Source organism: Aminobacter sp. BE322, from assembly GCF_050433525.1.
GTDB lineage: Bacteria > Pseudomonadota > Alphaproteobacteria > Rhizobiales > Rhizobiaceae > Aminobacter.
This window is the reverse complement of sequence record NZ_JBNPXB010000023.1, coordinates 1-56413: the sequence shown is the minus strand read 5'-3', so window position 1 is coordinate 56413 and position 56413 is coordinate 1. Positions and strand designations below refer to the sequence as shown.

The following is a 56413-nucleotide window of genomic DNA, read 5'->3' as shown; positions in this document are numbered from 1 at the left end:
CGCCTCAACGAGCCGCGCTATGCGTCGCTGCCGAACATCATGAAGGCGAAGAAGAAGCCGCTCGACAAGAAGTCGCCGGCCGATTTCGGCGTCGATACGAGCCCGCGGCTGAAGGTGCTGAAGACCGAGGAGCCGTCGGGCCGCAAGGCGGGCGTCAAGGTCAAGTCGGTCGCCGAGCTCGTCGAAAAGCTCAAGACCGAAGCCGGCGTGCTTTAAGAAGGAAAGGGAGAACACGACAATGGCCATTCTTCTTCTGGCAGACCACGACAATGCTACCCTTTCCGACCAGACTGCCAAGGCGCTGACGGCAGCGAGCAAGATCGGTTCCGACGTGCATGTGCTCGTCGCAGGCAGCAACGCCAAGGCTGCTGCTGATGCCGCTGCCAAGCTCTCGGGCGTCTCCAAGGTTCTGCTTGCCGATGACGCAAGCCTTGCCAACAACCTCGCCGAGCCCCTGGCAGCGCTCATCGTGTCGCTTGCCGGCAGCTATGACGCCATCGTCTCGGCCGCGACCTCGGTCGGCAAGAACGTATTGCCGCGCGTTGCCGCCCTGCTCGACGTCGCGCAGGTCTCGGAGATCGTCGATGTCGTCTCGGCCGACACGTTCAAGCGTCCGATCTATGCGGGCAATGCCATTCAGACGGTTCAGTCCACCGACGCAAAGAAGGTGGTCACCGTGCGCACGACCTCGTTTTCCCCCGCCTCCCAAGGCGCACCTGCTGCCGTCGAGCCGATCTCGACGGCAGCTCTTTCTTCCGATCTCTCGTCATATATTTCCGACGCCCTGTCCTCGTCCGACCGTCCGGAACTGACGTCAGCGAAGATCATCGTCTCCGGCGGGCGGGCGCTGGGTTCGGCGGAAAACTTCAAGGAAGTGATCCTTCCCCTCGCCGACAAGCTCGGTGCGGCAGTCGGCGCCAGCCGCGCGGCCGTCGATGCCGGATACGCCCCGAACGACTGGCAGGTGGGTCAGACGGGCAAGGTGGTCGCTCCGCAGCTCTACATCGCCTGTGGAATTTCCGGTGCGATCCAGCACCTTGCCGGCATGAAGGATTCGAAGGTCATCGTCGCCATAAACAAGGACGAGGACGCACCAATCTTCCATGTGGCCGATTATGGCCTCGTCGCTGACCTCTTCGAGATCCTTCCTGAAATGGAAAAAGCCATCTGAACGCGACTGGACCGGGTTATGTTTGCAAGAGGTCGCCAACCTCTCATGTCAGTTTAGGAAAAAAGGACATCAGTTGTGACGCCACGTAACACCGTACTCACTGTTTCATGCAAGTCCACACGGGGAATAGTTGCGGCGATTTCAAATTATCTCGCTGAAAAGGGCTGCAACATTGTCGACAGCTCTCAGTTCGACGACCTCGAATCCGACAAATTCTTTATGCGGATCAGCTTCATTTCGGAAGCGGGAACAGAGATAGCAGAAATCGTCGACCAATTCGCCCCAGTCGCGAAGAAATTCGATATGGAGCATCAGTTCTACGAGGGCGACAAGCGGACGAAGGTGCTGCTGATGGTGTCGCGCTTCGGCCACTGCCTCAACGACTTGCTCTACCGCTGGAAGATCGGGGCGCTGCCGATCGATATCGTCGGCGTCGTCTCCAACCACTTCGATTACCAGAAGGTCATCGTCAACCATGACATCCCCTTCCACCACATCAAGGTGACCAAGGAAAACAAGCCGCAGGCCGAGGCGCGGCTGATGGAAGTCGTCGAGCAGTCGGGCGCCGAGCTGATCGTTCTCGCCCGCTACATGCAAGTGCTGTCGGATGCCGTCTGCAAGAAGATGTCGGGCCGCATCATCAACATCCACCACTCGTTCCTGCCGTCGTTCAAGGGCGCCAACCCCTACAAGCAGGCCTTCGAGCGCGGCGTGAAGCTGATCGGTGCCACGGCGCACTATGTCACGGCGGATCTCGATGAGGGTCCGATCATCGAGCAGGACGTGGCGCGCATCACGCATGCGCAGTCGGCGGAAGACTATGTCTCGATCGGCCGCGATGTGGAAAGCCAGGTTCTGGCCCGTGCCGTGCATGCGCATATCCACCACCGCACCTTCATGAACGGCAACAAGACCATCGTCTTCCCGCCGTCCCCGGGCTCCTACGCTTCCGAACGCATGGGCTGATCGATGAGCGCAACCATTATCGATGGGAAGCAGGTTGCCGCTTCCGTGACTGAGGCCGTGAAGTCGGTCACCACCGCCCTGGAGAAGGACGCCAGCGTCAAGCCGGGCCTTGCCGTCGTCATCGTCGGAAATGATCCGGCAAGCCATGCCTATGTCTCCTCCAAGAGCCGCATGGCCAAGGAATGCGGCTTCAACTCCATCCAGCACACGCTGCCGGAGGAGACGACGCAGGAAGAGCTTGCCCGTCTGGTCGAGACGCTGAATGCCGACGAAAGCATCCACGGCATCCTCGTGCAGCTGCCGCTGCCGAAACACCTCGATGCCGATCCGATCATCCAGTCAATCCGGCCGGATAAGGACGTCGATGGCCTGCATGTCGTCAATGCCGGCAAGGTGGCGACGGGCGATCTCGATGGCGGCCTCGTTTCCTGTACGCCGGCCGGCGCTATGGTCTTCGTGCGCCGCACCCATGGCGACGATCTCTCCGGCCTCAACGCCGTGGTGATCGGCCGCTCCAATCTCTTCGGCAAGCCGATGTCCGCCCTGCTGCTCGCCGCCAATGCGACAGTGACGACGGCGCATTCGCGCACCAAGGATCTGCCGGCCGTGTGCCGCAACGCCGATATCCTCGTCGCCGCCGTCGGCCGCGCGGAAATGGTCAAGGCCGACTGGGTGAAGCCCGGCGCGACCGTCATCGATGTCGGTATTAACCGCGTTCCGGCGCCGGAGAAAGGTGAGGGCAAGTCCCGCCTCGTCGGCGACGTCGCCTTTGACGAGATTGCCAAGCTCGCTGGCGTAATAACGCCAGTTCCGGGCGGCGTTGGCCCGATGACGATCGCCATGCTCATGGCGAACACGGTCATCGCGGCGCAGCGAGCCTATGGGCTGGCAACGCTGAGACTTTAACCGCAGCAAGTCCAAAGGTCGACGATACCGCCGCTCGGACCAAGGGGCAGGCATACTGCCTTAGGTCGTTCCAACTAGCATAGAGGGAGTGAAGCACATGACAGGCGGCCACTTGCAAACGCGTCACGGCAGTTCAACGGCCTCACTGACCGAGATGCCGCTATGGACACCTTCGGAACAATCTCAACGCACCTCGCCGCTACATGAGTTTCAACTGTGGTGCGCCGAGAGGGGCCTTGTATCAGGCGCCGAATATGAGGATCTCTTTGCGTGGTCGGTGTCAAAGCCTGCCGAGTTCTGGGAAGCGATCTGGGATTTCTGCGGCGTCAAAGGCGACCGCGGCGACCGCGTCTTGCTCAATGGCGACGACATGCTCCGGGCACGGTTTTTCCCGGATGCTACCCTCAACTTCGCTGAAAACCTGCTCACACGGGCCGGTGACGAAGACGCCCTGGTTTTCCGAGGCGAAGACAAGGTTGAGTACCGTTGGTCGTGGGACCGGCTTCGCAGGGAGGTCTCACGCCTCCAGCAGGTCTTCGCGGCGATGGGAATCGAAAAGGGCGATCGTATCGCCGCGATGATGCCCAACATGCCCGAGGCCATCGCGTGCATGCTCGCTACCGCGTCGATCGGTGCGGTCTGGTCCTCCTGTTCGCCAGACTTTGGCGAACAGGGCGTTCTTGACCGCTTCGGTCAGATTGAGCCGAAGCTGTTCATTGCATGCGATGGCTACTGGTATAACGGCAAGCAGCAGGACGTTTCTGCCAAGGTCAGGGCCGTATCCAGCGCCCTAAATGTTCCTGTGCTCGTCATCTCTTATCTGGGTAACGCCGCAGAAGTGGCAGCGACCCTTTCAAACGCGTTGACCTGGGAAGATATCGCCGCGCAATTCAAAGTACGAGCGATCAAGTTCGAACAGGTCCCATTCTCCCATCCGCTCTACATTCTCTTTTCCTCGGGCACCACCGGCGTTCCGAAATGCATTGTGCATTCGGCCGGTGGAACTCTCCTTCAGCACCTTAAAGAACAGCGCCTTCATTGCGGCGTCAGACCCGGAGAACGCATATTTTATTTCACAACATGCGGATGGATGATGTGGAATTGGCTGGCAAGCGGGTTGGCGAGCCAGGCGACACTTTGCCTCTACGATGGCTCGCCCTTCGCTCCGAATGGCAACGTACTTTTCGACTATGCGCAGGATGAGCGGTTTTCCTTTTTTGGCACTTCGGCGAAGTACATCGAAACGTTGCGCAAGGGCAATTTCCTCCTGAAGGACTCGCATCACCTTCCGTTTTTAAGAACGATTGCGTCGACCGGCTCTCCGCTTGCACCGGAAGGCTATGCTTATGTCTATGAGGCGATTAAGCGCGATGTCCATCTGGCTTCGATTTCTGGCGGCACGGATATCGTTTCGTGCTTCGTTCTCGGCAATCCTGTAAAGCCCGTCTGGTCGGGTGAGTTACAAGGGCCTGGACTCGGACTTGCCGTGGATGTCTGGGATGATGACGGCAAGACCGTCCGCGGTGAAAAGGGAGAACTGGTATGCACCAAACCCTTCCCGGCAATGCCCCTGATGTTTTGGAATGATCCCGAAGGGGATAAGTACCGCGCGGCGTATTTCGAACGGTTCGAGAACGTGTGGTGTCACGGGGATTTTGCCGAGTGGACCAGTCACGATGGGATTATAATTCACGGGCGGTCAGATACGACACTCAACCCCGGCGGAGTCCGCATTGGTACGGCAGAGATTTACAACCAGGTCGAGCAGCTTGAGGAGGTTGTCGAAGCCCTCTGCATTGGCCAGGACTGGGATGGCGATGTGCGTGTTGTCCTCTTCGTCCGTCTCGCGACGAACAAGGCGCTGGACGAAGAACTCGAGAGAAAGATCCGCACGAAAATTCGAACCGGCGCGTCGCCTCGCCATGTGCCGGCGAAAATTGTAGGGGTTCCCGACATTCCGCGTACGAAGTCCGGAAAGATCGTTGAACTGGCTGTGCGCGAAATTGTGCACGGCCGCCCAGTCAAGAACAAAGAGGCTTTGTCCAATCCAGAATCACTTCATTTCTTCGAAGCGATTCCGAGCCTTCAATATTGACGAACTATAAGGACAGAACTCATGGGACGCAGGCGAGCTGACGTAAAATCGGCGTGGGGAAAAACCATTGGCTACTCTCGCGCAATCCGGACAGACGACACGATCTACATTTCTGGAACGACGGCGACGGAACCAACCTTGAAAACGGCGGAAGAACAGGCTGCGTCGATTTTCGCCACGATCGGAACCACGCTCCAGGAACTCGGTGGTGACACCCGGCACGTCGTCGAGACGAAAATCTATCTGAAGAATATTGACGATTGGAAAGCAGTTGGGCGCGTCCACGGGGATGTGTTTCGCGATGTGCGCCCTGCTACAACCATACTTCAGGTCGACGCATTTGTTTCTGGAGAGGCGCTCGTTGAGATTTCCGCGATCGCAAAGTTGCCGACGCGGGTTGAAGCGTTCAACAGCCGGCACGGTCGCGGCAGGTAGCTCCACAATTCGCTGTGCCATCATACCGTAGGGAGAAACCCGAAATGTCATTTCCGTCCGTCGTCATCGCCAGCGCCGCCCGCACTGCGGTCGGGTCCTTCAACGGAGCGTTCGCCAACACGCCTGCCCACGAACTCGGGGCGACGGTCATTTCGGCGGTTCTGGAGCGCGCGGGCGTGGCAGTGGGCGAGGTGAACGAGGTGATCCTCGGCCAGGTGCTGCCGGCCGGCGAAGGCCAGAATCCGGCCCGCCAGGCCGCCATGAAGGCCGGCCTGCCGCAGGAGGCGACCGCCTGGGGCATGAACCAGCTCTGCGGCTCGGGCCTTAGGGCCGTGGCGCTCGGCATGCAGCAGATCGCCGCGGGCGACGCAAACATCATCGTCGCCGGTGGCATGGAATCCATGTCCATGGCGCCGCATTGCGCGCATCTGCGCGGCGGCGTGAAGATGGGCGACTTCAAGATGATCGACACGATGATCAAGGACGGCCTGACCGACGCCTTCTACGGCTACCACATGGGCATCACCGCCGAGAACGTCGCCAAGCAGTGGCAGCTTTCCCGCGACGAGCAGGACACCTTCGCCGTCGCCTCGCAGAACAAGGCCGAGGCCGCCCAGAAGGAAGGCCGCTTCAAGGACGAGATCGTTCCCTTCATCGTCAAGGGCCGCAAGGGCGACGTCTCTGTCGATGCCGACGAATATATCCGCCATGGCGCGACGCTCGATTCGATGGGCAAGCTGCGACCGGCCTTCGACAAGGAAGGCACCGTCACGGCCGCCAACGCGTCCGGCCTCAATGACGGCGCCGCTGCGGCGCTCCTGATGAGCGAGGCGGAAGCCTCCCGCCGCGGCATCCAGCCGCTCGCCCGCATCGTCTCCTGGGCGACGGCCGGCGTCGACCCGAAGATCATGGGCACCGGCCCGATCCCGGCTTCCCGCAAGGCGCTGGAGCGCGCCCGCTGGAAGATCGGCGACCTCGACCTCGTCGAGGCCAACGAGGCCTTCGCCGCGCAGGCCTGCGCGGTCAACAAGGACCTCGGCTGGGATCCGTCCATCGTCAACGTCAACGGCGGCGCCATCGCCATCGGTCACCCGATCGGCGCGTCCGGCGCCCGCATCCTCAACACGCTCCTCTTCGAGATGAAGCGCCGCGGCGCCAAGAAGGGTCTCGCCACGCTCTGCATCGGCGGCGGCATGGGCGTGGCGATGTGCGTCGAGAGCGTGTAGAAATGTATCTATTTTTTTGGAGTAGGCGACCCGACATCATAGTGCGCTTGGCTAAGTTCACCGAAGGTGTCCTCATCAAGTAATCCTTGTGGAGGGCCAACGCGGTATGTTGGCATTCGATGTTTTTGGCATAGGAAAGGATGACGCACTGCTTGTCATCAGTTTCGATCCCTACCCGTTGGACACTGTCAGCCTCACAGCACTGGCGAGATCCAACGGTGCTTCATCGTGGCGATTGCCGACAATCGCTTGCACCAATCTCGAAAAATTCGGCGGCGACCCTAATCGTTCCGTCGACAAACTCATCGTACTATACCTCAATCGTTCCCACCATTGCACTTCTTGAAGCACTTATTTCGTATATGCTGATGAAGCGTGGAAAGATTGCGGTGGAACGTATCAAAAACGTTTCCAGATTCTCGAGGACCAAGGGATTTACTGGAACGACAAGTTCTAAGGGCTGGTGCGCCTGTCTGCCTTAGCTCTTCCAGAGGAACGAATTCTCCAAGTTTCAACTCGTACGATCGCCCTTGATTTGCCAATCGAAGCGCCCGAAGCCGATCGTCCCATGCAAGGCCGAGAAGATCGGCGCCCCCTGCTACGGCCCTTGGGGCAAAGGCAGGTTTTGCATATGAGCGAGCACAAGGGCGCTCGTCTCGCGCTCGATGCCCTGCCGCCCGCTCTAGGCCTGATCGCCGACCGCGGCTACGACAGTGCTTGGTTCCGCCAGCAACTCGAACCCAGGGGCATTGAGCCTTGCATCCGTCGAACTAAAACCTTGGTCATCGGGGTGTCCGTTAAGACCCTGGTCATTAGTTGTGGCTGGTACATGTAAGTTCCAGCCACAACCAACTACTATCTCTTCACTTTCTCACCGCGTGGATCGTACCAAGCGCCGAGTTGAACCTCGACTGGGTAGCGTTTTAGCGCGACCTCGACCTCCCATTTGCCACTGGCCAGCCATTCCTTGGTCACGCCTTCGTCGAGAGAGACATAACCAAGGCCCAGCGAAGCCTTGACGCGATGCCCGTAGGCCCCCGACATAATCGAGCCGACGATTGCGCCATCACGCATGAGCGGTTCGTGGTGGAACAACATCGGCGGTGTCTCGCCGCCCTCACTGGCGACTTTAACCTGCACAAGGCGCCTCTTCAGCGTGCCCTCCGCCTTCTGGCGAACCAGAACATCTTGACCGATAAACCCACCTGGTTTGTCCAGCGCTACCGTAAACGCCACGCCACCTTGCAACGGCGTGTCCTCCTCGCCGATATCGTGGCCCCAGTGACGATAACCCTTCTCCATTCGCATGGAATTCAGTGCGAAAAACCCAGCGTTCTTAAGCCCGAAATCTCGGCCGGCTTCCGTGAGAACGTCATACACATGGGCAGCCATCTCGCTAGGAATGTAGAGTTCGAAACCCAGTTCGCCGACGAACGTCAACCGGCTGGCACGGACGCGTGCGTAGCCAAGATCTACCTCGCGGCTCGTGCCAAACGGGAAGGCCTCGTTCGAGAAATCATCCGACGAGACACTCGCGAGAAGGTCGCGGGATTTGGGGCCCCAAAGCGCGAGCATCGCGAGTCCTGAGGTGACATCTGTAATGTATACCTGAGCGCCAACAGGCACACGTCGCTTGAACCAAGCAATATCGCGTCGCTGAGAAGCAGCCACGGTAACAACCATAAAGGACTGCTCTGCCAGTCGGGTTATAGTTACGTCGGCTTCGATACCACCGCTCTCATTTAGCCACTGGGTGTAAACAATCTTGCCGACCGGCACATCACATTCAGCCGCGCTGATCCAGTTCAGGGACTTTAGAGCGTCCGGGCCTTCGACCATATATTTGACAAAGCAGCTATGGTCGAAGAGCGAAACGTTCTCGGCCGTGTTAGCGCACTCAGCCGCGACATTGTCGAACCAGCTCGGCTTCGAATACGAATATTCGATGTTGGCGAGCTCTTCTACGGTGCCATAGAAGCCAGGGCGTTCCCATCCTGCGAGTTCGGTCATAAATGCACCCGATGCCAACAGGCGGTCGTGGAACGGCGAGCGGCGAACGCCTCTAGCGGTTTCGAACTGCTTCCCCGGCCAATGCATGTCGAACAGCGTGCCAATGGTCTCGACGGAGCGATCTGCAAGATACTTCTTGTTTCGCTGGAACGATTGCGTTCGGCGAACGTCGACATCCAGCAGTTCGACCGGGGGACGGCCTTCAGCGATCCATGATGCCATTGCCTTCCCGACACCACCTGATGAAAGGATCCCGATGGAGTTGAAGCCGGTCGCGGCGAAAAGGCCATCGATTTCCGATGTCTCACCAAGATGGTAGCGATTGTCGGGAGTGAAACTTTCGGGACCGTTGAAGAAGAGCTGGATGCCAGTCTCCTGCAGGACAGGAACGCGCTCCATAGCCATTTCAAGATAGGGGCTAATGTGTTCCAAATCCTCGGGAATCGTGTCGAAGCAGAAGCTTTCGGAAATGCCCTTTTGACCCCACGGCTTGGCGCCCGGCTCGAAGAAGCCAACAAGAAGCTTGCCGGCATCTTCCTTGTAGTAAGCCCACTCATCGGCCGTGAACATGACCGGAAGGTTTCGCGGCAGGTCGGGGATGGCCTCAGTTACCACATAGAAGTGTTCTGCAGCATGCAAAGGTATCGTCACGCCGATTTGGGCTGCGAGGTCACGGGACCACATTCCGCCTGCAATTACCACCTTTTTGGCGGAGATTGGTCCCTGCTCGGTCATTACGCCGACGGCCTTGCCGCTCTCGGTGAGGATTTGTGTCACCTTGATGTTTTCGAGGATCTTGGCGCCGCCTTGGCGCGCTCCCTTGACGTAGGCCATCGTTACGTCGGCAGGGTTGACCTGCCCATCGTTGGGGAACCAGAAGCCGCCCACAAGGCCTTCCGTGCTAATTGGCGACCAACGCTCTTTGATCTGATCGACGCTCAACGCCTCCACAGGCAGGCCGAAATTCCTTCCCATCGACGCACCGCGGGCCAACTCCTCGTAGCGAGCGTGCGTCTTTGCAAGACGCAAGGAGCCGTTCTGCTTGAAGCCCGTCGCCTGACCAGTTTCTTCCTCGAGCCGCCCGAAGAGCTCTCCAGTGTACTGTGCAAGCTCCGTCATGCGCTGTGTCGCCCGGAGTTGGGTCACGAGGCCCGCGGCGTGCCAAGTTGTTCCACTCGTGAGTTGACGTCGCTCACAAAGGACCACGTCAGTAATGCCTAGCTTGGTCAAATGATAAGCTATCGAGCAGCCCGCAATACCGCCACCGACGATGACGACGTCTGCCTTTGATGGGATATCCATTCTAATGTCCTCTTAGATTTTGAGCTCCCTCCCCCTATGCTCATGTTCTGCCCACTGTCGCACTTAAGGGGCTCGAGAGTCATGGAAGGTAGGTAATCGGTCACGTCGGGGCGCCGACGTTCAAGCCGGCCCGCCTCAAAAGAGTCATATCACAGCCAGACTGAAACTCTACAGAAAATATGCCGAGTTTATGAACTTTTGGGCATCTAAAAAGCGATGCGTTGAGGGTTACGCTTTTCCTAAGCTGGAAATGCGACTGAGTGACGAAACTTTGGAGACGACCCGTCTAAAGCTCCGGAGGAGTATTGACCCAAAGCCAGCACCTTCTTCGATGATTTTAGCGACGGGCGATCCGGGGGGTGCGCAATCTCCACAACGCCGGCAATCATGATGGCCACATTCGAGACCAGACGGCCGCCGTCACAGTCGACAAGGAGGCGAGCCCCCTCCTCTCTCTAACCATCCACCGCGGCCAGCCAAGGACCGCCTTCGGCGAGCAGGACGAGACCGCCCGTCGGCGCACATGAAAAAAGCCCGGCGCGGGGGGAGGTGCACCGGGCTTCTATTACGGCTGACAACACGGGAGGAGGTGCATTGTCAGCAGCCGAAAACCGCTGGGAGGAGGAGTGCGGCTCCGACACTTATAATCTATGTTGCATCGCACAAATCTTCAAGGCTTCGCCCGTAGTTAAACGCCGGAATCGCCTGCATCCCTTTCGAGGGCGGCCGCGAGCGCGGTGACAAGGCCAACGATTTTCCGCCGTGTGGTCGTCGACGAAATCCGCGCGAACGCGACATTCAGATCCCGTCCCTCGTTGGTCGCGATGAAGCTGACCAGCTCGGGCGCCGCCGACGGCGGATCGAAGGCAGCCTCCCCCGCCTCCGCGCGGAAGAAATAGGACGGCGGAAGACCGAGCGTGTTCGCGATGACCACCAAGCGGCTCGCGCTGACGCGGTTGCTCCCCTTTTCGTATTTCTGGACCTGCTGAAAGGTGACACCGAGTCTAGCGGCCAGCGTGTCCTGGCTCATGCCGAGCAGCCGGCGCCGTGCCTTGATCTTGGCGCCAACCTCGACGTCGATGGGATCAGGCGCTTTCGCCATGCGCGCCTCCCTCGATCGTCTCGACGATATCGTAGGTCTTGACGATCGCGCCCACCCCTTCGTTGAGCAGCGCGAGCATCGCCTCCTGCGTCACCGGAACCGTCTCGATCCGCTCGAGGCGCATCGATGGCACGACTTGATCCGGCTCCTGGGCAACCACCTCGCGCAACTCGATGATGGCGTCGCGAGCATTCTTGGCGCTGGCAAAGAACGCGTCGCCAATACCGTCATCGCGCCAGCGCGCTTCCAATGGTTCGACGTCGGGCGAATAGGTGAAGAATGTGAAGGAGGGTGCTTCTGACACTCGGTTTCCTCCAAGAGCAGATCGCGGTACGCCCCCGCGTCTGCTCTTTGACCCCTGGTGATCGGGGAGTTGAGAAACCTCGTACAGGAGGTCGCGCCGGCCTTTGGGCTTTCGCCTTGGACATACGCAGACGCCTCCCCGACCAGTGATCGGAGAGCGCGTTAACGGCCGCACTAGCGCCGCTGTACGAGGGGTTCTCACGCCCCAAAGCAGTGCGTGACTGCTTCACCGGTGAGTCTAGGCGATCACGCGGCGCGGTGCAAACACTCAGAGTAGAAATTCCGAATGAATTCAGTCGATAAGTGCTGAGGATGGTTCCCCCGATATCCGCTCAGCGATATGGCTGGATTTCATCGCGAGAGAAACTGACAGCGGGTTGTGCTGTACGGATCGAAAGTGAACGTCATGGACGAGAGCGCCGAGACAATGACGATTTCCAGCCGCAGCGATTTCGCCCTTTGGGCCATCGAACGGGCAAAGGCGATCGTCGCAATGCAAGGCGGCGACCTGCTCGCCGCCCGAGACGAGGGCGACGAGCGGATCGCCGAATCCGCCAACGCCATGGGCCAGGCCATCGTCGACGCCCTGCTGGAGGTCTTCGACGGTCTGACAGAGGACTAGCGCGAGGTCACCGTTCGGCGCCGTCCCGGTCGTTGCCGCGCTGGCGCTCCTGCTCGGCCTGCCGCAGGATCTGCTGGCGCTGCTCGCCCTGCGCATTCTTGGCAGCGCCGGCCTGTTCACGCGCCGCGCGTGTGGCGCGTCCGGTCGCGATAGCCTGTTGCTGGTCGGCGATCGCCGGATCGACCGTCGGGGCCGCCCGGTCCTGCGTGCGAGGTTCCTCCGCACGGGCAGTCGGCGGCGTCCCCGCCTCCCCAGCCGCGTCCGCGGCCGACCGCATCTGCTGCATCTGGATGTCACGACGCTGTTCGGCAAACAGTGCCGAGATCTCCTGCCGCATCTCCTCGACGGCCTGGCGCTCGGCGCTGCTATCCACCATCGTCTCCAGGCGATCCATGGATTTGTTCGCCTTAGAGACGCGCTCATCGAACTGCTCGAGTGAGAGAGCCATGTTTTTCTCCTTCCGTTGTTGAATGGTTACGATGACGCTCTTGGACAAGACGAACGGCCTCTCCGCCGATGTTTCGGTCGCATGCGCGACGGCATCAAAGCGCTTCTGAAGCCACGGTGATGGCGCGCCGTGCTTCGCGGAGCCGGCCGCCTCGACGACGACGGTGGCGCGCAGTCCATGCGCCAGCAGCCGCGCCCGGAAACTTTGGGCAACGGACCGCGACTCGGAACCAGGGCCGAACTCCTCGTTCTGTCCGGCCAGCTCGCGCTCGATCTTGCTGACGCTCGCGGTCGTGGGCGCCAGCACCTGGACGCTCTTGCCCTCGGCGGAGATCGACTTCGCCTCGACGCCGAGAGCCCCCTCGACAATGACGGCCACAGTCTCCCGCTCCATGGTCTGTTCGACTTCCACGCGGAGCAGGACGAAGCCACTGGCACGCGCAACAGCTTGCGGTGCTTGCGCGGTTGCCGCGGTTGCAAAGCGGTCGGCCGCCGCAATCACGGAAGGCTCCGCGCCGGCACGCTTCAGGGCGCTCGCGGCCGCCTGCCATGTCGGGGCGAGAGCCAAATTGCCGCTTGTGAGGGAGGCGCGATCGACGACACCCGCCCGCTTGCGCTCGACGCGGTTGTTCACGGTCGGCGTTTTGAGATAGCGGGGGTCGCTCCTGCCGCGCTCGTAGGCGCCCGCCTGTGCCTGGCTATAGGGACGCGTCGCCGCCACGTCCGCGCGTCGGGTGGCAACCATGGCGATGCCGTGCTCGCGCGCCTTGGCCGCAAACCGCTCGCGCCATTCGTAGAGCTCCGGCTTGGTCAGCCGCAGCGCCTTGCCGACGTCGTCGCGAGCCGAGATCATCGCATGGACATGCACATGGCCGGTATCGGGGTGATGAGCGGTGATCCAGCGATGCCCGGCGACCTGCTCGCTGAGAAAGTCGCGGACAGCGCGCTTCATCGCTTCCGGATCGGTTCCAGCGCGCGCCGAGAAGATGACATGGAAGGCGTTGCGCGGCTCGACAGTTCGGATGTGCGAGGACCAGGCCTGCCAGACTCCATCGGCCCGTGCTTTGACGCTCGCACCGCCTTTGACCGGATCGCCTTCGCTGGTGGTGATGGCCTTTTCGGTGCGCAGGAACTTTTCGAGGAAATAGCGGCCGGACTTTTCCGAGACGGCCGCGCCGAGAATGCGGACCTCAGCGGTAACGCCAGCCTCGGCCAGCCGGCGTGCGAAATCGCCTTCCGCATTTTCGACAGCGCGGCCTGGCCCCTCCGCCTTTTCGCGTGCCCTCAGCGCGCTGGCAATTCTCTTCGCCGGCAGGTCGGTCACCGCATAGACGGAAACCTTCCCGCCCAGATGCCTGGAATAGAGGAACGGCTTCGATCCGAAGGCCGTGTTCAGGGCATCGTGAAGCACGTCATCGTCGACCACGTCGGCAAGGTTTATGGAAAAGGTCGCGAGCGCGTTGACCGCATAGGCCTCGCGGAAGTTCGCGCTCCACGTTTCCAGTGCCGCAGCCCGGTCCTCGCGGCTGGCGATGGCAAGCCCATCCTGATCGTAGATTGGAATATCGGTCTTGCCCTTCTCGCCATTCTCCTTTTCGACTTCGCGTGTTCCCAGGTAGGTCATCAGGCCGGCGGCCGACGCCCGGCTGGACACGGTCGACGTCACCTTAATCACAACCGGCTGCGCACCTGCGGCGATCGCTGCACGGCTCGTTGCCTCCACGGCCGATCGCTCCCTGACGATGCGTGCCGGTAAGTCCAGACGAGCCGCGCTGGACGCGCCGCCGCCGCCCCCTCCCCCACCAGTTGAACGCAAGTTCTCGTCGTCGTCGTCGCGATCGCGCTGAGCGCCCAACGCCCCGACCAGCGCGATCACGCCTCGCTGCGATGATTGCGGCGGCTGCAGGATGGAAGCGATCGTCGGTCCGCTCGCCGGAACGGCGCTCCGCCGCGCCTTGCTCGCGATCCCTGTCGGCATGAAGCGCTGCTCTGGCGCCTGACTTTCTATTCTGAGAGCGGCCGAACGTCGCCGGCGCAGCTCCTCGTCCTCATCGATCAGCGACGACGCTCGACGAACAGAATACGCCTCGATCGCGCCGAGCAGCCCGGACCAATCATGCGCCATGATGGCCTCCCCTTCGCTCCTTGCGGCTGATCCGCAGCATTAGGTCGACGTCCGCCCGCAGCCGAAACACGCCGTCGAGAAGATACCGAAGGGCAGCATCGAGATGAGGTTCGTAGCCGACACGCCCCTCGTTCATCGCCCTTACCGCCTGGTTGAGGTTGACACCGATACGCCGCAGCTCCTCATTGGTGCCGCGCAGTGCCTCCGCCTCCACCGGTCCAACGGGTAGTGGAAGGCCCGCCTGCTCGCGAAACAGCAGCCGGATGACGTCGCTCGCCTTGCGGTTTTCGCCGCAAAGCGCGGCGAGCGCCTCGCGCTCCTCCGGCTGAAGACGAACCCTGACCACTTCGCTTCGCATGACTTCCTTCCCGCTTGCCAGGTTGCCGGAGGCGACCCGGAGCGCCAGAGGCGCGAACCACTGCCCTGCCGGAGGCGGGGCGACGTCGAGTTTGTACCACAAACTTGACTATCCTGCCATACAAAACTAAACTATATTTTACTCAGCATACCAACCCCTACTAGACAGGCACTCTCGACCCAGCCTCCGCGAGCAACACCCACCCGCTTCAGCGCTTCCGCGTGAACAATTGCCCGTTGTTGACGCTCTCGTTAACCGTGACAGCGCGGTTAACCGGCAATTACCCGTTACTCACTGATAGTTAGCAACGCCGTGATTGAGCATTATCAACGGCCATTGATGATTGCCCGTTCACCGTTGGTCGTTATCAGTGGGCAGTCATCAATCGTCACTCATCAATCGTCAACGAACAACGGGCAATGATTTCATTGCGGAAAGAGGACGAAGGAATTAACTATAGTTTCCTCTTAACGAAGGAGCTGTGATGATCGTCACCATCGCCAACCCGAAAGGTGGAACCGGAAAAACCACACTCGTCCGCGCCCTGTCCGGCACGGCCGCCCATGCTGGAAACGATGTGCATCTCGTTGACGCCGATAGCCGAGCCAACACAATGCGATGGGTTTCGATGTCGAAACTGATGGGCGTTTGGCCGGATCGGCTTGAAGCGGAAAGTTGCCTCGATCCGAACGCGATCTACAAGATCGCGCTGCAGCGCCAGGGAGAGGGCAAGATCGTCTTCGTCGATATCGAGGGAACTACGAACGAAAATCTGTTCGCCGGCCTCTACTGCGCCGACATCGTGCTCATCCCGCTGCAGACCACACAGGACGACGTGGTCGCCGGCATGCAGCTTGCGCTGAACCATATTCCAGTGGTCGAGGAGGACCAGAAACGAAAGCTTCCGGCGATGATCGTGATCAACCAGCACGATCTCGTGACCGGCCGGGCAAAGGCACATGAGCCGCTCCGGGAAATCCTGCGCGAGAGCGGTGTGGCGCTCGCCTCTCGGCCAATCGCGCGGCGTGCCTCATACCAGGCGATCGGCTCGGCCGGCACGCTACAGACCGTCGCCAGATCCGATCCGAAGGCGATCGCGGAAATGGAGACGCTGCTTGCCGAGCTGCTCTCCCTCTATAGGTCGATGGCCAGCGAGGCGAAGCAATGAGCAGCGGATCGGAAAGCAAGAACCTCGTCCTCGGGCTGATCTCGACCGGACGCGATCGCCCATCCGTGCGCGAAAAGCCCATGGTTTCCCCTCCCCAGGCGAAGGCTGAAGACGACGACGATGAATTGTCAACACCGCCAGTCAGCAGGACGCAGTTCCGCGATCTGGTCGCGAAGGGTGAAAGCCGCGATCCCATCGCCGGCAAACGCTACCGCGACACCGAGAAAGTCACGACCGGAATCCATATCCGCGCCGACGTCCACAAGACGCTGAAGATCCTCGCCGCCATCGAGCGCCGCAAGTTCAATTCCTACATCGAGGAGGCGATCGACGACTATCTCGTGAAAATCGCAGATCGGATCCCCGATATTACCTGACACGGAAGGAGGATGGGAGATCATGCGCTTCGCTTCTCGCCTCCGCCATTCGCCCTCAGCGCGGCCATCAGCATCGGCCCAAGCCCGAATTCGCCGAGCTCCGCTTTCCGGGTGAGGTCGCGCAGATAGCCGCCGGCCGATTTGATGTGCTCGGCCCGTTCCAGGATGCAGGCAATAGCAACCGCGGCGTTTTCGGGCCCCATCACCTCGCACGCCTCCTGATAGGCCGACGGGCTAACCCCCAGCATCGACCGGATCACGACGGCGGCCGCCATCAGGTCGCGCCAACTCTCGATCCGGCCGCCCGATGTGTAGTGGGCGATCTGCGGGCACGCCCTCAGCACCAACGGTAACGGGAATGCCTTCAGCGGTTCGGCAATCCGTTTCGGTTTTTCGCTCAGCATCTCGCCCTGCTCTTTTTCGGAGCGAGGTTCAAGTTCATGGAAGGATTCGGGTTTTGAATTCTGTATGTGACGACCGTCATGGTCATCATTGACGTCCGTTTTTTCTGGTTTTACCTGAATTTCCAAGCGGTTGATGATTTCCTCGCGCAAAAGCTCCATTTCATCGAGCACCGTATCGACGACTTCGCGGCTTGGTGAGCGTGGGAGGCGGTCCAGGAGGCCGATGAACATGGCTTCGATCGTCGCCCAATCGCCATCCGCGCCCTCTTCCATGGCGGCCGAGATGAGCTTGCGGACGTCGCGCCGGCAAAGCGACAACGCCTCCTTGGCGCGCTTGAAGCGAAGACGCTCGGCGGCGACCTGCTGCGCCAGGTTCGCAAGCTCGGTCGCCCGAGCGAGCAGAGGTGCAAGGCTGAAGCCAAATGCGGCCTCGATCTCCCCTCCCCGGCTGCGATGCGCATATCCGGCGGCCCATGGCCGACTGGACGCGGAGCGACTTCTACGGTCATGGCGGCGACCTTGCCGATGAGAACGCCTTCCGGACAAAGGTTCTGGAAAACGCCGAACACCAGCGCGAGAAGATCGCCCTCGGCCGACGCGAGGAGCGATCCACGGCGAGTACACCATGGGGTCCGTCACAGGGGGCGACCGTGTATGCTGACGGCATTGTCTTCCACTCGACGGCTGGCCATGGCGGCTTCCTTCTTTCGCCCGACCGCAACCGCAAGGTTCATCCGTCGATCCGCGTCGCCGGCGGGGCCTATGAGGAGGATGAGGCCTGGGCGATCGTCGCCTTCAGCTTTCCGCATTTGTTCACCGCTTTCGAGCGCCGGGCTGCGGAAAAGACGATGAAGGACAGCTTCCCGGATGCGTGGGAGGCGATCACCGGCAATGTGCTTGGTGCGGGTGAATCCTGGACGAAGGACGAACGTGCATTCTTCGCGCAGCACCGCGACGACTGGATCGTCATCTGGGCGATCATCTGCGACCACCAACCCGGCTTCACCGAAGTAATCGCCACCCCCGGCGGTAAACGCGGGCCGGGTAGCGAGGAACGCCGGTTCCTCGTTCCTTCGGTTGAATATCGTGTCGGCCGCTTCGGCTTCATCATCGATCCGGAGCGACACGCCGTCTATGGCGGGCCTTCGAGCTTTGTCGGCTGGCAGGGGAGACCAGCGTAATGGTCGCGCGAGGTCGCCGAGCGCGGCTCTTTCGCATGGAGGAAGCTCGCCGGCAAATCCAGCGTCAGCTGGACATGATCGACCGGCAGATCACGCGGCGCATGGCAGCGCTGATCCCGCAACTGCATCCGCGCCAGACCACGTATCGGCGCGGGAAGTCACCAGACCCTGGCGCATTCCTCGAACGGTATCGTGCCAATCTGGCTGCGATCACGGCGGAACGTCAGCCGGAAATCGACGCCTTGACCCGTAAACTGGCACGCCAGGAAAGCACTATCACGGCATTGCGGGCGCAGCTCGACCCGGAAGAACTGTGTGCGTGACGCGGATGTCGTTCTCGCCGCGGTACGACATTCATTCGTGGCGATGATGCTGGTTACAACCATGGTGACCAGATCGCTCCCGGCAAATCGTGGATGACCTTCGGCAGCGCGGCTGGCCATGAAACACCATGGCGGTGCGGGTCGACCGGGCGCTTACCGGTCTGCATGCCGGTGTCACAGACCATCCCTCGCCGCTCTTCCCGGCGGGTTTGTTGCGGTCTGAACCAGCGGCTGGCCCCTTCAAGGCCGCTATCGCGCCGCGGAGCGGCCGGAACCCCGCCGATCTCGGCAAGGCCGGCCCGCGTCCCGCGCAGGGACCAGTGAAGAACTGGCCCCGGCTTGTCCGCAAGCCGGCCTCGCTCGCCTGGCAGGGTCCGGACCCTGAAGCGTCCAGCTTCCGCTGGTTCCTTTCGACCGCACCCGCAGGAAAGACCGGCCGAGGGCCGGATCACCTGAAGGGCATCGCTAGAAAGGTAAGCTCAATGTCCAGTTCAACCCGCTCCCCCAAGTCCAAGGCCCGCATCGTCCCGCTCCGCAAGGGCACGACCCTCGAAATGGTCCGGCTTTGCTGCCCTGACGGCAACCAGGCCGCGCTCATCTCCGAAAGTTTCGGCCTTCCGGTCCTCGACAGCGACGGCATCCGCGACTTCCACCAGCGCAGCCTGATCGAAGGCGCCGATACCCTCTCCGAGGGGCTTTCCGACAAGGCGATGCAGATTCACCTGCAGCGGATCGTCGGCTCCTATGTCGGCTCCGCCTACGGGGCAGGTCAGTTCTACTCCAAGGCCGTCACCGAGGCGAAAGACGCCACGGCCAAGCTCGCCAACGACATCCGCGACGAGGATCTGGACGGACCGGTCGGTTTCGACAGCAACGCCCAGCGCAAGCGCGAATTCGCGGCCGACATGGGGCTTCAGTCCCACGCCCTGCGCATGGCCGCCGAGGGTGCCGTCGCCGCTTACGAGCATATCGTCGGCGAGACCTGGAAGCCCTACGAGCGTCAGGTCGAAAATCCCGGCCAGACCGTCAGCCGGCAGGCGGCCGACCTCCAGATGGCGGCGCTCGGCTAGCCAATCCCGGGCGGAGCTTCGGCTCCGCCCTCATCTTCCCATCGAGGCTGGTGTCCTTGCGGACACCGGCCTTTTCGCATGTGCGTCGCCAAGGAAACCCGACAAATGAAAACGATCCTGCAGGCCGCGCCAGTCGCGGCCGTCACGAATGTTGGTCCTGCTTCGGTCCTCGGCCCGCGAAACGGCTGCGCCGTCCTTCACTGACGTTGCGGCCCGCAACCGACATCTATCCTTTTTCCGATTGCTCTCGAGCGGGTTCGCGAACCTGCGGTCCTGCGCCTGCGGACCTCGTGACGGCCGCGACTGGCGCGGCCTTGAATGGAGGTTTTGGAAAATGAGCAGGAAAGAGAGCAAGCCCCGCGTCGATATCTACGCGAAGATCACCGACCGCATCGTCGCAGAGCTGGAAAAGGGCGTGCGTCCGTGGGTTCAGCCATGGAATGCTGGGAATACGACGGGTCGCATCACGCGGCCGCTGCGCCACAACGGACTGCCGTATCAGGGCATCAACACGCTGCTTCTCTGGTCGGAGGCGGTGGCGCGGGGGTTCGTCTCGCCCACATGGATGACGTTCAAGCAGAGCGTTGAACTGGGCGGTCATGTCCGCAAGGGCGAGACCGGATCGATGGTCGTCTACGCCAGCCGCTTCACCCGCACAGAAACCGACGCGAAAGGCGAGGAAGTCGAACGCGGCATTCCCTTCCTCAAGGCCTATACCGTGTTCTGCGCCGATCAGATCGACGACCTGCCGGCGCAGTACTACGGCAATCCCGCGCCGGTGGCCGATCCGGTCGAGCGCATCGAGCATGCCGATGCCTTCTTCACCAATACCGGCGCTGTCATCCGTCACAGCGGCGACAAGGCGTTTTTCAATCCGGCGCTCGACATCGTGCAGATGCCGCCCTTCGAGAGCTTTCGCGATGCTCCGAGTTATTACGCCACGCTCGGGCACGAGATGACCCATTGGGTCGGCTCGGAAAAGCGGCTTGATCGCAATCTCTCCCGCTATCACAAGGATCGCTCCTTCAGGGCGCACGAAGAATTGGTCGCGGATTTGGGCGGCTGCTTCCTGGCGGCCGACCTCGGCATCGTCCCTGAACTGGAGCCGAGGCCGGATCACGCGAGCTATTTGGCCAGCTGGCTTGAAATTCTCAAGAACGAGAAGCGCTTCATTTTCGCCGCGGCGGCGCATGCCCAGCGCGCCGTCAACTATCTGCACGATCTCCAGCCGGGTGCGACGCAGGTCGCGGAGGCGGCGTGATGCTGCATTCTCCGAACATCATGGGGGAGGGCGCTGAGCCTTCCCCGCTCCGCTTGCGCGCGCTATCGCTTGGCGCTGGCGTGCAATCCACCACACTCGCTCTGATGGCGGCCCATGGCGAGATCGGCCCCATGCCCGACTGCGCTATTTTCGCTGATACCGGCTGGGAGCCTCAGGCCGTCTACGATCATCTCGCATGGCTGATGTCGCCGAACGTCTTGCCGTTCCCGGTCCATATTGTCTCGGACGGCAATATTCGCGAGCAGCTGATCGCGGCCGGGCAGGGCAACCGCTGGGCCTCGATCCCCGCCTTCGCCAGGACCGTCACGCCGGCAGGCGCGGTGGTCCCGGTTTTTGACGAGGACGACGAGGGCGAGCTCATCGAAGTCGCCACGAAGTCGCCACGCGCCAGACGACGACGGAGACCGTCTCGATCGGCATGATCCGTCGCCAGTGCACTACGGACTATAAGATTGTTCCAATCCGTCGGAAGGTGCGTGAGCTGGCGGGCCTGACGCGCAAGCGCTCTCCCTCGTTTCCGGTCGTCGAATGCTGGATAGGCATCTCGACGGACGAGATTGTTCGGGCAAAGCCGAGTTTCGAGGCGTGGCAGGTCAAGCGCTTCCCGCTGATCGAAAAGCGCTTGAGCAGGCGGGATTGCCTCGCCTGGCTGCGTCGGCACGACTATCCCGATCCTCCGAAAAGCGCGTGCATCGGCTGCCCGTTTCACAGCAACGCCGTATGGCGATCGATGCGCGAACAGGATGCCGTTGCATGGCAGGACGCCGTCGAGGTCGACCGGGCGCTGCGGACAGGACTCAGGGGCATTCGCGGCGAGGTATACCTGCATCGATCCTGCGTGCCGCTCGAGGACGTCGATCTATCGACCGCCGCTGACCGCGGGCAGCTCGATCTCTGGCCGAATGAGTGCGAGGGCATGTGCGGTGTATGAGGCCGGCTTTGCCCCCGTAACGTTCGGGCCCATCACACGCGAGGAGCTTAACGCCCATCTCGTTCTATAGGGTCACAGGATGGGCGAGATCCACCGCCCGACGCGCGGCTGGTCCTACGGCCTGCGCCACGAGGGCCGGCTGCTTGCCGTCGTCGCGACCGACACGCTCATACGTGAGCGTGTCGCCGGCTTGACGCGGCACGATGCAGTCGAGCTTTCGCGCCTGTGCGCAGCAAAACCGGATCTCTGCCGCGTGGCGCTGCGCCTCTGGCGATCCTTCGCCTTCCCGGCAATTGCTGTCGCACGCGGCTGCCGCTGGGCGGTCAGCTATCAGGATGCCGCCCTCCACAGCGGCAATCTCTTTCGGTTCGACGGGTGGGTTACACTCGGTCGATCGCGGAGCGGGACCGACTCCCGGTCCGGACGCCGGGGCCGAAGAAAGGTCATCTGGGGCTGGTGCGACGATCCGCAAATCAGGCGGAGCCGGGCCGTCGGTCTGGCGACGACGCCGACGGAGCGAAAGAGCGGACCGATTACCTTCAACGCCGAGGATGGCGTCGCGGCTGTTCCCTTCCAGATCGGCGATCTTGTCAATGTAGACGAGAATATCTACATTACTGGCAAGAACTATCTACATGGAGGCCCCATGCCAATCAATGTCAATAACCCGGAGGCTGATGCGCTGACGCGCAGGTTCGCCCATATGGCCGGCGTCAGCATCACCGATGCGATCGTCATCGCGATGAAGGAGGCGATCGAGCGCCGGCGTGATGCCGAGAGCCCGCTTCAGACGGCTGCACGGCTTCGTGAAAAGCATGGCGTGTCGCTGCGCAAGGCGGCGAAGAAGCCGCTCCCGCGCGAAGCTTTCGACGAGATGTGGGAATCGGAGTGATGTTCGTCGACGCGTGCGCGATCATCGCCGTGCTGTCCGATGAACCGGAAGCGGGCCGCGTCTCCGATGCCATCGCTTCCGGGAAGAATGCCTTCACCTCGCCGGTCGCCGTGCTTGAGGCGGTGCTCGGTCTTGCGCGTCCCGACAAGTTTGGTCTTTCGGTATCGGAGGTGGAGCCGATCGTTGCCGAGTTCCTCGACGAGCGCGGGATCGAGGTCCGGGATCTGCCGCCTGCAGCCGAGACCACCAGGCTGGCACTGTCGGCGGCTCACCGGTATCGCTCCGGCCGCCATGGCCTCAATCTCGGCGATTGCCTGCATTACGCCTGTGCGAAATATTTCGCGGTGCCCATTCTGGCGACGGCCGATGAGTTTCGGCAAACCGATCTCGCCACGGTTCCCTGACGGGCGCCAGGTCGGCCCCGGGACCCGGAGGCGCCGCGCCTTCCCGCTGTAGTTTGTCAGGTCCGCGATCGGAACCCCGCCTGTACGGTCGTCCCTGGCGGTTAGCCATTCAGCTTGAAACGAGAGCCAGGATAGGCAAATTGCCGGTCGCCTCTCCCGATAGCGCGCCATAGAAGCAGCGTCGGTTCAATGCATGGGTCAGCCTGGCGCGTAGCGTCGGGCGCTTGTCTCGCTGATCTCCCGGTGCGTCACCGTTCGAAGCCGGTGCGAGACAATGGGGCAACGGTCCCTGTCTTTGGGATCTGAGGCGCTGCGTGGCTTGACTGCGACCGCGATGGGCTCTCGACCGAACAGCCTCTGGCTCGTGGTATGACGCCGTCGACGGAAACGCCGGTCTTCATTCCGGTTTCCACAAAGGCCACGTCCATCTGCGTCCTCGATGTGACTGGTCTGACCGAAGGCCGATCCCGCTATTGCGGGCTCTCGATCTTGTCCCGGCAACGGCCTTCACGACTTTCTTCCCCTGACGGCTGCGCCGCCATTCCTCGCGGACCAAGAAAGCCGCTCCCGGCCGCCTTCCACTTTGTTCCAGCCCTGCGGGTGCCAGTCGATCGCCTCCGGTCCACCGACCGTCATCGAGGTCGCGATGGGCGCGGCCCGAGCAACAAAGGAATGAGACACATGGCTACCATCGGCACCTTCGCTTCCACGGGCAACGGCTTCAGCGGCTCGATCAAGACCCTCAACCTCAACGTCAAGGCCAAGCTGGTCCGCATCGAAAACCCCTCCGACAAGGGACCGCACTTCCGCATCTTCTCCGGCAATGTCGAACTCGGCGCCGCCTGGCAGAAAGTCTCCGCAGAGGGCCGCGACTACCTCTCGGTAAAGCTGGACGACCCGAGCTTCCCCGCTCCGATCTACGCCACCCTGATCGAGGTGGAAGGCGAGGAAGGCCTGCAGCTGATCTGGTCCCGCCCGAACCGGGACTGAGCATCCCGCCAGAGGACCCCGCCGCACAGGCGGGGTTCCTCTCAGCTATAGAGAAGCCGGAACCAGGCATCGAGCCTGGCCCCGGCTTTTTGCTGCCATCCGGTTGGGGAAGGTCTGCTCAGATCGTCCGAGGATGCCATGGCGTTCCGAAGGCCCCAAGGACTTCGTGGTACCCCCAAAATGCTGACGCATTTCGGCTCCCCCACTCGCCGGCTCCGCCGGTCGCGTGCCGCGCTCCTTGACCCCTCCGGCCCACCATGACCGCCGGTGTCATCTTTCACCAACATCAAGGAGATGAACATGTCGATCGATCAACACATCGAGGAGCTTCGGGCCGAGGCCAGAAATGCGATCTGCCGGGACGAGCGTCGCTGGATCGAAGAGGAGCTTGCCAGGGCGCTGGCCGAGCGTGAAGCCATCTGGGCCGAGCAGGAGGCGCTGATGAGCGCCGAGCCTCCTTTCTAGGGGGCTTTCGCCCTGACACCTAACCTCATAAGCCGGATCGACCGGCCTATGAGGTTCGCCGAGCCCGGCGATCATGCGGCCGGCGGCCCGTTCGTGGACCGTAACCGCGCGTGCGTTTGCTGCGCAGCAGCTCCAGAAAGAGCTGCACCGCGTCTTCCTCTTTGTTGAAATGATGTTGCATGATCTTCCCACGCGCGCCGATGCGTCCCCATCTGCGGGTCAGGCAGACGTCTCCGAACAGCGTCGCCTCGATCGACATGGCATAGAACCGGGCCATGTTCTTCGTGGGATCCATCCGCTCGACGTAAAGCTGGTAGGGTTGCGCGATCATAGGGACAGAATCGCGCTTTACGATTTCAAGGTCCAACGACTTCTATGAATCGGTTGCCCACGGCCGATTCATTCCGGTGATGGGTCAGCGCAGCGGCTCTGCCGTGGCCCTGCCATCGACGATTAGGCCATTCCTCGATCAACGTCGCGTCCTGACTATGGGCCGTACGTCCATATCAGGGCGTATCAGGAAAGTGGAAGATTCCCTTTCCGGTCGATGCTTCAACGATGCGCACAGGGAAGTTGGGCGAGCCCCTTCGGGGACGGCTCTACTCGCACCGCAAGAGCGGTGCTCCCGGAGCCGCAAGCGGTCTCCGCGCAGTCGCGTGACGATCCTCTCGCGGCCACGGGACCGTCCACAAATGATGGCTTTCGAAGCACCGCTTACCGAGGAAGATCAGGCATTGGTCCTTCCGCGATGTCCCATATCCAGGAGTCCATTTCACTCTCCGAGACAAGCAGATCGAGCGTCTCGCGATAGGCGCCATCCGCGTCATCGGGAACGATGTACATCGCGATGGGCTGGCCGCCTTCACGGGTCAGCACGACGCTCGCCATCGGCTGTGCCGGCGGCAAATTGTAACGCAACCCCTTCACGAATATGGAGCCGTGCTTCGTGAGCGCGTCAAGCAGCATGCCTTCGTATTGGCTCTCGAATGGAATCCACCGTTCGCTGACCATCATCAGCGCGATCGCCTCGATGGCTGCGATGCCGGATACCCCGACCCCGAACGTTGCCGCTGCGATGAGATGCGATTCCGGGCTTGCCTCCCAAAGCGCGAGTTCGCGAGAAAAGACCTTGTTCATGCGGCGGGTGACGTCGTCGGCCAGCATGAACGGATACCGGGGGGCGTGTTTGACGATCACACGCGATCCGGACCGAGACGGTTGTATCTCCTTCAACTCTCCGATCAGGATCGCGAGCGAACGGCGGTTGCCCTGTGACTGAACGGCTCTGCTCAGAAATGCCTGGCGGCGCTGAACGATTGCGTCGGCGCGCTCCGGATCGAACATCTCCGGAATATAGAGTGCGTCGGAAAGCGGCTTGCCCTTGGCGCTCGAGCTCGACGCCGCCTCGACGACGAACTTGCGCACCACCGCCCAATTGCGGCGGCCGGCCATCGCCGGCCGCCAGCGATTGAACTGCGCCCGGTCCCACAGGAAATGCAGCATCGCCTTTAACGACAATCGCGCCCCGTCGGTCCTGACGTCGCCCGGATCAGCGCTGTCCCCGATTGCAGGCGCGGTCCGTCCGCCGAGCTTGGACAGGCTGAACCCGAGCTTCAGGGCCGTTGTGCCGTCCTGCACATTCTCGACGATTGCCTCGCCCTCGACCGCGCTCAGGCCCGAGAGGTCGGATGGCGGCTCGTAGGACTCGCAGTCGGGCGCGTGCTGCGCCCCGGTGCCCGGCATCCGTTTCAGGATATGGCGGTCTTCAAACCGCGCGATGTACATCTGCACGCCGTCCGCCTGGCAGCGGCAAAGCGGATGTTCACGACGCGAATAGGCATCCGCCAACCGATCGTCGAACGCGGCATCAGCGATGTCGACATCAAGCCCGCCCATGCGGATATGCCGGCTCATGGTCTTCCGGTTCCTGCGGTCATCATCAGACTGGTCTCCTCTTCACTTATTCTGTTTCCGTTTGCTCCCGCGGTTTCGCCGGCCTGCGGTTCTTTGCTGTTCTTCTTCCGTCAATTGAACTCCGCCGATTCTCATTCTTCCAATTTCAGCTACAATGACGCTCACCGCGAAAGGACAACGGATGCGATCTCCCACAAACGGCAATCACGACGCCCCCAACGCTGCCCCTGCCGACGGGCGGCCAACGTTGCGCCCGATGCCCTTCCTCGTCGCATTGCCCTTCAACGTGCTCGAGGCCATTGGCCGCGCCGGTTTCTACACCACCTGGCATCTGCTCTATTTCGTCGCCTGCGCGTTCCGCGCCTTCACCGGCTTTCTGTTCGTCGCCGGCATCGTCATGTTGCTCGTATCGATCGGTGTCTTCGTCAATCCGAATGCTGCGCCCATGCCGTGGTGGTTTTTCCTTTCCTCCGCGCTCGGCATGTTCGTCTTTGCGGTCGGCTACAATCTGTTCCTCGACTGGTTCGCGCCGCCCGGCGCGGAAGATCCGTTCGACCGGTACCGCCCTTCCGCTAAACGGCGGACTTGACGAAACGGTTCGGACTGGCCTGCGCATCCATGTCCTTTCTCCGGAAGTAGATCGCCCGCCCGCAGCGGATCGGGTCGTGGCCCTGTACGATGATGATCTGCTCGTCCTTGCGCATCTGCTGCGTGATTTCGTGCGGCATGATCAGAGGGCGGCGTTGCAGGTTGAGGCTTTCCGAGCGCCGCGACCCGCTGTTGGAATTACTCCACCCGACATTGCGGGATTTGCCCTCGACCTCGACGGTCATCTCGCCGCATTGCGCCGAAACGTTCCGCGCGGTCTCCAGCGCCTTGATCGCGGCATAGGAGGCGAAGGCGCATCCATCGATCCATGACGTCGCGCCATCCTTGCCAAAATGCCGTTCGAGCTGGCCGACCGACTGGTACATGAGCATCAGCGTGATGCCGTATTTTCGACCGCGATCGCGCGCCTCTTCGAGAACGCGCATATAGCCAAGCAAATCGACTTCATCGAGCATGAACAGGGCCCGGCGCTGAAACGCGCCGTCGGCCTGTGTCATGGCATTGATCAGGGAACCGATGATCACCCGGCCAATGCCCGGATAGGAGCGCAGGATGGCGGCAGGGATGTTCAGGAACACGTCCCTCTTTCCGGCGACGAGATCGCTCGATTTGAACGATCGGCCGCAGACAAGCGCGGCATAATCGTCGAGCGACAGCCACTGCGTATCCTTTGATGCCGTGGAGTACACGCCGGAGAATGTCTGCTCGGTCATGTTGGTGAAGACGCCGAGCGTTTCGCGGATGAAGGCGGACGCCGATGTCTCCTGAATGTCGCGCAGCATGGCGAGCACGGACGGTTCCGGCTCGGAGACGATCTGGCGCAAACTGCGCAGGTTCCGCCGACCGGCATATTCCGGAGAGAGCACCACATGGGCGAGCAATCCGGTCAGAAGATTGTGCGCCTGGTTCTGGAAATAGCTGCCGGTCGAGGATTCGAACCGCGCGCTTTCCGACAGCAGCATGTGGGCTACCGCGACAATATCCTCCTCCTTGTGTTTTGACGTTTCGATCCAGTCGAGAACGTTGAACCCCGTCACTGGATTTGTCGGGTCGAGGACCATGCACTCTCGCCCGAGCGATTGCGTCCGGTGCTCGACGACCATAGGTGCGACTTCGGTCGACGGGTCGAGGCAGATCAATGGCCCGGTATAGCGCAGCGCCGTCGGCACCACGTTGCTGGTGGTCTTGAATCCGCCTGAGCCCGCAAAGAACAGCATATGGGTGGAATCGAAATCCTGCTTATAGGTGAGCAGCGGCGCGGTGCCGCCGCTTCCCCATGTCTCGCGGTCGGCCGGATCGAACGGCACGTCGCGGATCGTTTCCTTGTCGACGCGGTAACGTTCGCCGACGACGATCTCGCCGTCTGGCGGAAACAGCTTTGCGGCGGCCGACATGGTGAGCCAATCGGCATCACCGAAGGTTCCGCGCTTGGCGCGCTTCACCGGATCGGACACGACGACCGATATCCGCGCCGATATCGCGACGATGACGAAACCGACGGCCGCAGCAATGACGGCGAAGAAGTCGAGATAGGACAGCACCTCGTCCCAGGTCACCGAGCCGCTCTCGACGGATGGGGACAGCCGCGCATATTCGCGCAAAGCGTAAAAGCCGGCGACCCCGAGAAAGCAGATCAGGCTGACCATCGCCACCGGCCGGCGGCGGTGCATCGGCAGCGCGAAGACAGTGATCAATCCCGCGATCGGACCGAAGAGCAGATTGGGAACGGGTGCTGAGCGTAAGAACCAATAGGCATTGGCAGGCGAGAACCCGCCCGCCATTGCCTGCCATCTGTACGATGTGATCGCCAGGGTCATCGCTGTCACGACGGCAGGCACGATTGCCCATAACAGCGCCGGCTTCAGTTTCGTCTTTCCCGCCATGACCGGCTTCCTCTTGCTGGCGCTTAGTCGCCGTTGGCCTTCTCGGAATCGTCGGAGACGGGCGATCCCGCATCCGCCGCTTCGGCGTCCTTCATGCGGTCGCGTTGGAACGCCATGCCGCCTTTTGCTTTCAGCCGATGATGCTCGGGCGATCCGACGCGTACGGTCGCGGCTTCCAACAGGACACCGAGCAGGAACGCCCGGTCGGCCTGTCGCAGCCCGGCCTTCACCACCAATCCGCCGAGCGTGATCTTCTCGCGCGCGTCTTTCTTGCGATCCTCTGTCATCGTCTGCCGCCGCTTTCGTTCCAGGGCCACAATCCGCCGATCGAGGCGCTTAAGCAGATGCGCCTGAAGGCCCCTTGGCGCTTTTGCGAAATCGCGCGGCGATCTCCTCGAAGACAGCGTCGAGCTCATTGTCGGGAATATCCATCTCGGCCAGTCCTGCCTTGGCCGCCGCGCGCGCGAAGCGCTCATTGGCCTTGGCGAGGATTCCACGGCGTTTTTCGCGTAGTTTATCTATCTGGGCGTCAATCTCTGAAATCGATGATTTAGCGCGCATTTTCTACCTTATCCTTTCCGGAAGCCTTCCTTTGCACGGCGATTATACCGTGTAGAAACGCATAGTAAAAGATGCTAGTTTGCGCCGAGCCGTGAGGCTCACTTTTGGTCTGCGCCCGCAAGGGCGCATCCCGAGAAGCGGCATCGGTCCTGCGGCCCGATCTGTTCGAGGGCGCAATATACGTCGCGGAACGCGACATGCTTGGGAGAGGGTCTGATCGCATGGCGATCATGTTCGTACGGGCACAGGTGATCAGCCGGGGAGCGGGACGCAGTGTCGTCTCGGCCGCGGCCTATCGCCATCGTACGAGGATGGACGAAGAGCAGACGGGGATGAGCTTCCGGTATGAGGGCGGCAAGGCCGAGCTCGTGCATGAAGAGCTGGCGCTGCCGGATCAGACGCCGGCATGGCTCCGCACCATGATCGATGGGAGGACGATCGCCGGCGCCAGCGAGGTGTTGTGGAATGCCGTCGATACCTTTGAGAAGCGGGTGGACGCGCAGCTTGCCCGCGAGATGATCTTCGCGCTGCCGGAGGAGCTGTCGAAGGCGGAGAACATTGCCCTGGTGCGCGAATTCGTCCGCGACCATCTGACATCAAAGGGCATGGTCGCCGACTGGGTCTATCACGACAAGGACGGCAATCCGCATATCCACCTGATGACCACCTTGCGGCCTCTGACCGATGATGGTTTTGGCAACAAGAAGGTCGCGGTTCTCGGCGATGACGGCAAGCCACTGCGTGTCGTCACCCCGGATCGGCCGAAGGGCAAGATCGTCTATCGGCTGTGGGCTGGTGACAAGGACACGATGAAGGCGTGGAAAATCGGCTGGGCGGAAACGGCCAACAAGCATCTTGCGCTTGCCGGTCACGATATCCGCCTGGATGGGCGCAGCTATGCCGAGCAGGGCCTCGACGGCATCGCCCAAAGCCATCTCGGTCCGGCAAAAGCGGCCTTGGCCCGAAAGGGCAGGGAGATGTACTTCGCACCAGCCGCCCTGGCGAAGCGGCAGGAAATGGCCGACCGCCTTGCCGATGAACCCGGCCTTTTGCTGAAGCAGCTCAGCCGGGAACGTTCGACATTCGACGAGCGGGAAATCGCCAAAGCACTGCATCGCTATGTCGACGATCCGGCGGTCTTCGCCAATATCCATGCGCAACTGATGGCGTCGTCGGATCTGGTGACGCTGAAGCCGCAGCAGATTGATTCGGACACAGGAAAGGTTGCCGACGTCGCCGTGTTCACCACACGCGCCATGCTGCGCACCGAATACGATATGGCGCAGTCGGCGCGGGAGCTGTCGCGTCGATCGGGCTTCACGGTGACGTCCGAAAAAGTCGGTAACGCCATTCGCCTGGTGGAGAGCCGCGATCCGGAGAAGCCGTTCAGGCTCGACGCCGAACAGGTCGACGCCGTCCGGCACGTCACCGGCGATAGCGCTATATCCGCCGTCGTAGGGTTGGCCGGTGCGGGCAAATCCACCTTGCTCGATGCGGCGCGCATTGCCTGGGAGGCGGACGACCGTCGCGTCGTCGGAGCGGCCCTTGCCGGTAAGGCCGCCGAGGGTCTTGAAGAGAGTTCCGGGATCAAATCACGCACGCTCGCCTCATGGGAACTGGGCTGGGCGGACGGTCGGGACACGCTGCAAAAGGGCGATGTGCTGGTTATCGACGAGGCCGGCATGGTGTCGTCGGAACAGTTGGCGCGTGTCTTGAAGATTGTCGAGGACGCTGGAGCAAAAGCGGTGCTGGTCGGGGATCCGATGCAGCTCCAGCCGATCCAGGCGGGCGCGGCGTTCCGGGCGATTGTCGAGCGCATCGGCTTTGCCGAATTGACCGGTGTTCGTCGCCAGCGCGAGCAGTGGGCGCGCGGTGCCTCCCGCCTGTTCGCGCGCGGGAAGGTCGAGGAGGCGCTCGACGCTTATGCGCAACATGACCGCATCGTCCAGCTTGAAACCCGCGATGCGGTGATCGAGCGGATCGTCGAGGATTGGGGGCAGGCGCGGGCGGATTACCGGAAGAAGGCGGAATCGGAAAGCCGCGTTCTCACCGGTTCGGAACTGCTGGTTCTGGCGCAAACCAATGATGATGTCGGAAAGCTCAATCATGCGATCCGCACCGTGATGCGTCGTCAGGAAGCGCTTGGCGAAGACCGCGCGTACCAGACCGAGCGGGGCGCGCGGCAGTTCGCGATTGGCGACCGACTGATCTTCCTCGAAAACGCCCGCTTCTTTGAGAAGCGCGCCGAGCATCTCGCTGTTCAGCAAGTGAAGAACGGCATGCTCGGAACCGTCGTTCGCACGACGAACGAGCGGGGCGAGACGCTGCTCACGGTAAAGCTTGATGCGGGGCGGGAGGTAACCTTCGGCCAGGACACCTATCGCAATGTCGACCACGGCTATGCGGCCACCGTGCACAAATCTCAAGGCGCGACCGTGGACAGGACGTTGGTTCTGGCCACCGGCATGATGGATCAGCATCTCGCCTATGTTGCGATGTCGCGACATCGCGATCGGGCCGATCTCTATATGGCGCACGAGGATTTTGCGCCGCGCGAGAAATGGGGCAGGGCGCAGCGCGTCGATCACGCCGCCGGCGTCACCGGTCAACTGGTCGAAACCGGCGAAGCGAAATTCCGTCCAAACGACGAAGATGCAAAAGAGAGCCCATATGCCGACGTCAAAACCGACGACGGCGTGGTCCATCGCGTCTGGGGTGTCAGCCTTCCGAAGGCTATTGAGAAAGGCAGCGTCGAGATCGGCGACACCGTCACCTTGCGCAAGGACGGAGTTGAGCACGTCACGGTGAAGATACCGGTCGTGGATCCCGAAACCGGCAAAAAGACCTTCGAGGAGCGTGAGGTCGAACGCAATGTCTGGACCGCAGAGCGGGCCGAGACCGCGGATGTACGCCAAGAACGTCTCGCGCAGGAAAGTCATCGTCCGGAACTGTTTAAGTCATTGGTCGAGCGCCTGTCCCGCTCCGGCGCCAAGACGACGACGCTCGATTACGAATCCGAAGCGGGCTACCAGGCACAGATTGTCGACTTCGCCCGCCGCCGCAACATGGATCATGCCATCGAGCTTGCTGCCGGAATGGAGCAGGGGATGGAGCGGCGCCTGTCGTGGATTGGTGCACAACGTGATCGCGTGGCGCGGCTTTGGGAGCGCGCCAGCGTCGCACTCGGCTTTGCGATCGAGAAGGAGCGCAGCGTCTCCTACGACGATAGGGCGGTTCGGACGCAAACGGTGGATCCGGCATATGTCGGTGTATCTGGAATTGCGCCCGCGCAGATTGGGGCGGCTGCCGAACAGACGCGATATCTGCTCGCGCCACAGGCGAGTTTTATCCGCTCGCTGGACGAAGACGCGCGGATCGAGCATCTTGCGTCGACACGGTGGAAAGAGCGCGAGGCGATTCTGCTCCCCGTGCTCGAGCGTATCTATCGCAATCCTGCCGCTGCCCTCGATCGTCTGAACGCGGAGGCGTCGGCCTTTGAAGTCGAGCCACGGCAGCTCGGTGAAAAGCTTGCTCGCAGTCCCTCGATGCTTGGGGCCATGCGTGGCAGCGACAGCCTGGTCGACGGCCAGATAGCGCGGAAGGAACGGGCTGAGGCCGTCGCCGCTGTCGCAGAGCTCGGCCCCCTGGCGCGCAGTCACGCCGAAAACTTCAAGCATGACCGGGCCAATTTTGAGAACCGTGAGCATGCGCGCCGCGCCGCCATGGCGCTTTCGGTCCCGGCACTGTCCCCGCATGCGGTGGCGCGGCTCAATGAAGTCGAGGCGGTTCGCGAGAAGGGCGGCGAAGGCGCCTACAAGACGGCCTTTGCCTATGCAGCGTCAGAGCGCTCGCTGGTGCAGGAGATGAAGGCCCTCGGCGAAGCGCTGACCGCCCGCTTCGGCTGGAGCGCCTTTACCGAAAAGGCCGACCAGTATGCCGAAAAGCAGATGGTCGCGCGCATGCCCGAAGGAATGCCAGAGGCAAAACGGCAAGAGTTGACGACGCTGTTTGCGGCCGTGCGCCGTTTTAACGAACTGCAATATCTGGCCGAGCGGCACGATCCATCGCGGGTCATAGCGCCGGCGGCCTACGATCCGGCCACGGCTCCAGAGATGTCCAGGCCACCCGCCTTGCCGATGCTCGCGGCGGTCACCGAGTTCGCGGCAACTGTCGATGATGAAGCCAAAAAGCGTGCGCTGGAGGTTCCCCGCTATAGGCAACAGCGCGCAGCACTTGCTGAGGCCGCGCAGCGCGTCTGGCGCGATCCTGCGGCGGCCCTTGCGACGATTGAGGCTCTGGTCGTCAAGGGCGTCGAGCCCGAGCGCATCGCGCGTGCCGTCGCGAACGACCCCGCGGCTTATGGCGCACTGCGCGGTTCCGACCGCGTTGTGGATCGGCTCATGGCCACCGGGCGGGAACGCAAGGCTGCGGTCGAAGCCGTGGCGAGCGCAGCCGCCAGCGTCGTTGCAACGGGCAAGGCCTGGCAGGGCGCGTTCGACGCCGAGAAGGCGGCCATTGCCGCAGATCGGGAGCGAATGAGCGTACCGGTGCCCGGACTGTCACCACGGGCGGTATCCGAGCTGGCCCGCGTGACGGCCACAGCCGAGAAGTCTCCCAAGGACATAACCCGGCTCGTCCGTTCTCTGGATGCAAAGGTGAGAGCGGAGTTCGCAGCCGTCAGCAATGCGCTCGACAAGAGGTTCGGGCCGAACGCGATTGGACGTGCGCAGGCAAACGTCATCGATCGGGTGCCGGCGGCGCAGCGCAAGGTCTTCGAGGCCATGCAGCCCCGCCTCAAGGTGCTGCAGAATGCCGTTCGCGCCGACAAGGCCCAGGACATCATCGCCGAGCGCCAGATGCGGGCACTCAACCAGACCAAAGGCATCACGAGATAGCAGAAGGGACAAGACAATGGCCGGACAGATAACAACGCTCGACGCGATTGTGCGGGCCGAGCTCGCCATCGAAATCATGAATCAGGCGCGTGGGTTGGTATCGGAACGCGTTGCCGCCATCGAGGCGAACGATCCGGCCGGCGCCGAAGCGCTGCGCGCCAAGCGGCGGGAGTTGCTTGCGGTGCAGAACCGCATTCGGGTCGGCGATCCCGAGCAGATCGAAGCCGTGATCGCGGAATGGGGGCCGCGGGTCAAAGACGCGGCCGCGTTCTGGCGGGAGCTCTGATCCATGGCGGACGAAGCTACCCTCGGCCGGCTGTCGGAGGCCCAGAACGAACACATCTTTCGCACGGAAATCCTGCCCGACTATCTCCCCGACGATATCGGCAAAGCGGACCGGCCGACCCTGATCGTGCTCGGCGGCCAGCCTGGTTCCGGCAAAACAGCTCTGCTGACGGCGAGCCTTACGGAGCTGGAGGAAACGGGTCCCGCCATCCGCGTCGTCGGCGATGATCTGCGATCCTATCATCCGGGTTTTGTCGCTCACCAGAACGCCGATCCGATGACGGCGTCGCGCTTCACGCAAGCCGACGCCGGTATCTGGAGCGAGAAGCTGCTCACCGCTGCCACCGGTCACGGTGTCCATGTCGTGTTTGAAACCACGATGAGGACGCCCGACAATGTCGAGAAAATCATGACGGCCGGACGATCGGCCGGCTATCGCATCGAAGCGCGCGTGCTGGCCGTCAGTTCGCGAGTCAGTTGGCAGGGTTGCCACTACCGCTTCGAGGAATTGCATCATGCCGGCGCAGCGGCGCGGATCCCGCCGCGCGCCGTCCATGATGCCGCCGTCACCGGCCTTGCCGAAAGCCTGGAGCGCATTGAGCGCCGCAAGCTCGCCAGCCGGGTCCTGATTCAACGGCCCGATGGCGAAGCGGTCTATGACAATGTTCTGTCCAATGGACAGTGGCGGGCGGCCGCCATGGCGCGCCAGGTGCTCGAGGAGACGCGCAGCCGACCTTTGTCCCGCGAGGAAATCGACGCCTTCGCGCTTGTCTGGGCCAAGGTCGTGGATCGTATGGAGGCTCGTAGCGCGCCGGCGTCCCTGCTCGATGAAGTCAAGGCCCACTCACGCGAAGACCTCGCCTGGTTTCTGGCGGATCGGCGTCGCTCGGATGATGACGATGCCATGAAGACCGCCCGGGAGGTCAAGCAGCGGATCGGCATCGACCGGAGTCCCATCATTCCAGGCGGCGAAGACCCTCTGGCGCGTCCCCTGGTCCGTGATCGTGAGGAAGAGAAACCGGAGCGGCAGGTTCGACCGGGAGAGGTCCTCATTCCCGGGCGGGACGTGCCCGATCTGAGCGAGGCCGAGATCGGCACCAAGCTGCGGCAATCCTCACGGCTGGAGCAAAAGCGTTCTGAAATCGAACGGCTATCCCAACTGGTCTATGGAAACGCCGCTGCTACATCGGCGACGGTCGAGAGCATCGATGGCGCCATGGCGGGCTCCGTCGCTGGACAGGATATCCGGGCTGGAAAGCTTGGACCCATGGCAGGCGAGGGCGGTCGGTTCCTGCGTGCCGAAAGCCCGGAACGCCAGACCGCGAAGGCACATCTGCCGCAGCTTGCCGCCGCAATGGAGGATTATGGCCGCACGGTCGATTTCGAGCGGCATCAGATCGAGACGAAGCATCGTGAGGAGCAACATCGCCAGCGTCAGGAAATCCGAGCGCCATCGGTGGGATTGACGGCAATCCTGCAGGCGCCGGCGCACGAGCAGGCCGCGAGGCTGCACGCCGCCCCGCAGTTGCGACGGGAGCTGGACGGCATCGCTTCGTCAATCAATCGGCGGTTGACGCCCTCTGACCGAAATGCCTTGAAATCAGGGGATCTCGATCGACTGTCACGAAACCTCGCTGTCCCTCATGAGCGTGTCGCCACGCTCGCGCGCGTGCAGTCTCAGGTGCAGGCGGTGCATGGTCAGACCCAGCTGCAGCGACAGCAATTGGAACGCGGCCGCAATGCTGGGATCTCGATAAAGCGATAAGCTTGCCTGGCGGGGTCCCGGCCACCACTGGAATCGCTGGGATCAGGAAATCAGATCATGCTATCGCGTCGCCTCATCGCCTCATCGCCTCATCGCCACGGCGAGCGCGCGGCTCTAGTAGGCGGTGATCTGGCCGGACTGGATGACTGCCCGGACGGCCGCAAAGGGCTCGTGCTCCGCCTGCACCCACAGAACATGTCTCGGCGCATCCTCTCGAGACGCTCTCAGGGCAGACTCGAGTAACATCTTCGTTCCAATGCAGGTCAGCAAATCGGACGCGTCAACGCGTAGCCACAGCATTCCCGGAACGGGCCGGATGATGGCACGGGAAGAGTTGAGCTCGAGAATAAGATCGTCACCCTCTCTCATTTGTTCTCTACAGTAACACGCGAGAGCCAAATTGATGGATTGAGCGAGATGCTCCCCTTCGGAGACGGTCAGACATGCTTCGTTCGAGGTGCGCATACGAAGACACCTTTCTGCAGACCTTGCGGTACCGCAGGATAAGTTTGTCGCAAAATGTACGGGGAGACTGGCGGATCGCCGACGGCGCGCTGTTTTCATAAGATGGTCCAACTTTCTAAAATGCGGATCTTGCCTAGCCCGCACGCTATGGATTATGGCGCGACCCCTCCAGCTGAAGAGATGCGGGCGGTCGGGGCAATGGCGTCAGCGAAGTAAATCTCCGTCACCCGGAACCCGCCGCCGACCCTCTTGCACTGCACGATCACGTCGATCGAAATCTTCAGCAGGTTTCGGATGTCTTCCCGGTCGAGGTCCTGTCCCCCCTCGGATTCTTTGACCAGGAGTGTCAACTGCTCGAACGCCAGGCTTGGTGAATCCGCATGGACGGTGGTGATCGAGCCGGGGTGCCCGGAATTGATGTTTCGGATGTAGTAGAACGCAGTGCCGTCACGCAGCTCCTGCAGGAGGACCCGATCCGGGCGCATGCGCAGGCACGATTCAAGCAGATCCTTCGCGCCGAGCTTTGCCAGCCCCTGCCCGCCCTTGGAATAGAACAGCCGGACATGGTTCGGCTGCGGGATCGTCAACTCCGGTGTGTCTTCGATGCTGATGAGCCGTTCGTCGTCTGGAATGTGCTGGATTAGCGCCTTCGAGATCGTGGTCTTGCCGGATCCCGTGGCGCCAGAGATGATGATGTTCTTGCGCGCAAGAACCGCACCTTCGAGAAAGACGCGATACTGTCCGCTGCGGTAGCTCGCTAACAACGGATCTTCACGAGAGGTCTGATCGGCGCTCGCAACGACATTCTCGAACAAGCCGCCCTCCTCCAGATCAGCCGTGGACAGCGCAACAGATGAGGGCTTGCGGATGGTGATGGAAACGGTGTCGCGTGTCGTCGCCGGCGGGATCACAATCTGGATGCGTTCGTCGTCCGGAAGGGTGGCAGAGAGAAGCGGGCGCGTCTCGTCGATGCCCTGATTTGAGTAACTTGCCACCGCGCGGGCCAGCCGCATCAGCTTGTCAAACGACAGGTCCGGCAGCTCGTGGCGTTTCCAGCCAGCCGTTCCTTCCGTCAGCACTTCGCCGGGTCGATTGATGACGACCTCGTAGAGGCTCTCGTCTTTCAAGAAGCGATCGAGCGGCAGAAGCAGTTGGCGGACGACGCCAGCATCGGAGTTTTCCGCCATCCCCTGCCCTATTTCGTGACCAAATCGGATTTTGGATAGAAGTCGCCTATCACGGCGCGGTCGTAGATCGTGTTGCGCGGCTCGGTGACCCGCAGACCATAGATGCTTGAGAAATCGAGATCGCGCGCCACGAAGATCGAAACGAGTGACCCCTGGTGCTTCATGAGCGTTGGCGGAATGTTGATGGACTGCTCGACGGCGATCGCGGCGGCGTCTTTGCCGGCGCTTGTCGTGCCCTGCGCCTGCACATCACTGCGCTGTAGTTCCTGACCGGCATAGGTGGCAATATCGCCGACCACCGACAGAAGTAGCGCGCTTCCGAAGCGCTCCCACCAATGCGTATCGACGTAACCATCAAAGCCAGCCCGGCCGATCGCATCGGTTGCCGGCGAGGCCATTGTGATGATGACGCCTGTGGGCGTCTTGGCTCGGTTCCAGAGCACGAACAACCGGCTTTGGCCGCGGCGCAGTCCGCCACGATATTCGCCCACGACCTGGGTGCCTTTCTCCATCAGCACGACCCGGCCGTTGTCGGAGAGAATATCTCGGGTAATCACGCAACTGGTGAATCCCGGCTGATCGGATGACAGCGCGGTTTCGAGCGCGCAGGGGATCGAGGTCCCCATCGCCACGATGAAGTTCCGGTTGCCGAGATGTCCGGCCTTCGATCCTTCCAGGACAGTTGGCTTCAGCATCCGGTTGAAGCGCTGATCCTCGTTCTCGCCCTGCCCCCCTCCTCCCAGGAGGCCGTCAACCGGGACGAAGTTTGGATCGGTCGTCGCGTCGCCCGTATTGGAAGGCCTGGCATTGTTGCCGGACTGACCGCCGCCAAAGGCCATCACCGGCGCCCGTCTTGCCGCATCGAGCAGTTCATCGACCGGGGGCGTCTCCGCCGTCTCGACGGCCGGCGTCGGTAGTTTGATCTCGGGAACTGGCAGGGCCACGGGCTCGGGTTCGGCCCGGGCCGGTTCGAACTCCGTCGTCTGACGGATCACTCCCGATCCCGGCTGCTCGACGTCCTCCTTCGGCCCCTGGCGCATCGACCACATGGCGAAACCCATGAAGGCGACGACCGCCAGCACGACCGCGCCTCGCTTGAGCAAGGGATTGCTGTCGCCCTTGCGTGCCGCCGAGGTCTGACCGCGTTCGCCGGGGATCGATGTTTCTGGCGTATCTGTCATGGCGGCTCCCTTATTGTCCGGCGGCCGGAACCTTCACCACTCGTTCGACCGAGGGCGAGGTGGTATTGGTTCCCGGATCGACGCCTACCGGCGAATAGGCCTCGTTGAAGATGCAGAGCGTGTCCGATCCACGCCGCAGGATAAACTTGCGGCTGATCGCATGGACCAGAACGAGGTCGCCCTGAACCGTCTTCGGCACCAGGCTTTCCGTCCCGTCGGAATTCTCTATGTAGATCGCGGGCATCTCCTGATTGCCGCTGAAGGCAAAGGTCGTCACCTTGCCATTATCGTAGACCGCCTGCGGTTCGATTGCGGCGGAGCCTTGCGCCGAATAACGCCAGTTTCGTGGGCCGTATTGTTCATGGATGCCGAGGACCTGATCGGCATAACCAGCCTCGGCCGCACGCTTCTTCGCCTCATCCTCGAGGCGTCGCCGCTCTGCTTCATCGGCCGGATAGCGGTACTTCACATAGAAATATGTGTTCTGCCCGGCATCGACCGAACCGTCTCGAACGACCAATTCCATCTGATAGCTGCGCTTGGAGCCGTCGCGCCGTGTCGTCACAACCGAGATGTTGGTGGCGGGTTGGTTCTCGCGTGGTTTGAGGAACAGGATGTGGCCGGCAGGTGCGACTTCCCAGGCAACGGTATTGCCGAGTGCCACATGAGCGATTTCCTCGTCTGGCGCGAACTCCACCTGGACCGAAGAACGGATCGTGCCGACGATGCGGGTGATATTGTAGGGTTGGTAGCTGACGAAACGCACGCGATTGTCCTGCTGCGCGCTGGTCGGAATCTCCAGGGCCTGAACAGGGAATGCGGCCAGTGCCGCGATGATGGCCACGGCAAGGAACGATCGTTTTCTCAATTCAAGGCCTCCGGATCGGCCCGGTACTCGCTCACCACGAACCCAAGCGGGTTCACCAACCGGTCGCTGGAGGATATTGGGGCATTGGCATAGGAATAGGTGATCGTTGCCACCCAATGGGTTGTGCGGACATCTTCGCCGCGTGTGATTGTCCGCGTGTAGCGGACTGAAACGACATTGCTGTTGATGAGTGAGATTGACTTGATCCCGATACGGGACGTCGCCGAGCGCCCATAGACATTCTGCGGAGATTCCGGATTGCCGCCGCGATACGCGGCCGCAAAGCGCTGCTGCTCAGCCGCGTTCGACATCAGCGATGCGGTCCGGAAATTCTCTTCCGCTTCCGACCAGACATAGCCTTCGCGTGCCCGGACGTAACGGGCGGCGAAATATTTGGTGACCTCCTCGTCATAGTTGCCGGCGGTCGACGCCATGGCTGACACGACGTCGACGATGCCGGTCGAATTGTCGACGCGGATGACAAAGGGTTCGACCGTCTTGAGCGGCGTCAGCGCGACCACGGCGGCAACCGAGACGCAGGCCAGCACGCTGGCGACGATGGCGACGAACCAGGCGAGTCGTTTTGAGCGCTCGGCGGAGACGATCCGGTCCTGATCGAAGCGGCGCGCCTTGTCGAAATATTCCTTGAGACTGTCTGTCGTCACCATGCCCCCTACCCTGCCCGGCAAGCGGCGTGAGAGCCGGCTTCGTCGAATCCGGCGAAGGCTACGGTCGCGACGGTTGGTTCATGCTCGGCGAACGCCAAGGCTAACGCGTCGCCACCAGCGCGCGAGGATTGCTGTTGCGGATTGCCCTGTGCTTTCCCGGCATCCCAATCCCACATCGAACGATTGAGCGGACGCTTCGCGTAACCGTCGCATTTAGGCAGCGGGTAACTTAGCGTCGCGCAGCCGGAGACCGCCGCCAGCAGCCCCATCATTGTTACAACTCGAACTATATGCACGCTGAAATACCCCTCATGGTAATGGCGTCAGGCTCCTCTGCCGGTCAGCCTGCGCCAACTCCAACCGATCGCGCGCACTACGGTGTTGTTGTGCCCATCGCGCGCCGCGGTATAGCCATAGGTCAGCGAGGCACCGCCGGAGGCGAGCGCCGAGGCAATACCTGGCAGCTGATAAAAGACGTACAGTGACGCAAGCCCGATGGCGCCGACGGCGATCGGGCGCATCAGGACGTCGCTGTAAGCCTCGACAGTCGTAAACATGGTCGCGAAGCTGGTGACCAGCAGCGAGCCGACCGCGACAACCAGAACCTGCAGAATGACGAAGTTGGCGAGCTGCCCGATCCACGCCTCGGTGAAGCGGCGTGTCGACTGGAACATGGCCAGTGCGATGAAGATCGGTCCGATCGCGAGAACGATCGCAAGGGCGACCCGCGCATAGAGTGAAACAACATAGCCGATCGAGGCCACGACAAAAGTCACAAACACGACGACAAGACCGGCAAAACCGGTCAGCGGATCGACCGGCCATGAGGCCTGTGCCCAAATATCATTGGCGGATTTCTGACCCTTGTCGAGCAGACTGTCGAAGGTCGTAGCGCTCGGCGCGCCGCCGGTATTCAGTGCTTCGGAAACTTCCCTGGGCAGAATCTCGAAAAAGACGTTAGTCACATAGGTCTGATATTCGCCGGCGTTCCTCACCAGCATCAGTATGATGGCGAGCTTTATCGCCCGGAAGGCAAACTCCATGATCGGTTCCTGCACCGATCCGCGCAGGATCAGGAAACCGTAAAGGATCACGTAGAGTGTCAGCGCTGCTGTCAACGGCCCCGTCACCCACGCGCTGATCCCGCTTGTACCGGAACTGATGAAGTTCTGGAGCGGCGTCGTGAACTGGCGATCGAGAAAGTCGAAGACGGTGTACATGGCGCTATCCCCCCAGCGCCCTGTTCATGCGCTCGAGCCGGGCCTTGCCTTCCGCCTCTTCGGCATTGCGGCAATTGGGCGTCTCCCCGAGTTCACCGGGGTTCTCGCGGCACTTTCCGATATGATCAGCGCGCAGGCTCTCGTCGGCGAGAAATTCGCTGACGGTGATGACCGTAGCCGGAGGCGGTTCCGAACACGCCGCCAGCAATGCCATCATGACGAGAGCCGCGACATGCTTCATTGCGACAGCGCCGTGTTCATCGTGTCGATGCGCTTGCGCCAGTCTTCCGCCTTGCGCTGATCCTCGACCTGGGCCTGCGCCTGCTGGACCATCTGCAGCCCCTGCATCCTAAGGAGATCGGTCTGCAGGAAGGCACTTTCGGCCTGAATGCGCGCCTGGAGATCGGCGATGTCCTTGGCATCGCTTGCCGACGATATCTGCTGGCGCAACTGATCGATCCCATCGATGCGCTTGGTGGCGGCATCGTAAATCTGCTGGCCAAGGCTCATTTGGCCGGCATTGCGGTTCTGAACGCGCGCCAGTTCCTGGGCGTAGAAATCGTTGGCCGAGGTCTGGTAGGTCGAGTTCTCGCCGAGGAATTTCGAGGCGGCATCGCCGAACGCACCCGAGCCGTTGCCGCTGAGCAGGCTTTCGATCGCCGCAAAGTCTTGCGGTAAGGCTTTGCGGATTTCCGGCTGGTTCAGGAGGGAAACAACATCGGCCATGTTCGTCAGCTTGTTCAGCGATCCGAACAATTGCTCGGCTTGGGTGATTTGCTGATTGAGCGCGTCAAGCTGCGACTTGAGCTGGGTGATGCTCTCAATGTGCTTCAGGATCGCCGTCTGGTCGATCACGGGAATCCCTTGCGCGCCGGCGCCGCTGGCCGACAGGACAAGGATGGCGGCAGCCATCATCGATTTGCGCATACGCATCAGCCTGCACTCCTTTGCTGCTGGAAGAGAGGAAGCCATGCTTCCGGATCGTCGCCGGTCTCCGCCCGGATCGTATCGGCAAGTTCGACGTTGGCGGTGCGACCGGAGAGCACGGCGAGTTCGTCGTCGAAGCCGCCGAGATTGAGCTCGGCGACGACGCTGTTATGACCCTGCTTGACGATGAAGCGGCGGCTCTCGTTGGAGAGCTCCCGTGCGATCAGCTCATATTCCCGCTCGGTGAGCTTGAAGCCGTCGACGTAGTCGGCTCGACTGCCACGCGAGTTGGGCATGAAGACCTGGGTGGGGCACTGCTCGATGATGGTGTGCGCAATCGGAGAGTTGATCGCATCGCGCGGGCTTTGCGTGGCGAACAGCATGAGCCCATTCTGTTTGCGGATGGTCTTGAGCTTGTTCTGGGCGAGATCGCGAAAGCCTTCGTCGGCAAGCGCCTTCCAGAACTCATCGATCACGATGATGATGCGGCGGCCGTCGATCAGCTGCTCGACCCGGTGGAAGAGATAGGCCATCAGCGGCGTGCGGATTTCCTCATTGTCGAGGAAGTCGGTCATGTCATAGCCGACGAACTTGCCGCCAACACCGAAGTCTCCAAGGCCAATGTCCTCAATGACGTTATCGAATACCCAACCGAGCGGCCCTCCCCTCTCCCAGCGGCGCAATCGAGATGCGATGCCTTCGGGATCGGTGTTGTTGAGAAAGGTGCGCAGCGCGCCGATCGTGCGCCGCTCTACCGGCAGATCGGCGAGCCCATCGATGGCATTGGCGATGTCGCGGGTTTCCGCGACGGAGAGTTCTCGCGTTTTCGAGCCGACAAGCTTGGTCACCCATTGCGCCAGAAACACTTTGTTCTCCGGCGTCAGTTCCATGCCCTTCAGCGGGGCACAGCCGGTCGGCCGGCCATTTTTTAGCGGCAGGTATGTGCCGCCGGCGGCGCGCACGAAAAGATCGGCGCCGCGGTCCTTGTCGAAAAACACAATATTGGCATCAAACTTCTCGCCCTGCGACAGGATGAAGTTGAGCAGCACCGTCTTGCCAGAGCCGGAAGGTCCGCCGATGAAGGTGTTGCCGAGATCGCCATAGTGAAGATTGAAATAGAGCGGAGATCCCGACGCCGTCTTCAGCATGGCAACGGCAGGTCCCCATTCGTTGCCGTCGCGCTGACCGACCGGATAGGAATGAAACGGCGAAAAGGCCGCGAAATTCTTCGAGGTGATCGCGCCGGAGCGGACGCGATAGCGGAAGTTGCCGGGAAGCTGCGCCCACCAGGCCGCTTCCAGCCCGAGATCCTCGCGCGCAACGACCGCGCCGCCGTTGGTCAGATGGGTTCGGCTCTTCGCCAGATTGTCCGTTAATTCCCTCACCGTTCCGGCGAAGACCGTAAGCGTCAAGTGATGGTTACCCAGCACGAAGCGGTTGGATTCCAAATCGTCCAGCGCATCATCGAGCTCCTCGAGCTGCGACCCGGCCTTGTCGCCGGCGCTGACCATCTGGTTCTGCTTGCGTCCCATCACCGTCTTCGCATCTGACTTCGACAGGAATGAGAAGCTCTGGGTCAGGATCAGTTCATAGGGGACGGTCAACAAGCCATCGAACATGCCGGGCCGCGTGCGGGCCGGATATTCCTTGAAACCGAACATGCCTGCATAACGGCTCGATCCTTCGTGACGGATCTCGACCGTCTCGCGTCCGACAATGACGCGGTCGGAATAAATTGCCGATGAAACGCGGCCCTCGGTCAGCGGCACGGCTTCACGGCGGCCGCCCACCAGTTGGTGCAGCACTTCGCTCGGCTCCGAGAAGACAAGGCCGTCGCGCTCTTGAAGGGTGAGAACGCGCGGGCCGAAACGCTTCAGGCCGGCTGTAACGTCGACGATGGTGTCGTCGAGACGCTTGAGGGCATCCACATCAAGCTCCACCCCGCGTCGCCGCGCCTTGCGCAATCTCGACAGGAACGCTGCCACCCGCTCGGCTGCATCCTTGCCCGGGTGCCATACGAGGCTGAGATACAGATCGTTGCGGAACAAGTCCTCCCCGATCATGCGGTTGCGGTACTTGTCGTTCAGCGTGCGCGAGAAGGCGTTCGCGAATTCGCCGTCAGGATACTCGTTGTCGCGTCGCCGAACGACATGCGTCCACAGCGCCAGCCGCTCATCCGCGATGTTGCGGTAGAGCGTGTTGAGGTCCCGGTGCAGCGCATTGAGGTCCAGCGTGTCGGCCGTCTCGAACGACACGCCTTCGAGCGCGATGACCACCATCAGGGCACGGGAGTCAAGCGCGATCACCCGTTCATCGATGTGGCGGACGTAGGGGATGAAGGTCTCGGGTTCGAGCTCACGGCTCCTGACGGTCGCGGTACTAGGCAAGGCCGAGATCCCTTTCGTCATAGCGCCGAACGAGCTTCATCGGAGTGAGACTCGATCCGCCCCAGAACCCGCTGTTGCGGGTTCTGCCCCGCGTCTCGATCCAACCGAGCAGCACGCGGAACATATTGTGGTCGTGCTTGACGATCGCCTTGAAGATGACGTGGAACACCAGGCCGACGAGCGCGTAGGCCACCGATCCCGCGACGATGAAGAGGATCGTCGTGAAGATCATATTGATCCCCATCGCCTCCATCGTCACGCCGCCGATCATCGCCGGCCTGGTGCAGGCGAGAAACAGCGTGTCTTCCACAAGGGCAATCCGCTCGGTCACGCACTAGCCTCCTGAGATCATGTTGACGATCTCGGTCGCACCGAAGATGATTCCGATGCCAAGCACGACAAAGGCCGCCTTGCGTAGATCGAGGTAGCCGAACATCCATGCGATGCCGACAATGATCACGGCGATGATAGCCAGCAGTCTCGCGACATTGCCGGTAAGCATGTTGACGATATTCTGCAGCACACTTTCGATCCCGCCCGCCTGGGCGAAGCTCGGCTCGACCAAGGTCAGGGAAAATACCGCCGCTATCGCTGCGGTCGCCGCGTACGGCCTTATGCGAGCCGATAGGTTCATAGGCGCATTACTCCTTTTGCTCGTTGGAAAAGACGAGGACGGAGGATTGCCGCCCCGAACTGTAGACATCCCATCGCGGCACTGAAGCCTGGGATTGCTGCTGGCTCTTCCCGGCCGGACCGCTGTCGACCGTGGCGGCAGACGACTCCCCTGCCCTTTCGCGCGCCGGCAACGCCTCCGCTTGCGCCTCGATAATCTCGATGCTGTCGAGACGGTCGGACAGCCGCGCGCGCTCGGCCAGAACCCGGCTGTCGTAGCCGACCATTTCGCCGACCGAGGCGTCACCATTGCCGAAATAGCTCCGCAGCATGACGGCTTCGGCTTGTGCCGTCGTCGCGCCACCTTGGAGAGCTATTTGGTAGTAACCGTCAAGTAGCGACGCGCTGGCCTTGATGTTGAGGCAGAAGTCGAATGTGTCGCTGACGGAAAGGCCAAGCCGACCGAGATTACCGGAATTGATCCCGGCAAGTCCGAGGTCGATATCGTGACCCTCGGCGATCAGGATCGTCGCCGTCTCGATTGCCTCGGCTCGGGTCTTGGGTTGCTCGGCGAGCGGATGATCTGTGTTGATACGGATTGCAAAGGGCTGGAACCCGCTTTCGACGCTCACGACAGCCGCAATTGTTTCCGAGGCGACCTGCGGAGCGCAGTTTTGAGCGAGAGCGAGGAAGGCAACCGGCATGGGCTAGAACCACACGCGCTGGCGGCCGGCGCCATCGATAGTAACGTCGACATACCTCGGCTGCTCGCGCACATGAGGACGTTGGGTGACCAGTGCCTTGCAGACCCGCTTGCCGTCTTCGAAATGCCAGCGTCCCGAGGCGCCGCCATTGTCGCGATCGCTGCACATGGCGCTGTCGACGACCTTGGGTTCGGTGGAGACGCAGCCGACGTCATTTCTGCGATCTCCCGAACGTGTGACCAGCCGGAACCCGGCGTCACAATAGTACGGCTCATAACGCGGCTTCGTCGCTGTGAAGCCAACGCCGCTGCAAATCGGGAACGATCGCCCCTTCGCGAGATGCGACCAAAGCCGTTCGATCGGCGGGCGGCACTCGGTGTACTGCGTTGCGCCACCGGGGTTCGAAAGGCATAGGAGAACCTGGCAGCCCCAATCATCTGCTCGCGCAATGGAGGACGAAAACGTGTACAATGGAACGCAGAGTAAAACGGCAGAAAGTGCCCGAATGACCGCATTTTTCATGCCCAAACTCCCGTTTTTCTCTCCATTGGCCCGCCGTCCGTGAGGCTTCACCACCTTGTCATACTGCACGATAACGAATAGATAAGAAGATGCCAAGCCCATTAAACCAACGCTGGCACAACACGGTTTTTGCGACCTTGGCTACGCACGAGATCATGTCGAAGCCCCTGCCCGACGAGACGCCGAATTCGCGTCTGCGCCAGCTCGGCATGATGAATCTCCTGTACACGCTGCAAAAGGCAGATACGGCGCTGACCATAACGAACGTGACGGAAGTCACTGGAATGACAAGGAAAGCAGCGCAGGAAGCCATTGATCCGCTGGTCGTGCGAGGGCTTTTGAAAGAGTCCTGGGGGCGCACGTCAATCGGGCGTGGCAAGGCCCGGCAGTACGAGATCGCGCCGGAAATCTTCGAGAGGCTTCAGGGCGTTTACGGCTCCTAAACCGCGCTACGTGATCCTCAGTCGTTTGAAAAGTCGTCTTAAAAAGACTTCCATTACATGATGAAAACGCACAGTATTGCTTGCGCATAAGCGCGCTAGCATACTTCGCGCAACGACTCACCTGCTCTCACGCGCAGACTGATTCGTTTCGCGTAGACAAACCGTGTGATGGAGAAGCTATACGGCAAAAAAGGAACGGCCCCGGAAGTTGACGCTTCCAAGGCCGGTTCACTGAAGATCGAAATTCTTTGCTGGGGCTCTTTGGCGAGAACCGCAACCTGTGACGGGTCGAATAATCGCAAAAGCCCAAATTTGTGTCAAGGCAAAACGCCACTTCGGCGAACGATCCTGCTTGCCGTTTCGGGAGGTACCGGAATGAGCACTACTGAAGAATTTGCATCGGCCGAAGGATTGAAACCAGTGGCCGGTGTTCGTCGGATCACGCCCGCCGGCCTGGCCGCGCACCGGGCAGCTCGGGACTATGCTGGCGATCGGACACTGGCCGTAAAGCGGATTGAGGCATTGCAGTTGGCTAAGCGCGCGGCCGCCGCGTTGGGACTGAAGGCGGCGAAGATTGCGATGATAGACAAACTGTTCGGCTATTCGCCCGCGGCCGACTGGACCTGCAAGGACGCCAGCCCGATCGTCTGGCCCTCTAACGAGGCCCTCGCGCGGCAACTCGGCTTATCCATCTCTACGGCCCGACATCATCTGCGCGGGCTGGCCGCGGCAGGACTTATCGCGCATGCATCGCACCCCACCTACCAGCGTCGTGGTGTTCGGGACGACCAAGGCAAGATCGTGGAGGCGTTTGGGATCGACCTATCGCCGATCATCATGCGTTATGACGAACTTCTCGAGATCGCCCTTGCCTATGAGCAGGAAGGACGCGAGCGCAGGACGCTCTCCTATCAGCGTACACAGATCCGCAGAGAGATCGAGGCTGTCCTGGTGGCGGCGGAACGCGATGGGCTCGTGGGCAACTGGCAACACTTCCACGCGAGGCTGGATAGGCTGCGGGAATGCGTGCCGGGTGACCTGGGCCAATTCCGCGAGTTGATCGAAGAGTTGACCGTTCTCCGTGAGCAGGTTGAAGAGGCGTACCGAAGCGCGTCGCAACGCTCAAATTTAGACACCGCGGTGACGAGTTTTCGTCAGGTACAAACTACAGCGGATCTTCCCTGTGTAGAAGAAAGTAGAAACTCGCCCCCCGCCGTAACGGACAGACTTATTTCAGGCGCCCCACCCCGCCCCACCCCACTGACTTCCGGAAGAAGACTGGCAGATGCGCTAGCGGCCGCTGGAACGGATGGCAGGCCGGCGCTGAGCCCGGTTGACGACATCGGCAATGTATCGCTCGGACTGGTGCGAGCCGCCTGCCCTGCCCTTCAAAAGCACGTCCCCGAGGTCTTCGACAGTTGGACAGCGCTGCGGTCATCAGGCCGCCGGCTGTGCGCCGCCGCGACAATCAATGCCCAGGTATGGACCGAGGCGGAAAACGATCTGGGACCGGACGCGGCCATCGCCGCGCTTGCTGTCACCGTGCAGCGCGCAGATGATGGTCAGGTCGCCAACCCCGGCGCGTATCTTCGGAGACTCATTCAGCGAGGCAGAAACGGGCAGTTGCGAATTAGCCGGTCTTTGTTTGCGCTTGCCGGCGCGAAGGGCGGCGGCGTCGCAATTCATTCCTCGCGCCCGGTACATCCCTATCGCGGCTTTCCTCAGGACCGCATCAACTGGTCCGGTTGGGCGGAGCTGGTTCGCGAGCATGCGCCCAAACCGACGCCTGATGTCGAGACCGTGGCGGATGCCTTCAGGTCCTGGTGCCGCAAGGGGAATATCGATCTCGCCCAACCGAGCATCGAAAAAGCATTTATTGGGTTCTGCAAGAAGTGGCGGATGCGTTGATGAAGGTTCGGACGAGATATGTGGAAAGCCGAGGCTGCGGGTGGGGTCCGGCAGCCTATGCGATCGCCATTGCATTCAGCTTGTTCTCGACCGCCGGCGGCGTCGCCGCCCAGGGTTTGCCGGAAACGGTCATAGGCAAAGCGCAAATCTACGATGGCGTCACGTTCGATTTGATTCAGGACGGAGGACGATATCGTACTGCGACCCGAATCCGCCTGGAGGCCGTCGATTCCTGCGAACTCCGACAGAAGGCGCGTCTTGGAAATGTGGACTGGCCATGTGGCGCAGTGGCTACGGCGTGGCTCGCGTCTCGCACATTGGTCAAGGAGGTCGAGTGTCGGCCGACCCGCGTTATTCCAGGTGGAGGGTATCGAGCGCAGTGCTACGTCGACGCGATCGACATAGCAGCTTTGGGTCTCGGGCAGGGGATGTATGTCCTGGCTGTGTCAAAGCATGAAGATCCGCTGCCCGGCTATGCGGAGATCGAGGCGAAGGCAAAGGCCGCGAGCGCAGGGATTTGGTCGAGTAATTTCATGACTCCTGCGGATTGGCGCCGCGCTAATGGCACGTATAATCCTCTCTCGCCACAACGATGGTGATTCTCGTAGGCGCCATCGCGGTTGGGCTCCGTCGACACCGTGCGTGGCTGTGGCCCTGGGGCGGACCGAGATTACCAGTTAGCCGCGGCTAACTTCCCCGACTGAATGCTGGTACCCCGGGGCATTCATATCTCGTTAACCCTTATTTTGTTGCAGAACAGAAAGAATCGGGCATAGTTCGCTCACCTGCGGAGTTTTTCGCAATCTCGTAAATTTTCCGCAACTACCGCAGGAATGGAAGAACCTGATGGAGACCACTGCTAAACCGCCAGCGTCAACGGACGTGACCAATGAGCTCAAGACCCTCATTCAGCGTCATTCCGCGGCGCTGTCGTCCGAGCTCCAAGCACATCACGTTAGCACATTTCAACCAGACGCGGAAAAAGGCATTCGCAATTTTTCGCCGGCCGAAACCGCGAAGCTGATCGGAATCACGGAGGGTTACCTCCGACAGGTCGCTAGCGAGATGCCGGACGTTAGTAACGTCTCGGCGGGGGGGCGCCGTACATATTCGGTCGAGGCGATCCATGAGATTCGGAAGTCACTGGACAGTGGGACTCGAGGAAACAAGCGATACTTACCCTGGCGCACCGGCTCCGAGCAACTCCAGGTCATCACTGTGATGAATTTCAAGGGGGGGTCGGGAAAGACAACGACGACGGCCCACCTCGCTCAGTATCTTGCTCTTCGCGGCTACCGCGTCCTAGCTATCGACCTGGACCCGCAAGCAAGCCTCTCCGCGCTGTTCGGACACCAGCCCGAGCTCGATGTCGGGCCCAACGAAACGCTCTACGGAGCAATCCGGTATGACGAAGAGAAGCGCCCGATCGCCGAGATTGTCAGAGCAACGTATATCCCAGATCTCCATCTGGTGCCTGGCAATCTCGAATTGATGGAGTTCGAGCACGATACGCCAAAGGCCCTAATGACGCGTGCGCCGGGCGATACTCTGTTCTTTGCGCGCATTGGACAGGCGCTTTCTCAAGTTCAGAAGCTGTACGATGTCGTGGTAATCGATTGCCCGCCGCAACTAGGTTTCTTGACGATGTCAGCGCTTACCGCCGCGACGTCGGTTCTGATCACGATTCATCCGCAGATGCTGGACGTAATGTCGATGAGCCAGTTCCTGGCGATGACGGGAGATCTGCTCGAAGAAATCAGTAGGGCAGGGGCGTCGTCGCAATATCTCTGGATGAAGTACCTAGTGACTCGCTTTGAGCCAAGCGACGGCCCGCAGAACCAGATGGTCGCCTTTTTGCGCTCTATTTTTGGCGATCACGTCCTCAATCACCCGATGCTCAAGAGCACCGCGATTTCCGATGCCGGTCTCACCAACCAAACAATTTTCGAGGTGGAGAGAAGCCAGTTTACGCGGTCGACCTACGACAGAGCGTTGGAATCTGTTGACAGTGTCAACGCTGAAATTGAGGCGCTGATCAAGAAAGCATGGGGTAGGGCCGCATGAGCCGGAAGCAGATCTTTGGCAACCTGTCGCAAAAGCCGACGGATCAAACCCGCGATACCGTGCCCGCAGTCTCGCAGGAAGACCAAGGCCCACGCCGGCCATCAAGGCTGCGACCTCTTCTAGGTTCACCTGATTTGACCGATCCGAGCGATGCCACGCCGGTTGGTGCCCTTGGGCAGTCGCTCGGGGAGCTCAGTGAGCGTTCGAAGCGAGCGGACGAAATTGAAAAGAAGCTCCTATCGGGCCAGATCATAGTCGAACTCGACACTGCCGACGTAGAGCCTTCATTTATCCCGGACCGAATGTTGTCCGATGATGAAGCTTTTCGCGGTTTTGTGGACTCGATCCGGAACGAGGGGCAACAGGTTCCCATCCTAGTTCGGCCCCACCCCGACGACCCAGCGAAATATCAAGTTGCATTCGGACATCGCCGACTGCGCGCTGCGATCGCTCTGGAGCGGCCGGTAAAGGCCGTCGTTAGGACGATGAGCGACCAAGAACTGGTCATTGCGCAAGGGCAGGAGAACAACGAGCGGCAGGACCTCTCCTACATCGAAAAAGTTCGCTTCGCGCAACGCCTCGAAAAGCAGTTCCCTCGTGACGTCATCATGTCAGCCTTGGCGATCTATAAGAGTGATCTTTCAAACATGCTGGCTGTCGCGGCGAAAATTCCCGAGGACTTGATTGAAGCCATCGGCCCCGCGCACGGCGTAGGCCGTCGCAATTGGATGGCATTGGCCGATATGTTGGCGTCAGACAAACAGCGCGCAAAGCAGGCGCTGAACGTCGCCAATCGTCCTGGGTTCGAGCTGCTTAAGTCGAAGGAGCGCTTCGAGGCAGTTGCGAAAGCTCTCAAGGACGGTGCGCTCGCTCCGAAAGACGAGGTGCCTGTCACTCACCAGGGCAATGAAGTTGGTAGAATTTCTCAGACGAAGCAGAAGGTGACGCTCAGCGTCGATCGGAAGGCTTCCCCCGAGTTTGCGGAATTCGTCTTGAACGAGGTCCCCCGACTCTACGCGGAATACCGCAAGAGAGTCGGATAGCGGCGAACTGAACACGAAGCAGGAGATCGAAACGAAGCAAAAGAAAAAGGCCCCCAAAACATCGTTCGGAAGCCCTTCTCCAAGTTAGCACCCAGAGAATCGCACTTCCGCGAATCGCAGTCAAGAGTCCGCGACGGAAAACGTCGTTTCGGCGAGCCAATTTCTTTTGCCTAGCGATAGGTGAAAGACAATGCAGATACATATTTCAACGACGCCCTTCGGGCGGCGAGCGCTGACGCTTGGCCAGATCGCCAGCCAGGCGACCGCAAAGGCAATGCCCAAGGAGGCAGCCGCCAATAAGTGGCAGGTCTTCCAGCATATCCGTGAAGCGCGCGAGCCGCTCGGCGCGACCGATCGCTCTCTGGCGATCCTCAACGCGCTGCTTTCATTCCACCGGGAAACGGAGCTCTCGGCCGTGGGGGAACTCATCGTCTGGCCGTCGAACGAGCAGCTCATGGCCAGGGCCAATGGCATCTCGCCGGCAACGCTTCGCCGCCATCTGGCTGTGCTGGTGGAATGCGGTTTGATCATTCGTCGCGACAGTCCGAACGGCAAGCGCTTCGCCCGCAGGAGCAGGGCAGGGGAAGTGGAGCAGGCCTATGGCTTCGACCTGTCGCCGATCGTCGCCCGCGCCGAGGAGTTTCGTGATCTCGCTGAGACCGTCCAGGCGGAGAAGAAGGCGTTTCGCGTTGCCAGGGAGCGTCTGACGCTGCTGCGGCGCGATATCGTCAAGATGATTGACACCGGGATCGAAGAGGGCGTGCCGGGTAATTGGGGCAGGGTGCTTCAAGCCTATCAAACGATCATCGCAACACTTCCGCGCACGGCGCCGAGGCAACTTCTCGAGGACATCTGCGGGCAACTCGCGGAACTTCACGCCGAGATCAGTGACATATTGGAATCCTTCACAAAAACGCAAAATGCGAACGCCAATGAGTCTCATTTTGAGCGCCACATACAGAATTCAAATCCCGAATCCATATCTGAATCTGAACACGGCTTTCGAGAAAAGAATGAAGCGAGCGGCAGCGCTGCGGAAACCGATAACGTGCGGAGCTTGCCGAAGCGTGATTTGCCGTTGAGTATTGTGCTGGATGCCTGCCCTAACCTGCTGGAAATCGTTCAATCGGGTGAGATCCGCCACTGGCGCGACTTGCTTGCGGCCGCAGAACTTGGACGAACGATGCTCGGTATCAGTCGGAGCGCCTGGCAGGATGCCCAAGGCGTCATGGGCGAGGTTCAGGCCGCGATTGCACTGGCCGCGATTTATCAGCGATCGGGTCAGATCAACAGCGCGGGCGGATACTTGCGGAGCCTGACAGACAAGGCGAGGGAAGGGAAGTTCTCGACCTGGCCGATGATCATGGCGCTGCTGCGGGCCAAGCTGGATGAGAACAAGCGGCGGCAATCAGAAGCCGCGGGCAACGCCGGCGGAGCACCGCGACTTGAGTTCTCGGATTCGCTCGTGAAAAGTCTGCAGAAGTTAAAGCCGCTGCCATGATGCCGCTCGTTTGGTGTCTCTCACGATCGGGCACTGGCTGTCACCGCCCAGGCATGGTCACGAAGTTTCGCTCGCCAGCAGTCCAGAGCGCCGGGCGCGGTCGAGCAGGTTCTTCACCGATGATGGAGACCACTTGGCTCCGCCGCGCGGTGTGCGCTCGTGAAGTTTCTCGAGCTGCGCCCCAATCTCCCGGAGCGTCAAATCCGGGTTCGAGGCGTGGATACCAGTGACCAGCGTCATCAGCCGGTCCTCCGGGAGGCGAGGCGGCGATTTCCGAAGCAAGGCGGGGTCTGCCATGTGCTCGGTAACCAGCCATCTCACGGCGCGACGAAGCCGCTCGGGCGTCCAGTCCTGCCCTCGTTGCTGCAGTGCCCGCGCGATGTCATCCCAAGTATGATCCGGGCGCATGCGCTTCACAGTCGGAAGCCACTGGCTGGCAGTTGCCTGGATGCGTGCGCCGTAAGCTGCCTTCTGGGCGGCTGTCATCATGGCGAGCGTCTCCGGTCGGCGTTCGCGGATCCCAGGGTTTCCGGAGAGCTTTCCCCTGGCCTTCGCCGCCCTTATGCCGGCCTTCGTGCGTTCGGAAATCAACGAGCGCTCCAGCTGCGCCACGGCGCCGAGCACTTGGAGAGAAAACATGCCCTGCGGCGTCGTGGTGTCGATCGGATCCCGCAGCGAGCGAAAATGCACCCCTCTTTCCGTCAGGTCCTCAATCACCTCGAGCAAATGGCTGACGGAGCGCGCAAGGCGGTCGATGCGGACGACAACGAGGGTGTCGCCGGCGCCAACGTCGCGCAGCAGCTTGCTGAGAGCCGGCCGGGCGCGCGATGCGCCGGAGCCGTGCTCCTGGACGATCACATCGCAGCCGACAGAGCGCAGTTCGATTTCCTGCGCTTCTGTCGCTTGTTCATCCGTAGACACGCGCGCATAGCCGATCAGGCGGCCCTGTGGTCGACGGGAAGCTCGTTTTTGCGTCTCAGCTGCCATTTGGAGCGCCTCCGAGCTGCCCATCGTTCCGTTTTCCAAACATAGAAGATACGGATAAACGATCGTTTGGAGACGCGTCACTAGGCTGTTCCCCACCACAGGGTCGGCCAAGTCTCACAGCGCAAGCCGAAGTCAATGATCGCTGAATAGATTTTGGGTGCCGCCTACTGGCGTACCGCCGCTGTTTCCTTTTGCATAGCCAGCGGTGCGAGCCACGTGGTGCTCATTCGTCGCTGGTGAGACCGTCGAACGCCTCGATCAGCGCATCGACGATCGCTTGGCCGAGCGCCCGTGCCGTCTCACCGATTAGGGCCTCATTTCCATTGCGTACTGCGGTCGCGAGTTCGGAACCCTGATCCGTGAGGATCGCATTCGACCTATCGATCGCCCATTGTGCGAAATCGTTCCGGCTATCGATGATCCTGGTTTCCAAGGCTACGCGCTCCCGCGTTTACGATTTGTTTGGCCAATTCGGGTCAAGGTCAGGGTGCGCGATGGGTATTGCGTTCGCGCCACAACACTTCTTGAACCTTGCAGCATCAGGCCCCGTTGGACAAGCAGCCGTTCCGCTTCCAATTGAGGATGAGCCTGAGGCCGCGCTGAGCGTCAAAATCTAAAGACGAGCCCTTCGACGACCACACCCTCTGCTCCTTCGCGCTCAGGTGCAGCAGGGGAGGGGGCTTTTTCTACAGTCCCGAGGCCTTGGTGAGATTGACCCGGAAGCGATCGCGGCGACGCTGGTATTTTCGGGTCATCTCTGCCGACGTGTGGCCAAGCTGTTTTTGCACATAGCGCTCGTCAACCTCGGCCGAAGAAGCAAGGCCGGCGCGCAGAGAATGGCCAGCAAAGAGCTTGCTGCGCTGACCTTCCGGCAGATCGCCACGGACGCCGGCGGCCATGGCGGCGCGTTTGACGAGGCGGGCGACCTCCTGGTCATTGAGCCGTTCGACGCCGACTGTCTTGCCTTGGCTTATCACCCGTCGGAACAAGGGGCCGTGTGCGATCCGGCCGAGCTTCAGCCAGGTCTGCAACGTGACAATCGGGCAGGTGGCGTCGGACGAGCCGCGTCCGATCTCCACCTCGCGCCAGCCGGTTTTGCCGCGCAGGGTGACCAACATTCCTTTGTCAAGAATCTCGATCCAGCCCGAGGAATCCTCGGTCTGATTGTGGGTTGACCGTTTTTTGTGCTGCACACATGCGGCCCTTTTCAATAGCTTAGGCGATTCAGATTTGCGAGACTGATTCACTTTTCGTGAGAC

General features: G+C 61.3%; 55 protein-coding genes and 3 pseudogenes. 31 read left to right on the top strand and 27 right to left on the bottom strand.

What is annotated here, in order from left to right; all coding sequences use genetic code 11:
- From J2X50_RS22530 to J2X50_RS22495, 8 genes and pseudogenes are all read left to right on the top strand, one after another.
- Positions 1–216, top strand: a pseudogene (locus J2X50_RS22530) (electron transfer flavoprotein subunit beta/FixA family protein); the annotation flags it as partial.
- A 22-nt stretch (positions 217–238) separates the two neighbouring features.
- The gene (locus J2X50_RS22525; RefSeq protein WP_306041270.1) at positions 239–1171 is read left to right on the top strand and encodes an electron transfer flavoprotein subunit alpha/FixB family protein; all 933 of its coding nucleotides are present in this window, start codon (positions 239–241) and stop codon (positions 1169–1171) included.
- A gap of 75 nt (positions 1172–1246) precedes the next feature.
- Positions 1247–2137: a formyltetrahydrofolate deformylase gene (gene purU, locus J2X50_RS22520; protein WP_306041268.1), complete on the top strand. Its 891-nt coding sequence runs from the start codon at positions 1247–1249 to the stop codon at positions 2135–2137.
- A 3-nt stretch (positions 2138–2140) separates the two neighbouring features.
- Positions 2141–3043, top strand: a complete 903-nt coding sequence (folD, locus tag J2X50_RS22515; protein WP_306041266.1) for a bifunctional methylenetetrahydrofolate dehydrogenase/methenyltetrahydrofolate cyclohydrolase FolD — start codon at positions 2141–2143, stop codon at positions 3041–3043.
- A 97-nt stretch (positions 3044–3140) separates the two neighbouring features.
- A complete protein-coding gene (locus J2X50_RS22510; protein WP_370360448.1) occupies positions 3141–5138 on the top strand; it encodes an acetoacetate--CoA ligase in 1998 nt (665 codons plus the stop codon).
- A 21-nt stretch (positions 5139–5159) separates the two neighbouring features.
- Positions 5160–5573, top strand: coding sequence for a Rid family hydrolase (locus J2X50_RS22505; RefSeq protein ID WP_306041264.1), 414 nt, complete (start codon positions 5160–5162; stop codon positions 5571–5573).
- A gap of 44 nt (positions 5574–5617) precedes the next feature.
- Entirely contained in the window at positions 5618–6799 is a 1182-nt protein-coding gene (locus J2X50_RS22500) for an acetyl-CoA C-acetyltransferase (protein WP_306041263.1), read from the top strand.
- Between the two features lie 631 nt (positions 6800–7430).
- Positions 7431–7634, top strand: coding sequence for a hypothetical protein (locus J2X50_RS22495; RefSeq protein WP_306041260.1), 204 nt, complete (start codon positions 7431–7433; stop codon positions 7632–7634).
- A gap of 20 nt (positions 7635–7654) precedes the next feature.
- On the opposite strand, the gene J2X50_RS22490 is transcribed toward J2X50_RS22495, so the two are convergent.
- From J2X50_RS22490 to J2X50_RS22480, 3 genes are all read right to left on the bottom strand, one after another.
- A complete protein-coding gene (locus tag J2X50_RS22490) occupies positions 7655–10111 on the bottom strand; it encodes a GcvT family protein (RefSeq protein WP_306041258.1) in 2457 nt (818 codons plus the stop codon).
- Positions 10112–10799: 688 nt separating this feature from the next.
- The gene (locus tag J2X50_RS22485) at positions 10800–11213 is read right to left on the bottom strand and encodes a helix-turn-helix domain-containing protein (protein ID WP_306041256.1); all 414 of its coding nucleotides are present in this window, start codon (positions 11211–11213) and stop codon (positions 10800–10802) included.
- Positions 11197–11517, bottom strand: a complete 321-nt coding sequence (locus J2X50_RS22480) for a hypothetical protein (protein WP_306041254.1) — start codon at positions 11515–11517, stop codon at positions 11197–11199. Before J2X50_RS22480 ends, J2X50_RS22485 begins: the two co-directional genes overlap by 17 nt.
- Before the next feature lie 405 nt (positions 11518–11922).
- Between J2X50_RS22480 and J2X50_RS22475 the strand changes: the two genes are divergently transcribed.
- Positions 11923–12138 carry a hypothetical protein gene (locus J2X50_RS22475; protein ID WP_306041250.1) on the top strand — a complete coding sequence of 72 codons (216 nt, stop codon included), beginning with the start codon at positions 11923–11925 and terminating at the stop codon, positions 12136–12138.
- A 7-nt stretch (positions 12139–12145) separates the two neighbouring features.
- On the opposite strand, the gene J2X50_RS22470 is transcribed toward J2X50_RS22475, so the two are convergent.
- Positions 12146–14710: a relaxase/mobilization nuclease domain-containing protein gene (locus J2X50_RS22470; RefSeq protein ID WP_306041249.1), complete on the bottom strand. Its 2565-nt coding sequence runs from the start codon at positions 14708–14710 to the stop codon at positions 12146–12148.
- Positions 14700–15170, bottom strand: coding sequence for a hypothetical protein (locus J2X50_RS22465; protein WP_429098189.1), 471 nt, complete (start codon positions 15168–15170; stop codon positions 14700–14702). Before J2X50_RS22465 ends, J2X50_RS22470 begins: the two co-directional genes overlap by 11 nt.
- Positions 15171–15552: 382 nt before the next feature.
- Here J2X50_RS22465 and J2X50_RS22460 point away from each other — a divergent pair, with 382 nt between their 5' ends.
- On the top strand, positions 15553–16236 hold the full coding sequence (locus tag J2X50_RS22460; RefSeq protein WP_306041244.1) for a ParA family protein: 684 nt from the start codon (positions 15553–15555) through the stop codon (positions 16234–16236).
- A complete protein-coding gene (locus tag J2X50_RS22455; RefSeq protein WP_306041242.1) occupies positions 16233–16613 on the top strand; it encodes a hypothetical protein in 381 nt (126 codons plus the stop codon). Before J2X50_RS22460 ends, J2X50_RS22455 begins: the two co-directional genes overlap by 4 nt.
- A 20-nt stretch (positions 16614–16633) precedes the next feature.
- On the opposite strand, the pseudogene repC (J2X50_RS22450) reads toward J2X50_RS22455, so the two are convergent.
- Positions 16634–17479, bottom strand: a pseudogene (repC, locus tag J2X50_RS22450) (plasmid replication protein RepC); the annotation flags it as partial.
- On the opposite strand from repC (J2X50_RS22450), the pseudogene J2X50_RS22445 reads away from it, so the two are divergent.
- From J2X50_RS22445 to J2X50_RS22400, 10 genes and pseudogenes are all read left to right on the top strand, one after another.
- Positions 17479–18198, top strand: a pseudogene (locus J2X50_RS22445) (DUF7007 domain-containing protein); the annotation flags it as partial. The pseudogenes repC (J2X50_RS22450) and J2X50_RS22445 sit on opposite strands and share 1 nt — an antisense overlap.
- Positions 18198–18521 carry a hypothetical protein gene (locus J2X50_RS22440; RefSeq protein ID WP_011578768.1) on the top strand — a complete coding sequence of 108 codons (324 nt, stop codon included), beginning with the start codon at positions 18198–18200 and terminating at the stop codon, positions 18519–18521. The pseudogene J2X50_RS22445 and the gene J2X50_RS22440, both read left to right, overlap by 1 nt.
- A gap of 482 nt (positions 18522–19003) precedes the next feature.
- Complete coding sequence (locus J2X50_RS22435; RefSeq protein ID WP_026227914.1) at positions 19004–19591, top strand: hypothetical protein; 588 nt, start codon at positions 19004–19006, stop codon at positions 19589–19591.
- A gap of 334 nt (positions 19592–19925) precedes the next feature.
- Complete coding sequence (locus tag J2X50_RS22430) at positions 19926–20852, top strand: ArdC family protein (protein ID WP_011578770.1); 927 nt, start codon at positions 19926–19928, stop codon at positions 20850–20852.
- Entirely contained in the window at positions 20852–21295 is a 444-nt protein-coding gene (locus J2X50_RS22425; RefSeq protein ID WP_429098186.1) for a hypothetical protein, read from the top strand. Before J2X50_RS22430 ends, J2X50_RS22425 begins: the two co-directional genes overlap by 1 nt.
- Positions 21292–21804 (top strand): hypothetical protein, encoded by a 513-nt coding sequence (locus J2X50_RS22420; protein WP_429098184.1) that lies wholly within the window; start codon positions 21292–21294, stop codon positions 21802–21804. Before J2X50_RS22425 ends, J2X50_RS22420 begins: the two co-directional genes overlap by 4 nt.
- 646 nt (positions 21805–22450) lie before the next feature.
- Positions 22451–22696: a type II toxin-antitoxin system VapB family antitoxin gene (locus tag J2X50_RS22415; RefSeq protein ID WP_429098194.1), complete on the top strand. Its 246-nt coding sequence runs from the start codon at positions 22451–22453 to the stop codon at positions 22694–22696.
- Positions 22696–23100, top strand: coding sequence for a type II toxin-antitoxin system VapC family toxin (locus J2X50_RS22410; protein WP_011578773.1), 405 nt, complete (start codon positions 22696–22698; stop codon positions 23098–23100). The genes J2X50_RS22415 and J2X50_RS22410 overlap by 1 nt, the downstream gene beginning before the upstream one ends.
- Positions 23101–23781: 681 nt before the next feature.
- A complete protein-coding gene (locus J2X50_RS22405; protein WP_011578774.1) occupies positions 23782–24090 on the top strand; it encodes a DUF736 domain-containing protein in 309 nt (102 codons plus the stop codon).
- Positions 24091–24390: 300 nt separating this feature from the next.
- On the top strand, positions 24391–24555 hold the full coding sequence (locus J2X50_RS22400; protein ID WP_166016289.1) for a hypothetical protein: 165 nt from the start codon (positions 24391–24393) through the stop codon (positions 24553–24555).
- Positions 24556–24601: 46 nt separating this feature from the next.
- Here the strand turns inward: J2X50_RS22400 and J2X50_RS22395 are convergent, their stop codons facing one another.
- Positions 24602–24886 (bottom strand): WGR domain-containing protein, encoded by a 285-nt coding sequence (locus J2X50_RS22395; RefSeq protein WP_429098181.1) that lies wholly within the window; start codon positions 24884–24886, stop codon positions 24602–24604.
- A 383-nt stretch (positions 24887–25269) separates the two neighbouring features.
- Positions 25270–26469, bottom strand: a complete 1200-nt coding sequence (locus tag J2X50_RS22390) for a DUF1173 domain-containing protein (RefSeq protein WP_429098179.1) — start codon at positions 26467–26469, stop codon at positions 25270–25272.
- A 154-nt stretch (positions 26470–26623) separates the two neighbouring features.
- On the opposite strand from J2X50_RS22390, the gene J2X50_RS22385 reads away from it, so the two are divergent.
- Entirely contained in the window at positions 26624–27058 is a 435-nt protein-coding gene (locus J2X50_RS22385) for a hypothetical protein (RefSeq protein WP_429098177.1), read from the top strand.
- Here J2X50_RS22385 and traG read toward each other — a convergent pair.
- Genes traG through J2X50_RS22370 form a run of 3 tightly spaced genes read right to left on the bottom strand, consistent with a single transcriptional unit; the run spans position 27042 to position 29522 of the window.
- Complete coding sequence (gene traG / locus J2X50_RS22380) at positions 27042–28961, bottom strand: Ti-type conjugative transfer system protein TraG (protein ID WP_011578779.1); 1920 nt, start codon at positions 28959–28961, stop codon at positions 27042–27044. The genes J2X50_RS22385 and traG overlap by 17 nt on opposite strands.
- Positions 28962–28984: 23 nt before the next feature.
- A complete protein-coding gene (locus J2X50_RS22375; RefSeq protein ID WP_018431381.1) occupies positions 28985–29248 on the bottom strand; it encodes a conjugal transfer protein TraD in 264 nt (87 codons plus the stop codon).
- A gap of 49 nt (positions 29249–29297) precedes the next feature.
- Positions 29298–29522: a TraC family protein gene (locus J2X50_RS22370; protein ID WP_011578781.1), complete on the bottom strand. Its 225-nt coding sequence runs from the start codon at positions 29520–29522 to the stop codon at positions 29298–29300.
- 221 nt (positions 29523–29743) lie between these two features.
- On the opposite strand from J2X50_RS22370, the gene traA reads away from it, so the two are divergent.
- Genes traA through J2X50_RS22355 form a run of 3 tightly spaced genes read left to right on the top strand, consistent with a single transcriptional unit; the run spans position 29744 to position 36467 of the window.
- Positions 29744–34417, top strand: a complete 4674-nt coding sequence (traA, locus tag J2X50_RS22365) for a Ti-type conjugative transfer relaxase TraA (RefSeq protein ID WP_429098175.1) — start codon at positions 29744–29746, stop codon at positions 34415–34417.
- Positions 34418–34433: 16 nt separating this feature from the next.
- The gene (locus J2X50_RS22360) at positions 34434–34703 is read left to right on the top strand and encodes a hypothetical protein (protein ID WP_011578783.1); all 270 of its coding nucleotides are present in this window, start codon (positions 34434–34436) and stop codon (positions 34701–34703) included.
- Positions 34704–34706: 3 nt separating this feature from the next.
- Positions 34707–36467 carry a BID domain-containing T4SS effector gene (locus tag J2X50_RS22355; RefSeq protein ID WP_429098174.1) on the top strand — a complete coding sequence of 587 codons (1761 nt, stop codon included), beginning with the start codon at positions 34707–34709 and terminating at the stop codon, positions 36465–36467.
- Positions 36468–37084: 617 nt separating this feature from the next.
- Here J2X50_RS22355 and virB11 read toward each other — a convergent pair.
- From virB11 to J2X50_RS22290, 13 genes are read right to left on the bottom strand one after another with little or no spacing between them, the layout of a single operon-like run.
- On the bottom strand, positions 37085–38119 hold the full coding sequence (gene virB11, locus J2X50_RS22350; RefSeq protein WP_429098173.1) for a P-type DNA transfer ATPase VirB11: 1035 nt from the start codon (positions 38117–38119) through the stop codon (positions 37085–37087).
- A gap of 8 nt (positions 38120–38127) precedes the next feature.
- Positions 38128–39300: a type IV secretion system protein VirB10 gene (gene virB10 / locus J2X50_RS22345; protein WP_429098171.1), complete on the bottom strand. Its 1173-nt coding sequence runs from the start codon at positions 39298–39300 to the stop codon at positions 38128–38130.
- Between the two features lie 10 nt (positions 39301–39310).
- A complete protein-coding gene (gene virB9 / locus J2X50_RS22340; protein ID WP_428529613.1) occupies positions 39311–40168 on the bottom strand; it encodes a P-type conjugative transfer protein VirB9 in 858 nt (285 codons plus the stop codon).
- Positions 40165–40836, bottom strand: a complete 672-nt coding sequence (locus J2X50_RS22335; protein ID WP_429098169.1) for a virB8 family protein — start codon at positions 40834–40836, stop codon at positions 40165–40167. The genes virB9 and J2X50_RS22335 overlap by 4 nt, the downstream gene beginning before the upstream one ends.
- A gap of 5 nt (positions 40837–40841) precedes the next feature.
- Entirely contained in the window at positions 40842–41108 is a 267-nt protein-coding gene (locus J2X50_RS22330) for a hypothetical protein (RefSeq protein WP_018431390.1), read from the bottom strand.
- Between the two features lie 51 nt (positions 41109–41159).
- Positions 41160–42056 (bottom strand): type IV secretion system protein, encoded by an 897-nt coding sequence (locus J2X50_RS22325; protein WP_018431391.1) that lies wholly within the window; start codon positions 42054–42056, stop codon positions 41160–41162.
- A 4-nt stretch (positions 42057–42060) separates the two neighbouring features.
- On the bottom strand, positions 42061–42297 hold the full coding sequence (locus J2X50_RS22320; protein WP_011578792.1) for an EexN family lipoprotein: 237 nt from the start codon (positions 42295–42297) through the stop codon (positions 42061–42063).
- Positions 42294–42989 (bottom strand): P-type DNA transfer protein VirB5, encoded by a 696-nt coding sequence (gene virB5, locus J2X50_RS22315; RefSeq protein WP_011578793.1) that lies wholly within the window; start codon positions 42987–42989, stop codon positions 42294–42296. The genes J2X50_RS22320 and virB5 overlap by 4 nt, the downstream gene beginning before the upstream one ends.
- Positions 42989–45391: a VirB4 family type IV secretion/conjugal transfer ATPase gene (locus tag J2X50_RS22310; RefSeq protein WP_429098168.1), complete on the bottom strand. Its 2403-nt coding sequence runs from the start codon at positions 45389–45391 to the stop codon at positions 42989–42991. The genes virB5 and J2X50_RS22310 overlap by 1 nt, the downstream gene beginning before the upstream one ends.
- Positions 45363–45701 carry a type IV secretion system protein VirB3 gene (locus tag J2X50_RS22305; RefSeq protein ID WP_429098167.1) on the bottom strand — a complete coding sequence of 113 codons (339 nt, stop codon included), beginning with the start codon at positions 45699–45701 and terminating at the stop codon, positions 45363–45365. The genes J2X50_RS22310 and J2X50_RS22305 overlap by 29 nt, the downstream gene beginning before the upstream one ends.
- Before the next feature lie 3 nt (positions 45702–45704).
- Entirely contained in the window at positions 45705–46004 is a 300-nt protein-coding gene (locus J2X50_RS22300; RefSeq protein ID WP_429098165.1) for a TrbC/VirB2 family protein, read from the bottom strand.
- A gap of 7 nt (positions 46005–46011) precedes the next feature.
- Positions 46012–46686 carry a lytic transglycosylase domain-containing protein gene (locus tag J2X50_RS22295; RefSeq protein WP_429098163.1) on the bottom strand — a complete coding sequence of 225 codons (675 nt, stop codon included), beginning with the start codon at positions 46684–46686 and terminating at the stop codon, positions 46012–46014.
- Positions 46687–46689: 3 nt separating this feature from the next.
- Entirely contained in the window at positions 46690–47208 is a 519-nt protein-coding gene (locus J2X50_RS22290) for a hypothetical protein (RefSeq protein ID WP_429098161.1), read from the bottom strand.
- A 155-nt stretch (positions 47209–47363) separates the two neighbouring features.
- Between J2X50_RS22290 and J2X50_RS22285 the strand changes: the two genes are divergently transcribed.
- The 6 genes from J2X50_RS22285 (at position 47364) to repC (J2X50_RS22260) (ending at position 54167) form a co-directional block, all read left to right on the top strand.
- The gene (locus J2X50_RS22285) at positions 47364–47651 is read left to right on the top strand and encodes a MarR family transcriptional regulator (protein ID WP_245262446.1); all 288 of its coding nucleotides are present in this window, start codon (positions 47364–47366) and stop codon (positions 47649–47651) included.
- Between the two features lie 375 nt (positions 47652–48026).
- A complete protein-coding gene (repC, locus tag J2X50_RS22280; RefSeq protein ID WP_011578800.1) occupies positions 48027–49559 on the top strand; it encodes a plasmid replication protein RepC in 1533 nt (510 codons plus the stop codon).
- Positions 49559–50158 (top strand): hypothetical protein, encoded by a 600-nt coding sequence (locus tag J2X50_RS22275; RefSeq protein ID WP_428529621.1) that lies wholly within the window; start codon positions 49559–49561, stop codon positions 50156–50158. The genes repC (J2X50_RS22280) and J2X50_RS22275 overlap by 1 nt, the downstream gene beginning before the upstream one ends.
- A 247-nt stretch (positions 50159–50405) precedes the next feature.
- A complete protein-coding gene (gene repA, locus J2X50_RS22270; protein ID WP_428529622.1) occupies positions 50406–51623 on the top strand; it encodes a plasmid partitioning protein RepA in 1218 nt (405 codons plus the stop codon).
- Positions 51620–52666, top strand: coding sequence for a plasmid partitioning protein RepB (gene repB, locus J2X50_RS22265; protein ID WP_429098158.1), 1047 nt, complete (start codon positions 51620–51622; stop codon positions 52664–52666). Before repA ends, repB begins: the two co-directional genes overlap by 4 nt.
- 190 nt (positions 52667–52856) lie before the next feature.
- Positions 52857–54167, top strand: a complete 1311-nt coding sequence (gene repC / locus J2X50_RS22260) for a plasmid replication protein RepC (protein ID WP_429098156.1) — start codon at positions 52857–52859, stop codon at positions 54165–54167.
- 57 nt (positions 54168–54224) lie between these two features.
- On the opposite strand, the gene J2X50_RS22255 is transcribed toward repC (J2X50_RS22260), so the two are convergent.
- From J2X50_RS22255 to J2X50_RS22245, 3 genes are all read right to left on the bottom strand, one after another.
- The gene (locus J2X50_RS22255) at positions 54225–55154 is read right to left on the bottom strand and encodes a recombinase family protein (RefSeq protein WP_429098154.1); all 930 of its coding nucleotides are present in this window, start codon (positions 55152–55154) and stop codon (positions 54225–54227) included.
- A gap of 223 nt (positions 55155–55377) precedes the next feature.
- Positions 55378–55587 carry a hypothetical protein gene (locus J2X50_RS22250; protein WP_429098152.1) on the bottom strand — a complete coding sequence of 70 codons (210 nt, stop codon included), beginning with the start codon at positions 55585–55587 and terminating at the stop codon, positions 55378–55380.
- Between the two features lie 253 nt (positions 55588–55840).
- Positions 55841–56413 (bottom strand): tyrosine-type recombinase/integrase (locus J2X50_RS22245; protein ID WP_429098150.1); only part of this gene is annotated, 573 nt, incomplete at its 5' end.

Bases quoted from the DNA above. Each gene is read 5' to 3' on its own strand.
- virB5 (WP_011578793.1), bottom strand. From the start codon at position 42,989: ATGCGTATGCGCAAATCGATGATGGCTGCCGCCATCCTTGTCCTGTCG.
- J2X50_RS22390 (WP_429098179.1), bottom strand. From the start codon at position 26,469: ATGAGCCGGCATATCCGCATGGGCGGGCTTGATGTCGACATCGCTGAT.
- traA (WP_429098175.1), top strand. From the start codon at position 29,744: ATGGCGATCATGTTCGTACGGGCACAGGTGATCAGCCGGGGAGCGGGA.
- J2X50_RS22420 (WP_429098184.1), top strand. From the start codon at position 21,292: ATGATCCGTCGCCAGTGCACTACGGACTATAAGATTGTTCCAATCCGT.
- J2X50_RS22320 (WP_011578792.1), bottom strand. From the start codon at position 42,297: ATGAAGCATGTCGCGGCTCTCGTCATGATGGCATTGCTGGCGGCGTGT.
- J2X50_RS22375 (WP_018431381.1), bottom strand. From the start codon at position 29,248: ATGACAGAGGATCGCAAGAAAGACGCGCGCGAGAAGATCACGCTCGGC.
- J2X50_RS22285 (WP_245262446.1), top strand. From the start codon at position 47,364: ATGTCGAAGCCCCTGCCCGACGAGACGCCGAATTCGCGTCTGCGCCAG.
- J2X50_RS22325 (WP_018431391.1), bottom strand. From the start codon at position 42,056: ATGTACACCGTCTTCGACTTTCTCGATCGCCAGTTCACGACGCCGCTC.
- J2X50_RS22295 (WP_429098163.1), bottom strand. From the start codon at position 46,686: ATGCCGGTTGCCTTCCTCGCTCTCGCTCAAAACTGCGCTCCGCAGGTC.
- J2X50_RS22505 (WP_306041264.1), top strand. From the start codon at position 5,160: ATGGGACGCAGGCGAGCTGACGTAAAATCGGCGTGGGGAAAAACCATT.
- J2X50_RS22360 (WP_011578783.1), top strand. From the start codon at position 34,434: ATGGCCGGACAGATAACAACGCTCGACGCGATTGTGCGGGCCGAGCTC.
- J2X50_RS22470 (WP_306041249.1), bottom strand. From the start codon at position 14,710: ATGGCGCATGATTGGTCCGGGCTGCTCGGCGCGATCGAGGCGTATTCT.
- J2X50_RS22440 (WP_011578768.1), top strand. From the start codon at position 18,198: ATGGTCGCGCGAGGTCGCCGAGCGCGGCTCTTTCGCATGGAGGAAGCT.
- J2X50_RS22415 (WP_429098194.1), top strand. From the start codon at position 22,451: ATGCCAATCAATGTCAATAACCCGGAGGCTGATGCGCTGACGCGCAGG.
- J2X50_RS22510 (WP_370360448.1), top strand. From the start codon at position 3,141: ATGACAGGCGGCCACTTGCAAACGCGTCACGGCAGTTCAACGGCCTCA.
- J2X50_RS22425 (WP_429098186.1), top strand. From the start codon at position 20,852: ATGCTGCATTCTCCGAACATCATGGGGGAGGGCGCTGAGCCTTCCCCG.
- repA (WP_428529622.1), top strand. From the start codon at position 50,406: ATGGAGACCACTGCTAAACCGCCAGCGTCAACGGACGTGACCAATGAG.
- J2X50_RS22330 (WP_018431390.1), bottom strand. From the start codon at position 41,108: ATGATGGGGCTGCTGGCGGCGGTCTCCGGCTGCGCGACGCTAAGTTAC.
- J2X50_RS22410 (WP_011578773.1), top strand. From the start codon at position 22,696: ATGTTCGTCGACGCGTGCGCGATCATCGCCGTGCTGTCCGATGAACCG.
- J2X50_RS22500 (WP_306041263.1), top strand. From the start codon at position 5,618: ATGTCATTTCCGTCCGTCGTCATCGCCAGCGCCGCCCGCACTGCGGTC.
- J2X50_RS22395 (WP_429098181.1), bottom strand. From the start codon at position 24,886: ATGATCGCGCAACCCTACCAGCTTTACGTCGAGCGGATGGATCCCACG.
- J2X50_RS22475 (WP_306041250.1), top strand. From the start codon at position 11,923: ATGGACGAGAGCGCCGAGACAATGACGATTTCCAGCCGCAGCGATTTC.
- repC (WP_429098156.1), top strand. From the start codon at position 52,857: ATGCAGATACATATTTCAACGACGCCCTTCGGGCGGCGAGCGCTGACG.
- traG (WP_011578779.1), bottom strand. From the start codon at position 28,961: ATGGCGGGAAAGACGAAACTGAAGCCGGCGCTGTTATGGGCAATCGTG.
- J2X50_RS22485 (WP_306041256.1), bottom strand. From the start codon at position 11,213: ATGGCGAAAGCGCCTGATCCCATCGACGTCGAGGTTGGCGCCAAGATC.
- J2X50_RS22495 (WP_306041260.1), top strand. From the start codon at position 7,431: ATGAGCGAGCACAAGGGCGCTCGTCTCGCGCTCGATGCCCTGCCGCCC.
- J2X50_RS22460 (WP_306041244.1), top strand. From the start codon at position 15,553: ATGATCGTCACCATCGCCAACCCGAAAGGTGGAACCGGAAAAACCACA.
- J2X50_RS22490 (WP_306041258.1), bottom strand. From the start codon at position 10,111: ATGGATATCCCATCAAAGGCAGACGTCGTCATCGTCGGTGGCGGTATT.
- J2X50_RS22300 (WP_429098165.1), bottom strand. From the start codon at position 46,004: ATGAACCTATCGGCTCGCATAAGGCCGTACGCGGCGACCGCAGCGATA.
- J2X50_RS22275 (WP_428529621.1), top strand. From the start codon at position 49,559: ATGAAGGTTCGGACGAGATATGTGGAAAGCCGAGGCTGCGGGTGGGGT.
- J2X50_RS22255 (WP_429098154.1), bottom strand. From the start codon at position 55,154: ATGGCAGCTGAGACGCAAAAACGAGCTTCCCGTCGACCACAGGGCCGC.
- J2X50_RS22355 (WP_429098174.1), top strand. From the start codon at position 34,707: ATGGCGGACGAAGCTACCCTCGGCCGGCTGTCGGAGGCCCAGAACGAA.
- J2X50_RS22310 (WP_429098168.1), bottom strand. From the start codon at position 45,391: ATGACGAAAGGGATCTCGGCCTTGCCTAGTACCGCGACCGTCAGGAGC.
- repC (WP_011578800.1), top strand. From the start codon at position 48,027: ATGAGCACTACTGAAGAATTTGCATCGGCCGAAGGATTGAAACCAGTG.
- virB11 (WP_429098173.1), bottom strand. From the start codon at position 38,119: ATGGCGGAAAACTCCGATGCTGGCGTCGTCCGCCAACTGCTTCTGCCG.
- folD (WP_306041266.1), top strand. From the start codon at position 2,141: ATGAGCGCAACCATTATCGATGGGAAGCAGGTTGCCGCTTCCGTGACT.
- J2X50_RS22430 (WP_011578770.1), top strand. From the start codon at position 19,926: ATGAGCAGGAAAGAGAGCAAGCCCCGCGTCGATATCTACGCGAAGATC.
- J2X50_RS22435 (WP_026227914.1), top strand. From the start codon at position 19,004: ATGTCCAGTTCAACCCGCTCCCCCAAGTCCAAGGCCCGCATCGTCCCG.
- virB10 (WP_429098171.1), bottom strand. From the start codon at position 39,300: ATGACAGATACGCCAGAAACATCGATCCCCGGCGAACGCGGTCAGACC.
- J2X50_RS22290 (WP_429098161.1), bottom strand. From the start codon at position 47,208: ATGAAAAATGCGGTCATTCGGGCACTTTCTGCCGTTTTACTCTGCGTT.
- J2X50_RS22455 (WP_306041242.1), top strand. From the start codon at position 16,233: ATGAGCAGCGGATCGGAAAGCAAGAACCTCGTCCTCGGGCTGATCTCG.
- repB (WP_429098158.1), top strand. From the start codon at position 51,620: ATGAGCCGGAAGCAGATCTTTGGCAACCTGTCGCAAAAGCCGACGGAT.
- J2X50_RS22525 (WP_306041270.1), top strand. From the start codon at position 239: ATGGCCATTCTTCTTCTGGCAGACCACGACAATGCTACCCTTTCCGAC.
- J2X50_RS22405 (WP_011578774.1), top strand. From the start codon at position 23,782: ATGGCTACCATCGGCACCTTCGCTTCCACGGGCAACGGCTTCAGCGGC.
- J2X50_RS22370 (WP_011578781.1), bottom strand. From the start codon at position 29,522: ATGCGCGCTAAATCATCGATTTCAGAGATTGACGCCCAGATAGATAAA.
- J2X50_RS22385 (WP_429098177.1), top strand. From the start codon at position 26,624: ATGACGCTCACCGCGAAAGGACAACGGATGCGATCTCCCACAAACGGC.
- J2X50_RS22335 (WP_429098169.1), bottom strand. From the start codon at position 40,836: ATGGTGACGACAGACAGTCTCAAGGAATATTTCGACAAGGCGCGCCGC.
- J2X50_RS22400 (WP_166016289.1), top strand. From the start codon at position 24,391: ATGTCGATCGATCAACACATCGAGGAGCTTCGGGCCGAGGCCAGAAAT.